45 protein-coding genes, 1 tRNA gene and 4 pseudogenes (1 of these 50 running past the window's edge) are annotated in these 57,671 nt (G+C 74.0%); 23 read left to right on the top strand and 27 right to left on the bottom strand.

All coding sequences use genetic code 11. The features are described 5' to 3' along the window. The 5 genes and pseudogenes from KPL59_RS00215 to rpsA form a co-directional block, all read right to left on the bottom strand. Positions 1–715: pseudogene (locus tag KPL59_RS00215) on the bottom strand (hypothetical protein); the annotation flags it as partial. Beyond that, positions 712–1,521 (bottom strand): RNA polymerase sigma factor, encoded by an 810-nt coding sequence (locus KPL59_RS00220; protein ID WP_226359775.1) that lies wholly within the window; start codon positions 1,519–1,521, stop codon positions 712–714. The gene KPL59_RS00220 and the pseudogene KPL59_RS00215, both read right to left, overlap by 4 nt. A gap of 222 nt (positions 1,522–1,743) precedes the next feature. Continuing rightward, positions 1,744–2,871, bottom strand: a complete 1,128-nt coding sequence (gene coaE / locus KPL59_RS00225; protein WP_226359527.1) for a dephospho-CoA kinase — start codon at positions 2,869–2,871, stop codon at positions 1,744–1,746. Then, positions 2,853–3,719 (bottom strand): hypothetical protein, encoded by an 867-nt coding sequence (locus tag KPL59_RS00230; RefSeq protein WP_226359528.1) that lies wholly within the window; start codon positions 3,717–3,719, stop codon positions 2,853–2,855. The genes coaE and KPL59_RS00230 overlap by 19 nt, the downstream gene beginning before the upstream one ends. 239 nt (positions 3,720–3,958) lie before the next feature. Beyond that, positions 3,959–5,455, bottom strand: coding sequence for a 30S ribosomal protein S1 (rpsA, locus tag KPL59_RS00235; protein ID WP_020622849.1), 1,497 nt, complete (start codon positions 5,453–5,455; stop codon positions 3,959–3,961). A 300-nt stretch (positions 5,456–5,755) separates the two neighbouring features. Here rpsA and KPL59_RS00240 point away from each other — a divergent pair, with 300 nt between their 5' ends. Next, entirely contained in the window at positions 5,756–6,604 is an 849-nt protein-coding gene (locus KPL59_RS00240; protein WP_226359529.1) for a class I SAM-dependent methyltransferase, read from the top strand. Positions 6,605–6,848: 244 nt separating this feature from the next. On the opposite strand, the gene KPL59_RS00245 is transcribed toward KPL59_RS00240, so the two are convergent. Together KPL59_RS00245 and KPL59_RS00250 are read right to left on the bottom strand one after the other, a co-directional pair. Continuing rightward, positions 6,849–8,687 (bottom strand): IS1634 family transposase, encoded by a 1,839-nt coding sequence (locus KPL59_RS00245; protein WP_226359530.1) that lies wholly within the window; start codon positions 8,685–8,687, stop codon positions 6,849–6,851. Positions 8,688–8,794: 107 nt separating this feature from the next. Further along, positions 8,795–9,373 carry a carbonic anhydrase gene (locus KPL59_RS00250; RefSeq protein ID WP_226359531.1) on the bottom strand — a complete coding sequence of 193 codons (579 nt, stop codon included), beginning with the start codon at positions 9,371–9,373 and terminating at the stop codon, positions 8,795–8,797. Positions 9,374–9,559: 186 nt separating this feature from the next. Between KPL59_RS00250 and KPL59_RS00255 the strand changes: the two genes are divergently transcribed. From KPL59_RS00255 to KPL59_RS00280, 6 genes are all read left to right on the top strand, one after another. Continuing rightward, on the top strand, positions 9,560–10,009 hold the full coding sequence (locus KPL59_RS00255) for a PaaI family thioesterase (protein ID WP_226359532.1): 450 nt from the start codon (positions 9,560–9,562) through the stop codon (positions 10,007–10,009). 237 nt (positions 10,010–10,246) lie between these two features. Further along, entirely contained in the window at positions 10,247–11,473 is a 1,227-nt protein-coding gene (locus KPL59_RS00260) for a branched-chain amino acid ABC transporter substrate-binding protein (protein WP_374111583.1), read from the top strand. A 133-nt stretch (positions 11,474–11,606) separates the two neighbouring features. Then, on the top strand, positions 11,607–12,617 hold the full coding sequence (locus KPL59_RS00265; protein ID WP_149662352.1) for a branched-chain amino acid ABC transporter permease: 1,011 nt from the start codon (positions 11,607–11,609) through the stop codon (positions 12,615–12,617). Then, positions 12,614–13,768: a branched-chain amino acid ABC transporter permease gene (locus KPL59_RS00270; protein WP_226359534.1), complete on the top strand. Its 1,155-nt coding sequence runs from the start codon at positions 12,614–12,616 to the stop codon at positions 13,766–13,768. The genes KPL59_RS00265 and KPL59_RS00270 overlap by 4 nt, the downstream gene beginning before the upstream one ends. After that, entirely contained in the window at positions 13,765–14,679 is a 915-nt protein-coding gene (locus KPL59_RS00275; protein ID WP_226359535.1) for an ABC transporter ATP-binding protein, read from the top strand. Before KPL59_RS00270 ends, KPL59_RS00275 begins: the two co-directional genes overlap by 4 nt. Then, positions 14,666–15,379 (top strand): ABC transporter ATP-binding protein, encoded by a 714-nt coding sequence (locus KPL59_RS00280; protein ID WP_149662354.1) that lies wholly within the window; start codon positions 14,666–14,668, stop codon positions 15,377–15,379. Before KPL59_RS00275 ends, KPL59_RS00280 begins: the two co-directional genes overlap by 14 nt. A gap of 72 nt (positions 15,380–15,451) precedes the next feature. Here KPL59_RS00280 and KPL59_RS00285 read toward each other — a convergent pair whose 3' ends face one another. From KPL59_RS00285 to KPL59_RS00310, 6 genes are all read right to left on the bottom strand, one after another. Next, entirely contained in the window at positions 15,452–16,084 is a 633-nt protein-coding gene (locus KPL59_RS00285) for an ANTAR domain-containing response regulator (protein WP_149662355.1), read from the bottom strand. 157 nt (positions 16,085–16,241) lie between these two features. Beyond that, positions 16,242–16,955, bottom strand: coding sequence for a hypothetical protein (locus tag KPL59_RS00290; protein WP_226359536.1), 714 nt, complete (start codon positions 16,953–16,955; stop codon positions 16,242–16,244). 90 nt (positions 16,956–17,045) lie between these two features. Next, positions 17,046–17,122: transfer RNA gene (locus KPL59_RS00295), tRNA-Leu, on the bottom strand. A gap of 73 nt (positions 17,123–17,195) precedes the next feature. Continuing rightward, positions 17,196–17,906 (bottom strand): metallophosphoesterase, encoded by a 711-nt coding sequence (locus KPL59_RS00300; RefSeq protein WP_226359537.1) that lies wholly within the window; start codon positions 17,904–17,906, stop codon positions 17,196–17,198. Beyond that, complete coding sequence (locus tag KPL59_RS00305) at positions 17,903–19,063, bottom strand: class I SAM-dependent RNA methyltransferase (protein WP_043277099.1); 1,161 nt, start codon at positions 19,061–19,063, stop codon at positions 17,903–17,905. The genes KPL59_RS00300 and KPL59_RS00305 overlap by 4 nt, the downstream gene beginning before the upstream one ends. Before the next feature lie 32 nt (positions 19,064–19,095). Further along, positions 19,096–21,177, bottom strand: a complete 2,082-nt coding sequence (locus KPL59_RS00310) for an APC family permease (RefSeq protein ID WP_226359538.1) — start codon at positions 21,175–21,177, stop codon at positions 19,096–19,098. A 141-nt stretch (positions 21,178–21,318) separates the two neighbouring features. Here KPL59_RS00310 and KPL59_RS00315 point away from each other — a divergent pair, with 141 nt between their 5' ends. Beyond that, on the top strand, positions 21,319–21,981 hold the full coding sequence (locus tag KPL59_RS00315) for a TrkA family potassium uptake protein (RefSeq protein ID WP_020622835.1): 663 nt from the start codon (positions 21,319–21,321) through the stop codon (positions 21,979–21,981). After that, positions 21,981–22,634, top strand: a complete 654-nt coding sequence (locus KPL59_RS00320; RefSeq protein ID WP_226359539.1) for a TrkA family potassium uptake protein — start codon at positions 21,981–21,983, stop codon at positions 22,632–22,634. Before KPL59_RS00315 ends, KPL59_RS00320 begins: the two co-directional genes overlap by 1 nt. A 60-nt stretch (positions 22,635–22,694) precedes the next feature. Here the strand turns inward: KPL59_RS00320 and KPL59_RS00325 are convergent, their stop codons facing one another. The 4 genes and pseudogenes from KPL59_RS00325 to dut all read right to left on the bottom strand — a co-directional run bounded on the left by KPL59_RS00325 (position 22,695) and on the right by dut (position 28,315). Next, positions 22,695–23,459 carry a DUF3159 domain-containing protein gene (locus KPL59_RS00325; protein WP_226359540.1) on the bottom strand — a complete coding sequence of 255 codons (765 nt, stop codon included), beginning with the start codon at positions 23,457–23,459 and terminating at the stop codon, positions 22,695–22,697. Positions 23,460–23,507: 48 nt separating this feature from the next. Then, complete coding sequence (locus KPL59_RS00330) at positions 23,508–23,885, bottom strand: OB-fold nucleic acid binding domain-containing protein (RefSeq protein WP_226359541.1); 378 nt, start codon at positions 23,883–23,885, stop codon at positions 23,508–23,510. Positions 23,886–24,134: 249 nt separating this feature from the next. Beyond that, complete coding sequence (locus KPL59_RS00335) at positions 24,135–27,800, bottom strand: DUF3710 domain-containing protein (protein WP_226359542.1); 3,666 nt, start codon at positions 27,798–27,800, stop codon at positions 24,135–24,137. Continuing rightward, positions 27,801–28,315 (bottom strand): annotated as a pseudogene (dut, locus tag KPL59_RS00340) (dUTP diphosphatase). It abuts the gene before it with no gap. A 25-nt stretch (positions 28,316–28,340) separates the two neighbouring features. On the opposite strand from dut, the gene KPL59_RS00345 reads away from it, so the two are divergent. Then, entirely contained in the window at positions 28,341–28,844 is a 504-nt protein-coding gene (locus KPL59_RS00345; RefSeq protein WP_226359543.1) for a DUF3093 domain-containing protein, read from the top strand. Between the two features lie 123 nt (positions 28,845–28,967). Here KPL59_RS00345 and KPL59_RS00350 read toward each other — a convergent pair whose 3' ends face one another. Beyond that, positions 28,968–29,270, bottom strand: a complete 303-nt coding sequence (locus tag KPL59_RS00350; protein ID WP_020626973.1) for a DUF4193 domain-containing protein — start codon at positions 29,268–29,270, stop codon at positions 28,968–28,970. A gap of 314 nt (positions 29,271–29,584) precedes the next feature. Between KPL59_RS00350 and KPL59_RS00355 the strand changes: the two genes are divergently transcribed. Together KPL59_RS00355 and cei are read left to right on the top strand one after the other, a co-directional pair. After that, complete coding sequence (locus KPL59_RS00355; protein ID WP_226359544.1) at positions 29,585–30,670, top strand: phosphotransferase family protein; 1,086 nt, start codon at positions 29,585–29,587, stop codon at positions 30,668–30,670. Then, positions 30,670–31,299, top strand: coding sequence for an envelope integrity protein Cei (cei, locus tag KPL59_RS00360; protein ID WP_226359545.1), 630 nt, complete (start codon positions 30,670–30,672; stop codon positions 31,297–31,299). Before KPL59_RS00355 ends, cei begins: the two co-directional genes overlap by 1 nt. An 18-nt stretch (positions 31,300–31,317) precedes the next feature. Here the strand turns inward: cei and KPL59_RS00365 are convergent, their stop codons facing one another. Continuing rightward, entirely contained in the window at positions 31,318–32,151 is an 834-nt protein-coding gene (locus tag KPL59_RS00365) for an inositol monophosphatase family protein (protein ID WP_226359546.1), read from the bottom strand. A 230-nt stretch (positions 32,152–32,381) separates the two neighbouring features. On the opposite strand from KPL59_RS00365, the pseudogene KPL59_RS00370 reads away from it, so the two are divergent. Continuing rightward, a pseudogene (locus KPL59_RS00370) lies at positions 32,382–33,842 on the top strand (RNA polymerase sigma factor); the annotation flags it as partial. Between the two features lie 85 nt (positions 33,843–33,927). On the opposite strand, the gene KPL59_RS00375 reads toward KPL59_RS00370, so the two are convergent. Continuing rightward, on the bottom strand, positions 33,928–34,497 hold the full coding sequence (locus KPL59_RS00375; RefSeq protein WP_020625213.1) for a CHRD domain-containing protein: 570 nt from the start codon (positions 34,495–34,497) through the stop codon (positions 33,928–33,930). A gap of 352 nt (positions 34,498–34,849) precedes the next feature. Between KPL59_RS00375 and KPL59_RS00380 the strand changes: the two are divergent. Both KPL59_RS00380 and KPL59_RS37360 read left to right on the top strand, forming a co-directional pair. Next, a pseudogene (locus KPL59_RS00380) lies at positions 34,850–36,175 on the top strand (ATP-binding cassette domain-containing protein); the annotation flags it as partial. A 1,447-nt stretch (positions 36,176–37,622) separates the two neighbouring features. Next, positions 37,623–38,207 carry an ATP-binding cassette domain-containing protein gene (locus KPL59_RS37360; RefSeq protein ID WP_374111584.1) on the top strand — a complete coding sequence of 195 codons (585 nt, stop codon included), beginning with the start codon at positions 37,623–37,625 and terminating at the stop codon, positions 38,205–38,207. Between the two features lie 46 nt (positions 38,208–38,253). Here KPL59_RS37360 and KPL59_RS00390 read toward each other — a convergent pair whose 3' ends face one another. From KPL59_RS00390 to KPL59_RS00400, 3 genes are all read right to left on the bottom strand, one after another. Further along, complete coding sequence (locus KPL59_RS00390; protein ID WP_226359548.1) at positions 38,254–39,426, bottom strand: NADH:flavin oxidoreductase/NADH oxidase; 1,173 nt, start codon at positions 39,424–39,426, stop codon at positions 38,254–38,256. A gap of 185 nt (positions 39,427–39,611) precedes the next feature. Next, positions 39,612–40,535 carry a cation diffusion facilitator family transporter gene (locus KPL59_RS00395; protein WP_226359549.1) on the bottom strand — a complete coding sequence of 308 codons (924 nt, stop codon included), beginning with the start codon at positions 40,533–40,535 and terminating at the stop codon, positions 39,612–39,614. 51 nt (positions 40,536–40,586) lie between these two features. Further along, positions 40,587–41,498 (bottom strand): hypothetical protein, encoded by a 912-nt coding sequence (locus tag KPL59_RS00400; protein ID WP_226359550.1) that lies wholly within the window; start codon positions 41,496–41,498, stop codon positions 40,587–40,589. A gap of 241 nt (positions 41,499–41,739) precedes the next feature. Between KPL59_RS00400 and KPL59_RS00405 the strand changes: the two genes are divergently transcribed. Further along, positions 41,740–43,251 carry an APC family permease gene (locus KPL59_RS00405; RefSeq protein ID WP_226359551.1) on the top strand — a complete coding sequence of 504 codons (1,512 nt, stop codon included), beginning with the start codon at positions 41,740–41,742 and terminating at the stop codon, positions 43,249–43,251. Between the two features lie 22 nt (positions 43,252–43,273). Here the strand turns inward: KPL59_RS00405 and KPL59_RS00410 are convergent, their stop codons facing one another. After that, on the bottom strand, positions 43,274–44,527 hold the full coding sequence (locus KPL59_RS00410; RefSeq protein ID WP_020623912.1) for an FAD-dependent monooxygenase: 1,254 nt from the start codon (positions 44,525–44,527) through the stop codon (positions 43,274–43,276). A 134-nt stretch (positions 44,528–44,661) separates the two neighbouring features. Beyond that, complete coding sequence (locus KPL59_RS00415; protein WP_226359552.1) at positions 44,662–45,807, bottom strand: FAD-dependent monooxygenase; 1,146 nt, start codon at positions 45,805–45,807, stop codon at positions 44,662–44,664. Positions 45,808–46,116: 309 nt separating this feature from the next. Here KPL59_RS00415 and KPL59_RS00420 point away from each other — a divergent pair, with 309 nt between their 5' ends. Beyond that, the gene (locus KPL59_RS00420; RefSeq protein WP_226359553.1) at positions 46,117–47,547 is read left to right on the top strand and encodes a lipopolysaccharide biosynthesis protein; all 1,431 of its coding nucleotides are present in this window, start codon (positions 46,117–46,119) and stop codon (positions 47,545–47,547) included. Between the two features lie 289 nt (positions 47,548–47,836). On the opposite strand, the gene KPL59_RS00425 is transcribed toward KPL59_RS00420, so the two are convergent. Further along, a complete protein-coding gene (locus tag KPL59_RS00425) occupies positions 47,837–48,727 on the bottom strand; it encodes an ATP-grasp fold amidoligase family protein (RefSeq protein ID WP_075305780.1) in 891 nt (296 codons plus the stop codon). A gap of 256 nt (positions 48,728–48,983) precedes the next feature. Here KPL59_RS00425 and KPL59_RS00430 point away from each other — a divergent pair, with 256 nt between their 5' ends. The 3 genes from KPL59_RS00430 to KPL59_RS00440 all read left to right on the top strand — a co-directional run bounded on the left by KPL59_RS00430 (position 48,984) and on the right by KPL59_RS00440 (position 52,682). Continuing rightward, entirely contained in the window at positions 48,984–49,985 is a 1,002-nt protein-coding gene (locus tag KPL59_RS00430; protein ID WP_226359554.1) for a glycosyltransferase family A protein, read from the top strand. A 78-nt stretch (positions 49,986–50,063) separates the two neighbouring features. Further along, on the top strand, positions 50,064–51,266 hold the full coding sequence (locus KPL59_RS00435; RefSeq protein ID WP_226359555.1) for an MFS transporter: 1,203 nt from the start codon (positions 50,064–50,066) through the stop codon (positions 51,264–51,266). 87 nt (positions 51,267–51,353) lie between these two features. Then, entirely contained in the window at positions 51,354–52,682 is a 1,329-nt protein-coding gene (locus KPL59_RS00440; protein WP_226359556.1) for an MFS transporter, read from the top strand. 10 nt (positions 52,683–52,692) lie between these two features. On the opposite strand, the gene KPL59_RS00445 is transcribed toward KPL59_RS00440, so the two are convergent. Continuing rightward, positions 52,693–54,168: an MFS transporter gene (locus tag KPL59_RS00445; RefSeq protein WP_226359557.1), complete on the bottom strand. Its 1,476-nt coding sequence runs from the start codon at positions 54,166–54,168 to the stop codon at positions 52,693–52,695. 117 nt (positions 54,169–54,285) lie between these two features. Here KPL59_RS00445 and KPL59_RS00450 point away from each other — a divergent pair, with 117 nt between their 5' ends. The 3 genes from KPL59_RS00450 to KPL59_RS36625 form a co-directional block, all read left to right on the top strand. Then, positions 54,286–55,842 (top strand): acetolactate synthase large subunit, encoded by a 1,557-nt coding sequence (locus tag KPL59_RS00450; RefSeq protein WP_226359558.1) that lies wholly within the window; start codon positions 54,286–54,288, stop codon positions 55,840–55,842. 138 nt (positions 55,843–55,980) lie between these two features. Beyond that, positions 55,981–57,333 (top strand): MFS transporter, encoded by a 1,353-nt coding sequence (locus tag KPL59_RS00455; protein WP_226351286.1) that lies wholly within the window; start codon positions 55,981–55,983, stop codon positions 57,331–57,333. Positions 57,334–57,441: 108 nt separating this feature from the next. Continuing rightward, on the top strand, positions 57,442–57,671 hold the 5' end (the start) of the coding sequence (locus tag KPL59_RS36625) for a DUF4073 domain-containing protein (RefSeq protein WP_226351285.1). Its footprint extends 754 nt past the window's final position; 230 of the gene's 984 nt are visible here — the first part of the coding sequence; it begins with the start codon at positions 57,442–57,444; its stop codon lies off the right edge, out of view.

Raw genomic sequence — 57,671 nt, forward strand, 5'->3', positions numbered from 1 at the left:
TCGTGGTCGGGTCGGACGACGCGGTGGTGGTCGGCGCGGCCGAGTTGGACGTCGTCGGGGCCGGGTTGGTCGTCGTCGGCTCCGGGGTGCCCTCGTCGGTCGGCTCCGGCGTCGAGGTCGGCGGCGTCGTGGTGACCGGCGGAGGTGTGGTCGTCACCGGCGGCTTCGTCGTGGCCGGCGGAGGCGTCGTCGGCTCGGGCGAGCCCTCGTCGGTCGGCTCCGGCGGGGTGGTGGGCTGCGACGGGGTCGGCTGGCCACCGGTGAACGGCGGCGGGACCACGGGCGCACCGGGGGTTCCGGGCGCGGGCGCCGAACCGGGCGCGGGGACGACGGGCGAGCCGCCACCACCGGGCAGCGCGCCACCCTGGGTCGCCGCGACGGTCGGGTCGAACGCCGGCGGGAGGCCGTCCCCGCCGGCGGCCGCGCCACCCGGCGCACCGGTCTCGACGGGGTCCGGACTCGGGCCGGTCGCCTGCGGCGCGGCGATGGCGAAGGGCGGGCCGACGAAGCTGCCGTCGGGCGCGGTCGCGGTCGCGACGGCGGTGATCCCGCCCAGTGACCCGACGGTGAGCACCGCCGCGGCCGCGGCCGACGTGGCCCGGCGCGCACCGGCGGCGCGGGAGATCACGTCGTCGACGGCCGGCAGCGGCACGGCCGCCGCCAGGACGTCGTCGAGCCGGTGGAACTCCCGGTCGATGTCGGCGAACCCGTTCATGCCCGTCCCCCCTCGGTGGCGGGTGGGTATCCGCCACGCAGGTCGTACTGCGGCGTCCGGTGACCCGGCGGCGGTCCCCCGACCGCGCCACCCGCCGGTCCGATGATCTCCTCCAGCACCTCGGCCATGCCCTCGGTCACGACCTCGCGACCGCGGACGAGCCGGCGCCGCACCTCGTGCACGGTGACCCGCTCGAGCGCGGCGACCGCGCCGGTCGACAGGCCCGCCATGTGGTGCAGCACCACGGCCCTGCGGTCGACGGGCGCGAGCCGCCCGAGCGCCTCCAGGAGCGCCCCGGTGCGCGGGTCGGTCTCCTCCGGGGCCGGCCTGCGACGGCGACGCAGGATCCGCGGCCGCATCGACGTGCGGATCGCGACCCGTCGGACCCAGCCGACGGCGGCGTCCTCGTGGTCCGGGCCCGCGGGTTCGGCACGCAGCGCGGCCCAGCGGCGCCAGGCACGCGAGTAGGCGTCCTGCACCGCGTCGTGTGCGTCGTACGGGTTGAGCGTGATCGCGTAGAGCTGCGCGACCAGGCGCGGGTAGTGGGTCTCCAGGTGCGCCCCGAAGTCCGCGCGGAGCTCGCCGTGCGGGAGCGTCCGGTGCTGCTGGACGACGGCGCCGCTGATCGGCGGGGCCTCGTACTCGGCGCCGTACTCGGCTCCGTAGTCGGCGCCGGTCCATGCGTCGCGGTCGGCCGCGCCCGGCTCGCCGGGTTCCGACACACCGCCGTACTGGTCCGTGTGGGGGAACGCGGGCGCGCGCTCGGGCTCGGCGAACTCGCCGTCCGCCCCGAAACGCTGGGCCACTGTGCTCAACCCCGTGTCCTCTCGTCGCCGTCACCGGGCCCTGCGGCCCGGTGCCGATCACCGTGGTGCCCTGTCCGATCGGCGGGTACCCGCAGGTACCGCCGCCGATCCGGGCAGGAGCACCCTCTGCCCCGCCTGATCGACCAACGAGCGTGCGGCGTTACAGAAACGGCCCGGCGCGATCCGATCGTCACGTTCCGCGTGATCTGCATCCCGATCTGGTCACTCGTCCGGATCAGAGCGCCACTCCGCCGTGCACGCACGGTAGTGACGTGGGTCCGCGTCGTCGGCGTGCCGCTCCGCCGCGGCGCGCTTGTGCGCGGCGTAGTCGGTACGGGCGGTCGCGTCGGCACGCAGCCGGTCCCGCAGCTCGACCGCGTGCTGCCACGCGGGCGAGCCGTGCACCCGCACGGCCAGCACCGCGGCCCGTCCCGGGTCGGCCGAGCGGTGCACCCGCACCGTGCCCGCGTCGCCGCCCGGGGCGGCGGCGTCGACCGGGAACCCGGCCGTGACCAGGGCATCGGTGATCCGGTCGGCGTCGGCCGGGGACACGATCGCGAGCTGTAGGTCGAGGACGTCGCGGGCCGGGAGCCCCGGGACGGCCGTCGACCCGATGTGCTCCACCCCGCGGCCGGGACCGCCCGCGGCGACCGCGACCCGCTCGGCGAGCCGGCGGGCCTGGGCCGCCCAGTCCGGGCCGTGCTCGACGAGCAGGGGCGACCCGTCCACGGCCGGGCGGCCGGTCCGCAGGTTCTCCTCGAACCCGGTGAGCCGCCCGTCCCACAGCGCGTCCACCCGGCGGCGGGTGTCCTCCGGGTCGCCCGAGTTGTCCAGCCAGACGTCGGCGACGGCGCGACGCTGCTCGTCGGTGGCCTGGGCGGCGATCCGGGCCCGGGCGTCCTGCTCGGCCATCCCCCGCGCGGACACCAGCCGCCGGACCCGCTCCTCGGCGTCCACCCCCACCACGACGACCAGCGGGAAGGCCGGGGCCATCCCGCCCTCGACGAGCAGCGGGATGTCCTGCACGACGATCGCGTCCGGCGCGGCGGCGGCGACGATCTCGTCGGACCGGGCCCGCACGAGCGGGTGCACGATGCCGTCGAGGGTGCGCCGGGCCGCGGCGTCGGCGAAGACGAGAGCGGCGAGAGCAGGCCGGTCGAGGCGGCCGTCGGCGTCGAGGACGTCCCGCCCGAACGCCTCGACGATCGCCGCCAGTCCCTCGGTGCCCGGTTCGACGACCTCGCGGGCGATGACGTCGGAGTCGACCAGCACCGCCCCGCGTTCGACCAGCCGCGTCGCGACCGTCGACTTGCCCGCACCGATTCCGCCGGTCAGCCCTGTCCGCAGCACGTGATCACCGTAGCGGGCCGCACCGGGTACCCCGGGTGGCGCTCAGGTGGTGCCGCGCGCGCTGCCCGCGGCGCCGTCGCCGGCCTGCGGGGCGGGCGCCGCGGGCGGCGCGTGGTGGGGGTCGGCCGCGCGGACGGCGGCTGGGTCGGCGTCAACGCCGGGATGATGCGCTGGGCCAGGTCGGGCAGGGTCTCGGCCGCGGACCGGGTCTGCCCCGGAGCCGCCACCGGCAGGATGAACGTCAGCGTGTCGACGCCGTAGACCAGCGCCAGGGTGGTCTCGTCCGGCCGCTCGACGAGGACGCCGGGGACCGAGCCCACGGTGATGTCGCGCGACGCGGTGGCCGAGCCCCGCTCGGCGTTGGTGTTGAGCTGCCACTGCCGCGCCGCGGACGCGGCGTCGGTGTAGCGGCCGATGTTGAGCTGGAACAGCACCGGGCCCGAGTTGCGCGCCCCGCCGAAGGCCTGGGTCTGGCCGCCCGCCCGGTAGGTGCAGGCGGTGCGCTCGGTGCGGTTGACCGCCGCCTCGGGGACGCCGCGGACCGACTGGACCGACACCGACCCCAGTACCTGGCCGAACAGCGCGCCGGCCTGCTCGGGGTCCATCAGCTGCGCACAGTCGGTGGGCAGCGCGATCGGGACCGGTCCCCGCCCGGCCTGGGCGGCGCCGGACTGCTCGGCCGGGAACGTCGGGACCGCGATCCCGGTGTCCCCGGACGCCGTGCCGCACCCGGCGAGCACCGCGGTCAGCAGGATCCCCGCGAGCGCGGACCGTCCGCGACGCCGGGACGGGCGGGTGTGGGACAGGAGCTCGCCGGAACGCGTCCGGCGGACGGTACGGCCGACCATGCATCCAATCTAGGCCGACCCGAAGATCGACTCAGAGCGGGTGCGCGCGCCGTGATCAACCGCAGCCGAACCGTGATCTCCACCATGCGTGTCCACCCTGACACGCCGAGCGAGATGAACCGGTGTCCACCGCGCGCCGTAGGGCCGCCGTGAAACGGGCCGGGCCCCGGTGACCGTGACGGTCACCGGGGCCCGGTGTGGTGCTGGCGCCGGTCCGGGGTGGGACCGGCAGGGGGCTGTCAGGCCCCGCCGGAGAGCTTCTCGCGCAGTGCGGCGAGCTGCTCGTCGCTGGCGAGCGAGCCACCCGACTCGGCCTGGCCACCGCCACTGCTGCCGGCGGCCGGACGGTCGTCGTCGCCGCCGGAGGAGTAGTTCGCCGGCGCGATGTCGTTGCCGCCCTCCGCCTCGGCCTCGGCGGCCTTGCGGATCTGCGCCATGTGCTGCTCGTAGCGGGCCTGCGCCTCGGCGTACTGCTTCTCCCAGGCCGCGCGGGCCTCGTCGAAGCCTTCCTTCCAGTCGCCGGAGTCGACGTCGAAGCCCTCGGGGTAGATGTAGTTCCCCTGGTCGTCGTACTCGGCGGCCATGCCGTAGCGGGTCGGGTCGAACTCGGTGTCGACCGTCATGCCCTCGTTGGCCTGCTTCAGCGACAGCGAGATGCGACGGCGGTCGAGGTCGATGTCGATGACCTTGACCATCGCGTCGTCGCCGACCTGGACGACCTGCTCGGGGATCTCGACGTGGCGCTCGGCCAGCTCGGAGATGTGGACCAGGCCCTCGATGCCCTCCTCGACGCGGACGAACGCGCCGAACGGGACGAGCTTGGTGACCTTGCCCGGCACGATCTGGCCGATCGCGTGGGTCCGGGCGTAGAGCCGCCACGGGTCCTCCTGGGTCGCCTTCAGCGACAGGGAGACGCGCTCGCGGTCCAGGTCGACGTCGAGAACCTCGACGGTGACCTCCTGGCCGACCTCGACGACCTCGCTCGGGTGGTCGATGTGCTTCCAGGACAGCTCGGAGACGTGCACCAGACCGTCGACCCCGCCCAGGTCGACGAACGCACCGAAGTTGACCACCGAGGAGACGACGCCCTTGCGGACCTGACCGCGCTGCAGCTGGTTGAGGAACTCGCTGCGGACCTCGGACTGGGTCTGCTCGAGCCAGGCGCGGCGGGACAGGACCACGTTGTTGCGGTTCTTGTCCAGCTCGATGATCTTGGCCTCGATCTTGCGGCCGACGTACGGCTGCAGGTCGCGCACGCGGCGCATCTCGACCAGCGAGGCCGGGAGGAAGCCGCGGAGCCCGATGTCCAGGATCAGGCCGCCCTTGACGACCTCGATGACGGTGCCCTCGACCGGCTCGTCGGCCTCCTTGAGCGCCTCGATCGTGCCCCAGGCGCGCTCGTACTGCGCGCGCTTCTTGGACAGGATCAGCCGGCCCTCCTTGTCCTCCTTCTGGAGGACGAGGGCCTCGACGAACTCGCCGACCTCGACGACCTCGGCGGGATCGACGTCGTGCTTGATCGACAGCTCGCGCGAGGGGATGACGCCCTCGGTCTTGTAGCCGATGTCGAGCAGGACCTCGTCGCGGTCGACCTTGACGATGGTGCCCTCGACGATGTCGCCATCGTTGAAGTACTTGATCGTCTGGTCGATGGCGGCGAGGAAGTCCTCCTCCGACCCGATGTCGTTGATAGCGACCTGCGGCGTGGTCGGGGCGGCGGTGGTGTCGGTGGACATGTAGTGAGGTGCTCCGATGGATTTCTCTGGCATGGTCGGCCCGGTCGGCTCTGCTGCAGCAGTGCGCCCCGGTTCTGGTACGTGTAGCTGTGACGTTGTAACAGTCACCCTCTGGCGTCGATTCCCGTGGTCGGGAACATCGGTGCACGGACGTCCGCGAGACCGGCGCTGGAGTGGCGCCGCGCGGTCGGCCGACACGTTGACCACGGTGCGGAAAGAATGCTACGCGGCCCGTGAACCCCCCGGCAATGCGGGTCCGCCATCTGCGGGACCACCCGCGCTTGCGACGATCGGGTGGTCATGAGCAGCCGCGACGAGTACTTCTCCGCCGAGGACGCCGTGGGCACCACGGGCGTCGCCCGGCGCCGCGTCGGCAGCGCCGAGTCCGAGGCGGCCGGGCGCCGCTGGTGGGACACCGACGCCGACGACTACCTGGCCGAGCACGGTTCCGACATCGGCGACGAGGCGTTCGTCTGGTGCCCGGAGAACCTGCACGAGGACGAGGCCGGCCTGCTGGGCCCGCCCGCCGACCTCGTCGGGAAGCGGGTGCTGGAGGTCGGTGCCGGCTCGGCCTCGTGCAGCCGGTGGCTCGCCCGCCGCGGAGCGCGCCCGGTGGCGCTCGACGTCTCCGGCGGGATGCTGCGGCACGCGGCCCGGCTCAACGCCGCGCTCGGACTGCCCGTGCCGCTCGTGCAGGCCGGCGCCGAGCACCTGCCGTTCGCCGACGCCACCTTCGACCACGCCTGCTCGGCGTTCGGGGCGATCCCCTTCGTCGCGGACCCGGGTCGGGTCATGCGGGAGGTGGCCCGGGTGCTGCGACCCGGTGGGCGCTGGGTGTTCGCGGTGAACCACCCGATGCGCTGGGTCTTCCCCGACGACCCCGGCGAGCAGGGGCTCACCGTCGTCCAGTCCTACTTCGACCGGACCCCGTACCTGGAGGTCGACGGCGACGGCCGGGCCACCTACGTCGAGCACCACCGCACCCTCGGCGACCGGGTGCGCGACGTCGTCGCCGCCGGGCTGGTGCTCGACGACCTGGTCGAGCCGGAGTGGCCGGAGGGCCACGAGCGGGTGTGGGGGCAGTGGTCGCCGCTGCGCGGCGCGCTGTTCCCCGGCACCGCGATCCTCGTGACCCACCGACCGGGCTGAGCCGGCCGGGTCGGCCAAGTCGGTCGTCAGGGTCGGCCGGGTCGTCAGACCTCCAGGACCGCGCCGGTCTCCAGGTCGTAGCGGGCGCCGACGATCGTGAGGTGGTGGTTGCACCCGGATTCCGCAGTTCGTGGGCAGATGTGAGGGCTGAATTCGGGGGTTGACCTGCAGGACCGCTGGTGTGGGAGCGGGGTGGGCGTGTGTCCATGCCCGCCGCGGTGCCTGTTGGCGCTGTTTGGGCTGGTTAGGCGGGGTCGAGGGTGGTGATCCGGGGTGGTGGGGTGACCCCGCAGGCCCGAAGAATGCCGGCCTGGGTGGTGGTGAGCTCGGTGGTCTGCACGACGGTGCCGGCCGGGCCGGTGAGGGTGATCGTGTGCAGCCGGCCCAGCTCGCGGGAGATGGTGCGCCAGGTGCGGCCGGTGCGGCGTTCGGCGACCCGGATCAGCAGCAGCGCCAGCCAGCAGAGCAGGACGTGGGCGCGGATGCGGAGTTCGAGGCGGTGGAACACCGGCCGCAGCTCGATGGTGGATTTCAAGTCGCGGAACCCGCGCTCGGCCTCCAGCAGGTTCTTGTAGCCCAGGGCGACGTCCTCGGCCGAGAGGTCCGGGTCGGAGGTGGACAGCAGGTACTTCCCGTCCAGCTTCGCTTCGGCGGCGATCTTGGTCCGGTCCAGTTGCAGCCGCCCGGACGGTGTCTGGCGCAGCCACCGGCCCAGGGCCGGGTGTTCACGCAGCGCGCATTCGGCCTTGACGTGCGCGGCCTCCTCACGTTCGGCGGCCCGGGCGGCGTGCCGCCACGCGGCCTTGCTGGTTGTGGTGGCGGCGCGGCGGGTGCGGGCGGCCTCGCGGGCTCGGGTGCGGGCGGACGCGATGCGGTCGAGCTCGGCGGAGATCCTGGCGATCGCGGCTTCGCGGGCGGCCTGGTCGCGTTCGGCCTCGTCGGGGTTGTGGCAGATGATCCACCGGACGCCGGGGGTGGAGTCGATCCGGACTTCCTTGACGCGCAGGTTGTCCCGAACCTGCTGGTAGCGGCCCTGGCGGGACAGTGCCTGGGCGGCGTGCGGGCTGCCGTCGCGCATCCGTTCGCCGGCGATGTAGTGCCCGCCCGCGCGCTGAAGGTAGGCCAGGTTGTCCCGGGAGGAGAACCCGCGGTCGACCACGGTGACCACGCGGCCCAGTCGCCACCCCCGTAGGTCGTCCTTGACCTGCGGCAGGATCGCCTGGTCGTTGGTGTTGCCGGGCCAGCACCAGCACCGGACCGGGATGCCTTCCCGGGTGACGGCCAGCCCGATGACGATCTGCGGCAGGTCCCGGCGGTGGTCCTTGGAGTGCCCGTAGCGCCGGAACCCGCCCGGGCCGCCTGGGCTTGCCACTGCGTCTGATCCGTCGACGCTGCTGTCGGTGCTGCTGTCGGTGCCCTCGGCGGGGTCGGGGTCCTCGGTGTCGCGCTCGAAGTAGGTGCTGGTCGTGTCGAAGAACAGCAGGTCGACCTCGAGGTTGAGCAGGTCCGCGACCGCGAAGAACACCGCCTCCTGCACCTTCGCGTCGGTGTCGGCCTCGATCAGCAGGTCCATCGCCCGATACGCCTGATCCTCGCTGAGCGCGTCCAGGCCGGGGATCGCCACGTCGTGGCCGACCCACTCGGCCGCGGCCAGCTTCGAGGACGGGTCGATCGCCCGGTTCGCCACCAGCGCGAACAGCACCCGCTCGACATCGGTGGTGAACCGGCGCCCACCCAGCACCTTGCGCAGGGCGGCCTCGACGTCCAGGGCCTTCCACAGCCCGTTCAGCAACCACGCCGCCCCGGCCGGGCGGGAGGCGATCAACCGCAGCCCCTCGGCCGCGGTACCGGCGCCCGCGGACTCAGCGGCGTCCGTGCCGGCGTCGGTGCCGGGTTCGCCCAGGTAGCGGTTGATCGAGCGGACCAGCCGGCGCAGCCCGTCGGGGTCCAGGCGGTCCTCCCGGCCGAGGTTGAGCAGCACGTTCGCCTTCGTGGTGGCACCGACGCGTTGGTTGTGGGCCAGGGCCAGGTAGCGCACGACCGAGCCGTCCTTGTTCCGCCGCTCGGTCGTCCGCAGATACATGACCGCAGCCGATCACACTCCGGGCAGCTCACACAAGCCTCAACCCGCCAAAACGTGTGCCCACGTTTTCGAGCACTCTCACGCAGGCGCAGCACGCTGACCAGGCCTTACTCCCCGCGGACCCCGCTCATGTGCCCATCAACTGCGGAACGCGGGTTGCAGACCGCCCCCGACAGCGACGGGTCGGCCGTCAGCTGGGCGACCACCCGGCGCACGTTCGCGTCGACCGCGCCGGCCACGGCGGCCTCACCGGAGCCCTCGCACACCGGGACGATGTCGCCGACCAGGGCGCCCAGCGTCGACGGCGCCGGCGCGGGCTGCCCGGAGGCGACCGACACGGCCGCCTTCACCGCACCGCACTGGGAGTGGCCGAGCACCACCAGCAGCGGGATGCCCAGCGCCCCGGCGCCGAACGCCAGCGTGCCGAGCACGGCGTCGTCGACGACCTGGCCCGCGGTCCGGACGACGAACAGGTCCCCCAGGCCCAGGTCGAACACCAGCTCGGCGGGCACCCGCGAGTCCGAGCAGGACAGGATCATCGCGGCCGGGGTCTGACCCGCCACCGCGGCGGCGCGCTCCTCGGCGGACCGACGCGGGTCCTCGCGCTCGTCGCGCTGCCAACGGCCGTTGCCCTCCAGCATCATCTGCCACGCCTGGGCCGCGGTCGGCCTGCTGTCGTTCGCCATAGGGTCTCCCTCGGTCGGCGTCTCACCGACCAAGATCGGTGAACGGGTCCGCACGGACAAGCATGCACGCCGCCGCACGCCTCCCGTGTGACGAGGCCCGCACGGCCGGGCGGCACCGTCCGCGCACCCCGGGACACCCGCGGCGGCCCCGTCGTCCGCGGCCACGGGCCGACGTAAGGTCGACGGGTGCCGATCACCCCCGACCAGCTGCCGGAGCTGAGCTCCGAGTACGCCCTGGAACAGCTCAACGACCGGATGGGCATCGAGATCCTCGCGGTCGGCCTCGACGAGGTCGTCGGCCGCATGCCGGTCGCGGGCAACCGTCAGCCCTACGGGCTGCTGCACGGCGGCGCCAGCGGCGTGCTCGCCGAGACCCTCGGGTCCACCCTGTCCGCGATGCACGCGCTGCCCGAACGGTTCCCGGTCGGGCTGGAGCTGGCCTGCACCCACCACCGTTCGGCCACCTCGGGCTGGGTCACCGGCACCGCCCGGCCGGTCCACATCGGGCGGTCCACCTCGACCAGCGAGATCGTCCTCGTCGACGACGAGGGCCGCCGCGTCTGCACCGCGAAGCTGACCTGCCTGCACCGCGACACGCGCCCACCCGCCGGGAGCGCGACACCCCGCCCGTCGTAACGAAGTCCTCCGGCGAATCGAATCCCTTCTTCCTGGCCACTTCTTCCGCGTGTCACGCTTCGGTTAAGAGCACTGCGCAACCGCTTTCCTGGCGCGCAATTCGGGGGCTAGTTTCCGACCGACCTCGTCCGACGGGCGCAGGCGTACGGAGACCGGCTCTTTCGGGGGGAGCGGTCGAGCAGGAGGGCCGACGTGTTCGGATCACGACTCAAGGGCGCCGGTAGGCGGGGGCGCACCATCGCCGTCGCAGGCGGTGTCGCACTCGCACTCACGCTGTCGGGCTGCGCCGCCGGTCAAGGTGGCGGCGGGCAGGGCGGCGGTGGCGAGCAGCAGGGCAACCGCCCGGACATTCCCGCCGTCGCGACGCTGCCCGTTCCGGCGAACGCCGCGAACCCGGCGGGCGACGGCAGCGCACAGTGCGCACCGACCACCACGCTCGCGTACGCCGGTGCACTGACCGGTAGCAACGCACAGCTGGGCGTCAACATCGTCAACGGCGTGCAGCTGGCCATCGACCAGCACAACAAGGCGAACCCGGGCTGCCAGGTGCAGCTCAAGCGGTTCGACACCGAGGGCACCCCGGACAAGGCGCCGGGCATCGTCACCCAGGTCGCGAGCGAGCAGCCGATCATCGGCGTCATCGGCCTGCCGTTCTCCGGTGAGTCCAAGGCGACCGGCGGCATCTTCGAGCAGGCGGGCCTGGTCCACCTGACCCCGTCGGCGACGAACCCGGCGCTGACCAAGAACGGCTGGACCACGTTCTTCCGGGCGCTGGCCAACGACAACGTGCAGGGACCGGCCGCGGCCAAGTTCATGGCCGGCAAGCTGGGCGCGAAGAAGGTCTGCGTCATCCAGGACGACTCCGACTACGGCGTCGGCCTGGCCGCGGCGACCAACCAGGCACTGCAGGCCACCGGCATCGACGCAAGCTGCCAGGACAAGGTCACCACCGGCCAGAAGGACTTCTCGGCCGTCGTCTCGAAGGTCGTCTCGGCCCAACCCCAGGCGGTGTTCTACTCCGGCTACTACGCCGAGGGCGCCCCGCTGGACCAGCAGCTGTCCAACCGCGGCTTCACGGGCGTGTTCCTCGGCCCGGACGGCGTCAAGGACGACCAGTTCGTCCAGCTCGCGGGCGACGCGTCCAACAACGCGTTCTTCACCTGCCCCTGCACCCCGGGTGAGCTGATCCCGGAGTTCGCCGACGCCTACAAGACCGTCAGCAACGGTGCCGCCCCCGGCACCTACTCGCTGGAGGGCTACGACTCGGCGACCATCCTCCTCAAGGCGATCGACTCCGGTGCGACCGACCGTGCCGCGGTGAAGAACTTCGTCAAGGGCTACGACGGCGCCGGCCTGTCCAAGCAGTTCAAGTGGGACTCCACCGGCGAGCTCGCCACCACGGCCGTCTACGGCTACAAGGTCGAGAACGGAAAGATCGTCTACGTGGGAGAGATCGGCAACTGAGCCGGCCCGACCGGCCGCGGGCCCCGGCCGGACGCGCAGATCCCGCAGTTCCGACCGTGCCCGCCCGCCCCGCCGCCGTCGCCACCGCGACGGCCGGGGCAGGCGGGCACGCCCACGCACGTGAGGAACCCCCGTGCTCCTGACATCCATCGGACCGGTGCTCGCCCAGGGCCCGGACTGGATCCGCTTCGACGTCGGCGCCCTCGCCGACCAGTTCTGGGCCAACACCGTCGACGGCCTGGCCTACGGCGCGATCTACGCGCTCATCGCCATGGGCTACACGATGGTCTACGGCGTCCTGCAACTGATCAACTTCGCCCACTCGGAAGTGTTCATCGTCGGGGCCTACGCCCTGTTCTTCACCCTCGCCGCGCTCGGTTTCGGCCCGTCCTCCCCCGACCTCTCACCGATCGCCCTGGTCGCCGACCTGATACTCGCGATGCTGGTCGCGATGGTCGCCGCCGGGATCGTGGCGGTCCTGCTCGAACGCATCGCCTACCGGCCGCTGCGACGTCGGAACGCCCCCCGGCTCGCGTTCCTCATCACCGCCATCGGCGCGTCCTTCGCACTGCAGTACCTGATCTTCGCCTGGCGCGGGCCCAACCCGGAGCCCGCACTGATCATGTTCCGGCCCGAGGTCGTCTTCACGATCTTCGGGGCCCCGGTCGACAGCCAGCAGATCGTCATCTTCGTCGCCGCGATCGCCCTGATGGTCGTCGTGGACCAGTTCGTGAACCGGTCCCGGCTCGGACGCGGCCTGCGGGCCGTCGCCCAGGACCCGGACACCGCGACGCTGATGGGGGTCAACCGCGAGCGCGTCATCGTCCTGACCTTCCTCATCGGCGGCATCCTGGCCGGCGCGGCGGCGCTGTTCTACGTCATGAAGGTGCCCGCGGGCGTCCAGTACAACGGCGGCTTCATCCTCGGCATCAAGGCCTTCGCCGCAGCGGTGCTCGGCGGGATCGGCAACATCCGCGGCGCACTGCTCGGCGGGCTGCTGCTCGGGGTGATCGGCAACTACGGCCAGACCTTGCTCGGCAACGCGCAGTGGACCGACGTCGTCGCGTTCGTCGTGCTGGTCGGGATCCTCATGATCCGGCCGACCGGCATTCTCGGCGAGTCGCTGGGGAGGGCCCGGGTATGACGAGTCCGCCCACTCCCGCGTCCGCTCCGACACGCGCGTCCGGCCTCCGCGGCCTGCGCGACCGCTGGAACGACTTGCCCCGCTGGCAGCAGTGGCTGTGGCTGCTCCCGGTCGTCGCCCTGATCTACGCGCTGCCGGTGCTCAACCCGCCGCTGATCACCACCGAGCCGGGCACCAACTTCCCGATCGCCCTGTTCGACGCGGCCCGCTTCGCGCTGCTGGCGATCGGGCTGAACGTCGTGGTCGGCCAGGCCGGTCTGCTCGACCTCGGCTATGTCGGCTTCTTCGCGGTCGGCGCCTACGTCGCCGCTCTGTTCACCAGCCCCGACTCGGTCGTCTGGCACATCCCGTACCTGTGGACGCTGCCGCTGGCCATGATCGTCACGATGCTCGCGGGCCTGTTGCTCGGCGGGCCGACGCTCCGGCTGCGCGGGGACTACCTCGCGATCGTCACCCTCGGGTTCGGCGAGATCATCCGACTGCTGGCGACGATCGTGGGCCCGCTCAAGGGCCAGGTCGGCTTCCAGGGCGTCGGGCGCCCGCCGGGCACCGACTCCGCGGGCCAGCCGCTGTTCTCCAACTCCAACGGCACCAGCTGGTACTGGCTGGTCGTCACGATCACCATCGTGATCCTGGTGCTGGTCGGGAACCTGGAGCGCAGCCGGGTCGGCCGCGCATGGATCGCGATCCGCGAGGACGAGGACGCCGCGCAGATCATGGGCGTCCCGACCGTGCAGTTCAAGCTGTGGGCCTTCGTCATCGGCGCGGCCATCGGCGGCCTGTCCGGGGCCCTGTTCGCGGGCCAGGTCGGGTTCGTGAACAACCAGAAGTTCGACGTCCCGACCTCGGTGCTGTTCCTCGCCGCGGTGGTGCTCGGCGGGTCCGGCAACAAGGTCGGTGCCGTGGTCGGCGCGTTCATCGTGTCCTACATCCCGAACCGGTTCGTCGAGCTGGCGGGCTACAAGTACCTGATCTTCGGAGTTGCGCTCATCGTGCTCATGGCGTTCCGGCCGCAGGGCCTGCTCGGTGCCCGTCAGCGGCTGCTCACCTACGGCCGCGAGGCCTACCGGCGCCTCGTCGGGCGGCCCGACCAGGTGGCCGCCGACGACCCCATGACCGCGGGCACCGCGAACTCGGGGCCGGTCCGGTGAGCGCCCCGGACCAGGAACCGGCCGAGGGCGGAATCGTCGCCGAGGTCGCCCGGATGACACCGCAGGAACGGGCGGAGCACGAGGCGGCGGTCGCCGAGGTCGTCGCCCCGGATCGGGACATCGCCGTCGACGTCGGGGACACGCTGCTGTCGATGGAGGACGTGGGGATGCGCTTCGGCGGCCTCGTCGCCCTCGACGGCGTCTCCTTCGACATCCGCCGCGGGGAGATCCTCGGGCTGATCGGCCCGAACGGCGCGGGGAAGACCACCTGCTTCAACGCGCTCACCGGGGTCTACCGACCCACCTCGGGCCGGGTGCTGCTGGAGGGCGCCCCGCTCGGGCGCCGGCAACGGTTCCAGATCACCCGGCTCGGCATCGCCCGCACCTTCCAGAACATCCGCCTGTTCGGCGAGATGACGGCGTTGGAGAACGTCGTCGTCGGCACCGACGCCCGGCACCGGACGAGCGTGCTCGGCGCCCTCGTCCGTTCCCCCCGCCACCTGCGCGAGGAGCGGGAGGCGATCGAGAAGGCGATGGCGCTGCTGGAGTTCGTCGGCATCGCCGACCGCGCCGCGGAGAAGGCCCGCAACCTGCCCTACGGCTACCAGCGGCGCCTGGAGATCGCCCGCGCGCTCGCCACCGAGCCGAAGCTGCTCTGTCTGGACGAGCCGGCCGCCGGCTTCAACCCGGCGGAGAAGGACGACCTGATGGGGCTCATCCGCACCATCCGCGACGACGGGTACACCGTCCTGCTCATCGAGCACGACATGCGGCTGGTCATGGGCGTGACCGACCGCATCGTGGTGCTCGAGTTCGGCCGCAAGATCGCGGAGGGACTGCCTGCCGAGATCCGGGAGAACCCGGCCGTGATCGCCGCCTACCTGGGGGTTCCCGACGATGGCTCTGCTTGAGATGACCGGGGTGGGTGCGCACTACGGGCGCATCCAGGCCCTGCACGAGATCTCGCTGACCGTGAACGAGGGCGAGGTGGTGACCCTGATCGGCGCGAACGGTGCCGGGAAGACCACCACCATGCGCGTCGTGTCCGGGCTGCGCCCACTGTCGTCCGGCTCGATCACCTTCGACGGCGACGACATCAGCGCCCTGCGCGCCGACCTGCGGGTCGTCCGCGGGATCAGCCAGGCACCGGAGGGGCGCGGGATCTTCCCGGGTATGACGGTCATGGAGAACCTGGACATGGGGGCCTACACACGTCGGGACCGCAAGGAGCTGCCGGCGGAGTTCGACCGGGTCTTCGAGCTCTTCCCGCGGCTCGCCGAGCGCCGCTCCCAGGTCGGCGGGACCCTGTCCGGTGGTGAACAGCAGATGCTCGCGATCGGCCGGGCGCTGATGGCCAAGCCGCGGCTGCTGCTGCTCGACGAGCCCTCGATGGGGCTGGCGCCGCAGTTCATCGCGCAGATCTTCCGGATCATCTCCGAGATCAACCAGCAGGGCGTGACCGTGCTGCTGGTCGAGCAGAACGCCCAGCAGGCGCTGTCGCGCGCCCACCGGGCCTACGTGCTGGAGTCCGGGCGGATCGTCCGGTCGGGCACCGGGGCCGACCTGCTGGCCGACCCCGCGATCAAGGACGCATACCTCGGCGTCGCCTGAGCCGTGCCATGACGACGAGGGGCCCCACCGGTATCGGCGGGGCCCCTCGTCGTGGTCGCGGGTGGTCGTCGGTCAGGACGACTTCGCCGGGGCGAGTCCCTCGACGACGGCCGCGGCCACGGCCTTCATCGTGGTGCGGCGGTCCATGGCGGTCCGCTGGATCCAGCGGAAGGCCTCGGGCTCGGACATCTTCTGCGCGGTCATGAGCAGGCCCTTGGCCCGGTCGACGACCTTGCGGGTCTCGAAGCGCTCGTTCAGGCTCGCGACCTCGTCCTCGAGCGCCTTCTTCTCGGCGAACCGGGAGACGGCGAGCTCGATGGCCGGGACCAGCTCGTGCCGGGCGAACGGCTTGACCAGGTAGGCCATGGCGCCGGCGTCGCGGGCGCGCTCGATCAGCTCGCGCTGGCTGAACGCGGTCAGCATGACGACCGGCGCGATCTTCTCCTCGACGATGGTCGACGCCGCCTCGATGCCGTCCTTCTTGGGCATCTTGACGTCCATGATCACCAGGTCGGGCTTCAGCTCGCGGGCCTGGGTGATGGCGGCCTCGCCGTCGCCGGCCTCACCTGCGATGCGGTAGCCCTCCTCGGAGAGCATCTCGGCCAGGTCCATGCGGATCAGGGCCTCGTCCTCGACGACCAGCACCCGCCACCCGGGCTGCGGGCCGTCCTCGGCCGGCGTCTCTGCGGGAACGTTGTCGGTCACCGGAGAACTCCTTCATCGGTCGGTGGGGTGTCCGGGGTGTCCGGACGACCAACGCTACCGGCGGTCCGGGGCAGCAGCCGAGCCACTTCGGCCTTTCGTGTGCGGAAACACGCCCGGTCGACCGCGTTACCCGTCCGATCGGGCAGGTGCGACCCGATCACGTCTTCGGTCCGATCGCGGCGTCGAGCTCGGCGACGGCGTCGGCCCTGGCCACCGACAGGCACGTGCGCCGGGCCCGGCGGTGCGCGATCCCCAGCAGGTCGAGCGCCCCCTCGGCGAGCCGCATGATGTCCTCGGAGGTGTTGTCGAAGAACCAGCGCGGGTAGGAGTACTCACGTACCGAACCGTCGGCGAGGACGGCGCGGACCCGGTTCGTGGTGCGACAGCCGTCGGAATGGAACAGGCCACGCAGGAAGCGGTCGGGACGGGTGTCGACGACGGCGCGCTGCCACGGTTCGAGTCGGATCGGGCGGGTGTGCTTCATTCCGGGGCCGTGCTGGGGGAACAGGCAGGTCCAGTGCCGCGAGAAGCATTTCACCGCCGTGGACCCGGCCCTGGGTGTCGTCGACACCGACGCGCCCGGGAGGACCGCCGCGGTCGCGGCCCGGACGTCGTCGATGACGCCGGGCCAGTCGTCGCCGCAGTAGATCCAGAGACAGTGGGTGCGCTGCGCAGCGGTGAGGTGTCCGTCACCGAGGTACATGCCGAGCAGATAGGCGTAGTCGGCGACGGGGACGTCGATACCGGGGACGCAGCGGAAGCAGCGGGCCCGGGTCCGCCGCGGGGCCCCCGTGCGACGGGTCCCGGTGCACCAGTGGCGCACGGTCCGCTCGGGGACGCCGACGGCCGCGGCCACCGACCGAACCGGCATGCCGCCGCGATACAGCGACCGGGCCCTGTCGACGACGTGCGGCGGGTGCATGCGGAAACCGTCGCACGCGCCACCGACAATTCCGGACAATGGTGCCCTCGGTGGGATTCGAACCCACACTGTATGCATTTTGAGTGCATCGTCTCTGCCGATTGGACTACGAGGGCTTGCTACTTTCGGCGTATTCAGTTCTGAACCGAGCTTAGCGGGTTCCGAGTCCCCCGCGACATCCGACCCGCCTCACACCGGCCAGTTCAGGAACCGGCTGCGCGGCGGCCCGTCCCCGAGCACGTGCAGCACCCCACCCGGCGCCGGGACCGGGTCGGAGCCTCCGGCACCGGGCACGTCCGACCAGCGCAGGGCGGGCGCCACCGACGGGGCGACGACGAGTGGGTGCCCGGCGAACGTCGTCGCCAGCGGGGTGTGGACGTGCCCGCACACCACCAGCGTCGGGTCGGACCGGGCGGCGAGCAGCATCTCCAGCGGGCCGGGGTCGCGCAGCCGCATCCCGTCGAGCAAGGGGTGCCCGAGCGCGACCGGCGGGTGGTGCAGGGCGACCAGCAGCGGCGCGGGGTCCCGGACGGCCTCGGTGAGCAGGGCGACGGCACCCTCGGACAGCGCCCCGTGCGGCGCACCGGGGACCAGGGTGTCCAGCAGCGCCACCGTGCAGCCGCCGGTGCGGTGCAGCCGGTCCCCCACCGGGCCGACGGCGGCGGCCATCGCGGTGCGGTCGTCGTGGTTGCCGGGCACGTGCAGCGCGTCGAGCCCGGCCAGCAGGGCGGCGGCCCCGGCGTAGGCCGCGGGGTCGCCGTGGTCGGCGAGGTCCCCGGTCACCAGCATGACGTCCGGCGTCGGATCCAGCGCCCGGACCCCGGCGACGGCGCGGGCGGCCCGGCCCTCCGGATCCGGACGCCCGAGGTGCAGGTCCGAGAGCTGGACGACGGTGGTCACCGCGGGATCCGCTCCAGCAGGGCGGCCGCCTCCATGTGGTGGGTCATCGGGAACGCGTCGAACGCCCGCAGCGCGGCGGTGCGGTACCCGGCGGTGGCGAACAGGGACAGGTCCCGGGCCAGCGCGGCCGGGTCGCAGGCGATGTGCACGATCCGCCGCGGGCCGCGGGCGGCCAGGTCGCGCACCGCGGCCTTCCCGAGCCCGGCCCGCGGCGGGTCGGTGACCACGACGTCGGGGTCGGGCCGGAGCCGGGCGATCTCGCGCTCGGCGCGGCCCCGCACGAACTGGACCTGCGGCAGGTCGGCCAGCGCGGCGGCGCCGTCGGCGACCGCGGACGCGGCGGACTCGACGACCAGCACGGTCCCGGACTCCCCCACCTGGCCGGCGAGGACCGAGCCGAGCAGCCCGACGCCGCCGTAGAGGTCCCAGGCGACACCGCCCACGGGGGCGTCGGCCCAGTCGCGTACGACCGACGCGAGGGTGTCCGGCAGCGCCGGGTGGACCTGCCAGAACGTGCCGGCCGACAGCTCCCAGGTGCGGCCCGCCGCGGTCACGGTGGCGCCGGAGCCGACCCGGGCCGCCCCGTCGCCGACGACGGTGACATCGAGCTCGGAGTCGGGCCGGAAGCGGCGCTCCAGCACCGGGGGCAGCGCGCCCGCCGGGACGAGCGGGCAGTCGCCGATCTCGCACACGTCGTGGCTGCGGTGGGCACGCAGGCCGGGGACACCGGCGTCGTCGACGGCCAGCCGTACCCGGGTGCGCCAGCCGAACGGACCGCCGGGGAGCTCCTCGACCTCGACCGCGGCGAGGTCGGCGGTGGCGACGACCGCGGCCCCGGCGCCGAGACGCTCCAGCTGCTCGCGCAGGACGGTCGTCTTCAGGACGCGCTGGGTGGCGTGGTCGGTGTGCTGGAAGTCGCAGCCACCGCAGCCGCCGGGCCCCGCCCACGGGCACGCGGGCTCGACCCGGTCCGGGGACGCCTCCAGCACGGCGACGGCGTCGGCGCGGCAGAACGCCCCACCCGGGTCGTCGGTGACCACGGCACGGACCAGCTCACCGGGCAGCGCGTGCCGGACGAACACGACCCGGCCACCGTCACCGTCGCGGGCCACGCAGTGTCCGCCGTGCGCGACGGGGCCGACCCGCAGCTCCAGCATCCGGTCGGTCCAGTCGGTCGCCGTGTCGGCGTTCACCGGTCCTCCTCCTTCGGGACGCGGGGTGCGGGCGAGGTACCGCCACCGGTGCGGACGCCCGCGCCGTCGCGGAGGTCGCCGGGCAGCTGCTCCGTGCCCGGGTAGCCGCGACGGGACGCCCCCGGCGCCTGCAGCGGCGACAGCGCCCGCGTGCGCGAGGACGACGGCAGCTGCCACGGCACGCTGGTCACCATCACCCCCGGCTGGAACAGCAGCCTCGTCTTGAGCCGCAGTGCGCTCTGGTTGTGCAGCACCTGCTCCCACCAGTGCCCGACGACGTACTCCGGGATGTAGACGGTCACGACGTTGCGCGGCGAGTCGCTGCGGATCCGCTTGACGTAGTCCAGCACGGGCCGGGTGATCTCCCGGTAGGGCGACTCGACGACCTTCAGCGGGACCGGCAGGTTCCGCTTGTGCCACTGCTCGACGAGCTTCTTGGTCTCGGAGTCGTCGACGTTGACCGTGACCGCCTCGAGGATGTCCGGGCGGGTCGCGCGGGCGTAGGCCAGCGCCCGCAGCGTCGGCTTGTGCAGCGTGGAGACGAGCACGACGGCGTGGTTGCGCGAGGGCAGCACGTCGTCGGTCTCGTCGGCGACGAGTGCGGCCGCGACCCGGTCGTAGTGCAGCTGGATCAGCCGCATGAGCACGAAGAACCCGCCCATCGCGACGATCGCGATCCAGGCGCCGAGGGTGAACTTGGTGATCAGCACCGTGATCAGCACGACGCCGGTCATGCAGGCGCCGAACCCGTTGATCGACTGCGCGCGGCGGATCCGGCGGCGCTCGGACACCGGCGGCCCCAGCGCGAGCTCCCGGTTCCAGTGCCGGACCATGCCGGCCTGGGACAGCGTGAACGACACGAACACGCCGACGGTGTAGAGCGGGATGAGCCGGGTGACCTCGGCCTGGAAGCCGACGACCAGCAGGATCGCGAACAGCGCGAGCGCGACGATGCCGTTGGAGAACGCGAGCCGGTCGCCGCGGGTGTGCAGCTGGCGGGGCAGGTAGCGGTCCTGGGACAGGATCGAGCCGAGCACCGGGAAGCCGTTGAACGCGGTGTTCGCGGCCAGGACCAGGATCAGCGCCGTCATCACGATGACGAAGAAGTAGCCCGGCGGGAAGTTGTCGAAGACCGCGTCGGCGAGCTGGGCGATCATGGTGTGCTGCTCGTAGCCGGGCGGGGCGTCGGGGAACTGGCGCGCCGGGTCCTCGGCGATCTGGACGCCGGTCAGCTGCGCCAGCGCGATCAGCCCCATGAACAGCGACACCGACATCGCCCCGAGCAGCAGCAGCGTGGTGGCCGCGTTCTTCGACTTCGGCTTGCGGAAGGCCGGCACGCCGTTCGAGATCGCCTCGACGCCAGTCAGCGCGGCCGCGCCCTGGGTGAAGCTGCGCAGCACGAGCAGCACCAGGGCGAGGCCGGTGAACGCGTCGCCCTCCGCGACCAGGTGCAGGTCGGCGCTCTCGGCACGCACGGGGTCGCCGAGGATCAGCACCCGGGTCAGCCCCCAGAGGATCATCGTCGCGACGCCGAGGACGAAGGCGTAGACCGGGACCGCGAAGGCGGCGCCGGACTCGCGGATGCCGCGCAGGTTGATCGCGGTGAGCACGGCGATGGCCGAGACGGCGAACAGCACCTTGTGCTCGGCGACGAACGGCACCAGCGCGCCGATGTTGGCCGCGGCCGCGGAGATCGAGACGGCGACGGTGAGGGTGTAGTCGACGAGCAGCGCGCTGGCGACGGTCAGTCCGGCGTTCTTGCCGAGGTTGACCGTCGCGACCTCGTAGTCACCCCCGCCGGAGGGGTAGGCGTGGACGTTCTGCCGGTAGCTGGCGACGACCGTGAGCAGCACGACGACGACGGCGAGACCGATCCACGGCGACATCGCGTAGGAGGCGACGCCGGCGACCGACAGGGTCAGGAAGATCTCCTCCGGCGCGTAGGCGACCGACGACATGGCGTCGGAGGCGAACACGGGGAGGGCGATCCGCTTCGGGAGCAGGGTGCTGGTCAGGCGGTCGCTGCGCTGCGGTCGTCCGACCACGAGCCGCTTGAGAGCGACGGCGAGCTTGGACACGGGGCGCAGCCTATGCCCCCGGTCCGATCCGCTTCGCGATAGCGTTCACCGCGCGTCGTCGGCGTCCCCGTCGCCGTCGGTACAGAAGGAACGAACCGTACATCCCGGGCCTCCCGACCCGGCGGAAGGACCCCAGACGCCATGCACGTCGTGATCATGGGATGTGGCCGCGTCGGCGCGTCCCTGGCCTCGGGCCTGGAACGGCTCGGCCACGAGGTCGCGGTGATCGACCGCGACCCGCAGGCCTTCCGCCGGCTCGGCCCGGACTTCCGCGGGCGCCAGGTGGTCGGCTTCGGCTTCCACCGCAGCGTCCTCGACGAGGCGGGGCTGGAGTCCGCCGACGCGTTCGCCGCCGTCTCCTCCGGGGACAACTCCAACATCATCGCCGCCCGGGTGGCGCGCGAGAGCTACGGCGTCGGCAAGGTCGTCGCCCGGATCTACGACGCCAAGCGCGCCGCGGTGTACGAGCGCCTCGGCATCCCGACGGTTGCGACCGTCCCGTGGACGACCGACCGGCTGCTGCGCATGCTGCTGCCCGACGGCGTCGCCACCGCCTGGCGCGAGCCCACCGGCACCGTGGCCGTCCTGCCGCTGCCGCTGCACGAGAACTGGGTGGGGCGGCCGATCCGCGACCTGGAGCGGGCGACGAGCTCGCGGGTCGCGTTCATCGTGCGGTTCGGCACCGGGGTGCTGCCGACCAAGGACACCACCGTGCAGCACGAGGACACCGTCTACGTGGCGGCGGTCTCGGGCACGGTCAGCGACGTGACGGCGGCCGCCGCGGCGCCGCCCGAGGAGGACTGATGCGGGTCGCGATCGCGGGTGCGGGCGCCGTCGGGCGGTCCATCGCGCTGGAGCTGGTCGAGTCCGACCACCGGGTCATGCTGATCGAGCGCGAGCTGACCCACATCGACCCGAACTCGGTCCCCGAGGCCGAGTGGGTGCACGACGACGCCTGCGAGCTGTCGTCGCTGGAGGACGCCGGCATCGAGGGCTGCGACGTCGTGATCGCCGCGACCGGCGACGACAAGGTCAACCTGGTGGTGTCGCTGCTGGCGAAGACCGAGTTCGGGGTCCGCCGGGTGGTGGCCAGGGTGAACGACCCGCGCAACGAGTGGCTGTTCGGGGAGAACTGGGGCGTCGACGTCGCGGTGTCGACGCCGCGGCTGCTGGCGGCGCTGGTCGAGGAGGCCGTCGCCGTGGGCGACCTGGTGCGGCTGCTGACGCTGCGTCAGGGGCAGGCGAACCTCGTCGAGGTGACGCTGCCCGAGGACACCCCGCTGGCCGGGCGGCCGGTGCGGGTGCTGGAGCTGCCGACGGACTCGGCGCTGGTGACGATCCTGCGTGGCGGCCGGGTCATCGTGCCGCAGCCCGACGACGCCCTGGAGGGCGGCGACGAGCTGCTGTTCGTGGCGACGACGGCGGTCGAGGAGGACATCCGCGCCGCTCTCCTGTGACCCCGCCTCTCCCACCCCGCCGGGAACCGGCACCCGGGGTGTCCCGCGTGCCGGTGCCGCTCAGGCGGTCGCGGAGCGGGCGCGCTCGGCGCGGCGCACGATGAGGATCGTGGCCAGGATCGCGACCCCGGTGAGCGGGTAGCCCATCGCGAGCCGCGCGACGCCCAACCAGGTCTCGGAGTCGGCGAGGTACAGCCCGCCCTGCACGACGACCTTCGCGAGGAAGGTCCCCGCCCACACCGCGGTGGCCCAGCCGTAGGCGCGGACCAGGTGGGGGTCTGCGCGCCACTCGGTGCCGTGTCCGTTGATGCCGTGCCAGATCACCCCGGCCAGCGGCCAGCGGGCGATGATCGAGACCAGCGCGACGACGCCCAGGGCGCCGCTGTAGAGCAGACCGGGCAGGTAGAAGCCGCGGGCCTCCCCGGTCCGGCTCGCGACGAGCGCACACACCCCGACCCCGAGCAGACCGGAGATCGCCGGCATGACCGGGTCACGGCGGACCAGACGCCAGACCAGCACCAGCACACCGGTTCCGACGGCCGCGTACAACGCGGTCGTCAGGTCGGCCAGGATGTTGACGAGGACGAACACCACGACCGGGATGGTCGAGGCGACGATCCCGGTCACCCCGCCCATCTGTTCCAGCAGGGTCGGGGTGGGCGCCTCCGGGGTGGACTCCGCCGGTCCCCCGGTCCGGTCCGGTTCCGGTGCGGCGGCGTGCGCCGGTGCCGTCACCGGCCGGCCGAGGGGCGCGGTCCGGTCCTGCGGGTCGACGTCGGTGACACGCGGGATCCGGGTGGTCGGGGCGTCGTGGTGGTCGTTCAAGCCGGTCCGATCCGTCGGCTCAGGAGCAGGCCGCGAGGGTCCCGCGGGTCACTGCGCCTGGCAGATCTCGTAGTACGGGTTGTAGAGCACCTTGCGGCCGTCGCGGACCGAGATCCGGCCACGGACCCGCATGGTGCGTCCGGCCTCGATACCGGGGATGCTGCGCCGGCCCATCCAGACCAGGGTGACGCCGTCGGTCCCGTCGAACAGCTCGGCCTTCAGGGTGGCGTCGGCGCTCTGCGGACAGAGGTCGACGCTGCGGATCCGGCCGAGCATCGTGACCTCTTCGCCGCAGGCACAGTCGCGGGCCGGTCGTGCACCGGTCTCCTCGACGTCCTCGGCGAGGTCGCGCCCGTCGAGTTCGTCGACATCGCTGGTGAGTTTGCGGAGCATCCGGCGGAACGCTCCGCCATCCGTGCTGCCCATGTCTCTCCTCGGCCGTGTCCGGTACCGGCCCGGGGTCACCGGACCCTCCGGTGACCCGCACTCGCGCGGCAACACGACAGGGTGTCGTGGTGGCGCCGAGAGCGTAACGCGCGGATGCCCCGGTTTGTGCCCGCGGCGGCCCCGACCTCCCGGTCACCGCCCCGCCGACCGGCTCGCGGGCCGCGCCCGGTGGTCGACGGGCGGGTGCGGGCCGGGCGTACCGGACACCCGTGCCCATCCCGCTGCCGCTCAGTCCCGCCGGTGCCGTCCGAGGTCGCGGGGACCGGTGCCGCCCGCGCGCCGACCGGACGGCCACTGGCCGGTGAGCCCGGACCCGCCCGCGGCCCGCCCGGCGTCGAGCCCACCGGAGGTGTCGTCGGTGTCGTCGGTGCCGTCGGTGCGCTGGCCCGCGGTGCCGGCCGGGTCCGCGGGCGCGGGGTCGTCGGTGCGGGCCGCGGCCCGTCCGGCGGCGGCCCGGCTCGCGCGGTAGTCGGCCAGGCCGGTGACACCGCCGTGCCCGTTGGTGCGGTCGGCACCCGGTCCGTCGGCGTGCGGCCCGCGGTCGGCCGACGCGCTGCGCAGCAGGTCCTGCAGGGCACTGCGCGCCTCGTCGGCCGAGGTGGGACCGCCTCCGTGCCAGGGGCGGTCCGCATCGGCCGCGGCCCGGAACAGATCGTCCCCGCCCGGGCCCGGCGCGGCGCGACCGTCGGTGCCCGGCTCGGCGCGGACCGGTTCCGTCCTGCCCGGTCGCGTCCGGTCGCCGGTCGCCGGGCCCTCCGTCGCCGACCCGTCCGCCGCCCGGTCTCCGTCCCCGCTGCCGTACGGTCCCGGCACCGCCGGGTACGCGGCCGGTTCCGGGTCGTGGTCCGCGCCGCGCGACGTGGAGCCGGTGGGCGCGGGACCGGCGGTGCCGCTCCCCGTGGAGGGCGCGTCGCCGGGTTCGCGGCGGCGTCCACCGCCTGCGGGGGCGTCGAGGGCGACGGCGGCGAGCAGGTCCGCCACCGAGGTGCCCGCACCGGCGCCGTGCCGGCCGGACCGGCGGCTGGCGGCGATCTCGGCGGACAGCCAGCCGTCGTCGTCCGGGGTGGGGTCGGTGGGTGCCGTGTGGCCGGGCGCGTCCGCGGTGGGCCGGGCTCCCCGCCGACGACGGGTGGGTGCCGGTGCGGCGGGCTCGGTCGGGGCCGGGAGCCGGTCGAGCGTGGCCTCCATGAGCGGCACGTCCGACAACGGGATGTCCTCGATGGCCCCGGTCGGCGGCGACGCAGGCTCCGGCGGCCCGGCCGGGGTGTCCCGGGTGCGCGCGGCGAGCAGGTCCGCGGCGTCGACGCGGGCGGCGTCGGCGGCGCGGTCGCGCCGGGAGCGGCGCGCCGACCCACCGGTGCCGGGCCGGGTCGACCCCGCCGTGGCACCGGAGGCGGTCGGGGTGCCGAACGGGTCCCGGCCGTGGGCGGCGCCATCGGCAGCGTCGACAGAGCCGTCGGCAGCGGCGTCGGCAGAGCCGTCGGGAGCGGTGCCGGGATCCAGGGCGGTGCGGCCGTCGAACGCGGTGCCGTCGAGCACGGTGTCCCCGAGCGCAGGGCCGCCGAACTCGGTGTCCCCGAGCGCAGGGCCGCCGAGCGCGGGGCCGTCGAGCACGGTGCCGGGGTCGAGGGCCGAGGCCGGGACGGGGGTGCTGCGGTCCAGGATGTCGCCGGCCGACGCGCCCCGGCCGAAGCCGGTGAGCGGGGTCGCGGACCGGTCGTCCTCGACGCCGGCGAGCAGGTCGGCGGCCGACAGCGCGGTCACTGCCGGGTCGCGGCGGGCCGGGGGTTCCGCCGGTTCGGGCTCCGGGGCCCGGAGCGGGGCGGCCGCGCTCGGCGCCGGGTCCGGCGCGTGCATCGGCGCCGGGGCGTGCAGCGGAGCAGGGGCGTGGATCGACCCGCGCCCGGGCAGCGGGCCCACGCCGGTGTCGGGACCGGACCGGCCCGGCCCGGCCGCGGGGGCGACGCCGCCCGCGGTCGGGATCGCGCCGGTCGGGGTCGCGCTGCCGGGGACGCCCCCGGGCGGTGTGCCCCCGGGCTGTGAGGCGGCGGGGGGTGTGGCAGCGGGTGGTGTGGCGGCGGCCGGGGCGCCGCCGAGCCGGTTCGCGCCGGTCCGGTCGGGCCGGGCCGGGCGCCCGCGTCGGCGACCGGGCCGTGCCTCGGGCCCGGGGGCGATCAGCGGGCCGTCGGTCAGGGCGGTGCGCTCGGCGGGCGACTCGTCGGTGCGCACGTCCGGGGCGAGCGGCGTGCGCGCCGCGGCCGGATCGGCCGGGGCCGCCGCGGCGGGGCGGCGGACCTGCGGCAGCGCGCGGGTGCGCGAGTCGGCGTCGTCGGTGGACGGGCGGGGGCCCACCGGCCCCGCGGGGGGCCGCGCGGCCGGGGCCCCGGACGCCGACGCCGCGGCGGGCGCGGTACGGCGCGGGCGGGCCGGGCGGGCGGGTTCGACCGGCGTCGCCGGTTCCGCGGAGGCGGCGGCCGGCACCGGGCGGGCGCCGGTCGTGGGGCCGGTCGGCGCCGGGGTCGCGCCCGTCTCCCCGGCGGGGGCCGGGACGGACACGGTGATGCTGGGCTTCTGCGGCGCGACCTCGGGCTGCCGCTCGCGCAGGTGCTCGGGCAGCTCCAGGGGGAGGACGGTCCGCGGCGGGTACGGCGACTTCCCGCGGACGACGATGATCCCCCGCAGCACGCGCCGGAGCTCCACGTCGAGGGCCTCGACGGTCTCCAGGGACGCCGTCGCCACGCCGTAGACCATCCAGCGCGGGCCGTCGCAGCCGACGAACACCGATGCGGCGTTCTCGGTGCGGGCGTGGAGCTCGCGGCCCCAGTCGCCGCGGGCGTTGCGGACCCGGGCACCGCCGGTGCGCAGGGACTGCTCGATCTCCGCGGACAGGTCCGCCCACAGCCCGGACGACCGCGGCGCGGCGAGCGCGCTCACCGCGATCCGGCCCTCGGCCAGCAGCAGGTGCACCGCCTGGGGACGCTCGGCGACGGCGGGCTCCAGCTTCAGCTCGGCGCCGTAGGGCACCGGGACCTGCAGGGCACCGAGGTCGACGCGGGCGAGCGCGTCGGTCATCGACGGGTCGAGCTCCTCGACGTCGGCCGGCCCCAGCGGGCGGCCGCCGCTGCCGGGCGGCGGGACCGAGAGCGGGGCGTCACCGACGCCGTACTCGTCCTCGTCGTACTCGTCGTCGTACTGGTCCTGGTCGTCGTACTCGGCGTCGTGGTCACCGTCGTACTCGGCGTCGAGGTCGTCGTCGTGGTCGTCGTCGTGGTCGTCGTCGTGGTCGTCGTCGGCGGGCCGGGACGGGCGCCGGCCCCAGGACGGGTCGTCGGGGTCGCCGCCGTCGAAGCCCTGCGGGGTGCGGTCGCGGGCGTAGGCGAGCTCGTCGTCCTCGACGCGGTGCGACAGCAGCGGGGGCTCCTCGTCGTCCCAGCGGCCGTCGGGTGCGACCCGGTCGTCGTACCCCGCGGGTGCGGGTGCGGGCAGGCGTCCGGAGGCGCCGGGGGCAGGGGCACGGCCGGTGGTGTCCCGGCCGACCGCGCGCACCGCCGTCGTCGCCGCGGCGGGGCCGGCGGGTGCGGGGACGGCGCCGCCGGTCCGCGGGCCGGGTGGCACCGGGCGGGAGCCGGTGGCGGGGGCGGAGCCGTTGCGCCCCGGCGCGGGCGGCCTGCCGCTCGGCGCACCGGGTCCGGAGCCGTTGCGCGGGGCCACGCCGTTCGCCGGCGGCGCCCCGCGGCGGGCGTCCTGCGCGGCGTAGTGGTCGGCGTAGTCGTCGAAGTCGTCGACGTCGGAGTCGCCGTAGCCGGGATAGCCCGGGTAGGCACCCGTCCCGGTGTCCTCGATCCCGTCCTCCGGACGGATGTCGAACATCCGACCGCGTGTGCGTCCGGGCATCTACTGGTCCCCTCCCCCGGCGACGAGCGCGGCGTTCCCGCCGGTCGAGCCGTGACCGGCGGCGCCGCGTACCGACGCGGGCAGCGCGGTGACCTCCACGAACCGGGCCGTCTCGACCCGTTGCACCACCAGCTGCGCGATGCGGTCCCCCGGTGCAGCTCCACCGGCGTGTCCGGGTCGGTGTTGACCAGGCAGACCTTGATCTCGCCGCGGTACCCGGCGTCGATCGTGCCGGGTGCGTTGACGATCGAGAGCCCGCACCGGGCCGCGAGGCCGGAACGGGGGTGCACGAACCCGGCGTAGCCCTCGGGCAGCGCGATCGCCACCCCGGTCCCGACGAGCGCCCGGCGCCCCGGCTGGAGGACCACGTCGGTGGTCGTCACGAGGTCGGCCCCGGCGTCGCCGGGCCGCGCGTACGCGGGCGGGGGGACGTCGGGGTCGAGCCGCGTCAGCAGGACGTCGACGGACGCTGCTGCCGGCGGCTGGTCCGGGGGAGCGGGCACGGAACCGGGCACGGCGGGCGACGCTACCCTGGGCCTCGTGAGCGAACGGGATCCGGAGACCGACTCTGCGACGGCTGGCCCTGCTGCGTTCGACGAGCGGTTGTCCGTCCCGGTGTGGTGGTACCTGCTCGCCGTCGGGCTCGGTGTCCTGATGGGCGCGCAGATCCACATGGGCTATCCCGGCCTGCGGGCGTGGCTGGGCTACCTGACGATGGTGCCGCTGTGCGTCGGTGTCCTGTGGTGGATGGGCCGCAGCCGCACCACCGTCCGCGACGGCGTGCTCGTCTCGAACGGCCGCGAGCTGCCGCTGTCCGCTGCGGGCGTCACCGACACCGTCGCGCGGGCCGACAAGCAGCAGGCGATGGGCCCCGATCTCGACCCGCAGGCCTACGTCCTGCACCGGGCGTGGGTGGGGCCGCTGGTGCGGGTCCAGGTGATCGGCCGCGACGAGCCCTACTGGGTGCTCAGCACGCGCCGTCCCGACGAGCTGCGGGCGGCGATCGCCGCCGAGGCGCCGCACCCCCAGCGACAGCAGCGCTGACAGCGCCGACAGCGCCGAAACGACGGGGCCCCGGCGAGATCGCCGGGGCCCCGTCGTGGTCCTCACGTCGGACGGGCCCAGTCGGGCCTGCCCGATCAGGTCTGCCCGATCAGGTCTGCCCGATCAAGCGGCACAATCGCGGCAGAGGAACTGTCCGCCCGAGGAGCTGGCGAGCCGGCTCCGGTGGTGCACCAGGAAGCAGCTCGCACAGGTGAACTCGTCCGCCTGCTTCGGCAGGACGTTCACCGTCAGTTCCTCGCCCGACAGGTCCGCGCCCGGGAGCTCGTAGCTCTCCGCGGTGTCGGTCTCCTCGACGTCGACGACCGCGGACTGCGCCTCGTTGCGGCGCTGCTTGAGCTCGTCGAGCGAGTCCTCGGCCATCTCGTCGGCCTCATTGCGACGCGGGGCGTCGTAGTCGGTCGCCATCAGGTCTCACCCTTGCCTTACGTCCGAGCTGCTCGATTCCGGCCCACGAGCAGCGGTACTTCGCATCGGTTGGTCGTCGCGTGCCGCTGGAGAACGTCGCGGGGAGCGGGTTTGTGCCCGGCCCCATGAGTGACGCCGGTCTCACCTGGCCCGGTGGACCGGGTGGCTCGTCCGTCGTGAGTCCTGTCGCGGCCGGTCCGTCACCGGCGGCGGGGAGGGTAGCCCAGCGTCCGCGGAGCGTCGCAGCGAGTCCCCCGATGATGCCGGGTGTCGCCCCGACGCCACCGCCGCCGGGCGCACTAGTGTCGCCCGGTGTGACGACGAGCGCCCGCACCCCCACGCCCGGTGCCGACCCCGCCACCGTCGGCGCGTGGCTGTCCACCGCCCTCGGCGACGAACGGTGGCGCGAGGCGCGGCTCACCCCGATCGGCGCCGGGCGGTCCAACCTGACCTACCAGGTCTCCTCCCCCGCCGGTGCGGTCGTGCTGCGTCGCCCGCCGGTCGGCGAGGTCGCCGCGACCGCCCACGACATGGGCCGCGAGCAGCGGGTGATCTCCGCGCTGGGGCCGAGCGCCGTTCCCGTCCCCGCGGTGCTGGCCGCCGACGACGGTGACGTACTCGGCGCCCCCTGCTTCGTGATGGAGCTCGTCGACGGCGTCGTGCCGCTCGACGACCTGCCCGAGGACTGGGCGGCCACGGAGCAGCAGCGCCGCGCCGCGGGCGAGGAGCTGGTGGACGTGCTGGCCGCGCTGCACGCCGTCGACCCGGCCGCGGCGGGCCTGGGCGACTTCGGTCGCCCGGAGGGCTTCATGGAGCGCCAGATCCGGCGCTGGGGCACGCAGTGGGCAGCCGCCCGCGACGGCGACGACCCCGTCCCGGTGGACGCGGAGGTCGAGTCCGAGCTCACCCGGCTCTCCGAGCGGCTGGCCGCCGACGTGCCGGCCGCGCAGCGCCACACCGTGGTGCACGGCGACTACCGACTCGACAACTGCGTCTTCGACGCCGGGGACCCCGGCCGCATCCGCGCAGTCCTGGACTGGGAGATGTCCACCCTCGGCGACCCGCTGGCCGACCTCGGGCTGCTGCTCGTCTACTGGAAGCAGGACGGCGACGCCACCGTCTGGTCCTCCGCCCAGCCGCTGGCGAGCCCGACCGGCCTGCCCGGCTTCCCGACGCGGCGCGAGCTCGTCGAGGGCTACTCCGCGCGCACCGGCCTCGACGCCGGACCGCTGCCCTGGTACGTCGGGTTCGGCGCGTTCAAGCTGGCCGTCGTGCTCGCGGGGATCCTGGCGCGGGCCCGGGCCGGGTCGGTGCCGGCGGAGATGGCCGACGGCCTCGACGGGTCGGTCGGCCCGCTCGTCGCGCTGGGCCACCACGTCCTGGACGGAGGGTCGATCTGATGCCGGCCGGCCGCACCCGCACCGACCGCCCCTACGAGCGGCGCCGGGCCCGTCCGATCCTGGTGACCACCGCGTTGCTGGCCGTGCTGGCCGTCGCCACGTGGGCGGTCGTGCTCGGCACCGCCTCGGACGGCTCGGCGTCGACGAACTGCCCGGCCCCGTCGTCGGGGGCCCTGGCCGGAACCGAGATCGACCGGGCCGAGCTGGCCTCGGTCGCCCCGGCCGCCCCGGACGACGTCCGCTTCCACGTCCTCAACGCCGGCGGTCAGCGCGGGCAGGCGAACCTGGTGTCCGCCGAGCTCAAGGACCTGCAGTTCGGCGAGGCCGGGACCCCGGGCAACGACCCCGCGTTCCCACAGGGCGACCTGGACTGCATCGGGCAGATGCGGTTCGGCCCGGAGGGTGCGGCGTCCGCGTCGACGCTCGCGCTGGCGCTGCCCTGCGTCGAGCTGATCCGCGACGATCGTCAGGGGGCGGTGGTCGACGTCGTGGTCGGGTCGGCGTTCACCGACGTCGCACCGGGCCGTGCGGCCCGCGACGTGCTGGACCAGCTGTCCGCGCCGGGTACCGAGGGCGGTCCGCGGGCCGACCCGGGCCTGCTGGCCCAGGCCCGCGCGGCGACCTGCTGAGCGGAGCGCCCCGGCAGCTCAGACGGTGTCGGCGCCGCTGCGGCGGGCCAGTTCCGCGAGGGCGGCGGCGACTCCGGGCGCGGCGGCGAGCGTGACGTCGGTGCCCAGGGCGTCGCCGTCGTCGTCGAGGCCGTGGACGCCCGGGCTGCCCGAGACGTGCACCACGGCACCGGCCTCGGTCGCGATGAGCGCACCGGCCGCCCAGTCCCACCAGTTGCAGCCGTGCTCGAGGTAGCCGTCGAGCCAGCCGGCCGCGACCGCGCACAGGTCCAGCGACGCCGCGCCGGCCCGGCGGACGTCGCGGACCTCGGGGAGCATCGCCGCGACCATCCTGGCCTGCCGGGCGCGCCGCTCGGCGCGGTAGGCGAACCCGGTGCCGACCAGGGACTGGCCGAGCTCGGTGGTCGCCGCGGCCCGCAGCGGACGCCCGTCGAGGGTCGCGCCGAGACCGCGCCCGGCCGACCAGAGCCGCCCGGAGGCGGGCTCGGACACCGCACCGGCCACGCCCTCCCCGTCGACGACGGCGGCGATCGAGATCCCGTACCAGGGCAGGCCGTAGAGGTAGTTGACGGTGCCGTCGATCGGGTCGACCACCCAGCGCGCGACGGCGGGGTCGCCGGCGCCCTCCTCGCCGTACACCGGCTCACCGGGGCGCAGCTGCGCGAGCCGGTCGCGGACGAACCGCTCCACCGAGGCGTCGGAGGCGGTGACGACGTCGGTCGGCGAGGACTTCGTCGTGACGCCGTCGTCGTGCGGCGCGGGCAGGCCGCGCAGGTGCTCCGCGGCCTCGGCCGCGACCTGCTCGGCGACGGCGCGCAGGGTGGCGGGATCGCTGCTCTCGTGCGGGCTCACCACCCCATCCGACCACGTGCGGAGCCGCCGGGACGCGCGGGGCGGCGTGAGGTGCGTCCCCCCGGCCGGTACGCAGTTACAATGGAACGCGTACCCCGTCTCCGGGACGCGCGGCGACCACCATCGACGCCGGCGACCGAGACGGTGGCAGGACAGGACATCCCGGCCGTCGTGGCCTCGTCTCCCCCGACGAGCGCGCCGCGACCGGGCCGCGTAACGACTCCAGCGCACGTAGCGAGAGGGCCCAGGTGGCAGCCGCAGACTCCGCAGCACGCAGCGACTCGACCGTCGAACCGACGTCGGGTACCGCATCCCGCAGCCGCCGTACTTCCGGCACCACGAGCACCGCGTCGGCGACGACCGGCACGGTGAAGAAGCCGGCCGCACGCACCCGCAAGCCCGCCGCGGCGGGTGGCACGGCGACCAAGGCCGCGCCGAAGACCGGCCCGCGCAAGCCCGCCACGAAGAAGGCCTCCACCAAGAAGGCCGACGGCGACGAGCCGGACGCCGACGGCGAGGAGGTCGTCCTCGACGACGGCGAGATCGACGCCTCGGACGTCGAGGCCGACATCGAGGCGGCGGCGAAGGAGGAGACCGTCGACGAGTCGTCCGACGACGACGATGACGACGACTCCGAGGACGAGACCAACACCGGCAAGAACCGGGTGGCGCCGACCACCCGGGCGTCGCAGCAGAAGTCGGCCGACTTCGTCTGGGACGAGGAGGAGTCCGAGGCCCTGCGCCAGGCGCGCAAGGACGCCGAGCTCACCGCCTCGGCCGACTCGGTCCGCGCGTACCTGAAGCAGATCGGCAAGGTCGCGCTCCTCAACGCCGAGGAGGAGGTCGAGCTCGCGAAGCGCATCGAGGCCGGCCTCTACGGCGCCGAGCGCATCCGCAAGGTCTTCGAGTCGAACGAGAAGCTGTCCCCGCAGATGCGGCGCGACCTGCGCTGGATCGTGCGGGACGGCGAGCGCGCCAAGAACCACCTGCTCGAGGCGAACCTCCGGCTCGTGGTCTCGCTGGCCAAGCGCTACACCGGCCGCGGCATGGCGTTCCTGGACCTGATCCAGGAGGGCAACCTCGGCCTCATCCGTGCGGTCGAGAAGTTCGACTACACCAAGGGCTACAAGTTCTCGACCTACGCGACGTGGTGGATCCGGCAGGCCATCACCCGCGCGATGGCCGACCAGGCCCGCACCATCCGCATCCCGGTGCACATGGTGGAGGTCATCAACAAGCTCGGCCGCATACAGCGTGAGCTGCTCCAGGATCTCGGGCGCGAGCCCACTCCCGAGGAGCTCGCCAAGGAGATGGACATCACCCCGGAGAAGGTGCTGGAGATCCAGCAGTACGCCCGGGAACCCATCTCCCTGGACCAGACCATCGGCGACGAGGGCGACTCGCAGCTCGGTGACTTCATCGAGGACTCCGAGGCGGTCGTCGCGGTCGACGCGGTGAGCTTCACCCTCCTGCAGGACCAGCTGCAGTCGGTGCTGGCGACGCTGTCCGAGCGCGAGGCGGGCGTCGTCCGGCTGCGCTTCGGTCTCACCGACGGCCAGCCGCGCACCCTCGACGAGATCGGCCAGGTCTACGGCGTGACCCGCGAGCGGATCCGCCAGATCGAGTCGAAGACGATGTCGAAGCTGCGGCACCCGTCGCGGTCCCAGGTGCTGCGCGACTACCTGGACTGAGCACCACCTGGACCGGGCACTTCCCGTTCCACGACGAGGGCCCCGCCGGACGCGATCCGGCGGGGCCCTCGTCGTGTGCGGGCGGTCAGCCGGTCTTGGACAGCTGCCCGCGCAGCGCACCGGTCCGGTACTGCTCGGTGTGGATGTCGACGAACCAGGCGGCCGGGTTGGCCTCCAGGTCCGTGACCGCGAACCCGGTGCCGGTGTCGACGCCGCCGACGATCACACCGGTGGTGAACGGTCCCTGCAGGCAGCCCTTGCTGGTCATCGGGCCGCCGGGCGGGCCCTGCGGGTCCGGGAAGGCCATCCGCGGGTTGCCGGACTCGTTCGGCTGCCCCTCCTGCAGGTGCGTGGCGGTCCGCGCGGGGCTGCTGAACGGCGGGGTCACCCCGGTCACCTGGATGTCGTAGCAGACGATGTTCTGCTGGCTGTTCAGGCGGAGGGTGAAGGTGCCGGTCGCGCCCTGCTGGCCGGGTACCGGTGCGCCGTCGTCGGCGCGGACCGCGTCCGGGGTCAGGGTCGCGGTGAGCGTGCTGGTGAACGTGGGCGGCTCCGGGACGGGTGCGTCCTCGGCCAGCGCGGGTGACGCGGTCAGCGCCAGTCCCGCCACCGCGCAGAGCGCGCCCCCGACCCACCTGATCGACCGCAGTCCCATCGGTTCCCCCTCGTGCTCGCGTGTCGCCGGAGGGCAAGCATGCGGACACGACGGGCCCGTCCGCGCCCCCTCGGGGTGTTGTCGACCGCTTCGGGTGGGGCACGGGCCGATCCGGTTTCGACCGGGCGATCCGGGGCACGACCCGGAAAACCGGGCGATTCCGTCGGGGGTCACGGCTACCGTCGATCACCGATCGCGCCGGAGATCCCGGAGCGCGGTCTCGTCGGGGGTGTCGAGGGTGCGCGCGCTGTCATGGCGTCGGCTGGGTGGACCGGTGTCGTTCGTGGCCGTGGGCGCCGCGGTGGTGGCCGCGGTCGCGGAGGCGACGGCGGCGACCGTGGTCGGGGCGGTGGTGAGCGGGCCGACGGCCACCCTGATCGCCGTGCTGGCCGCACTGCTGCTGGGCGCCGCGCTGCTGGACACCCTGGGCCGGGTCCTGTTCTCCGGGGTGGTCGGGCGCGCAGAGGGCAGGTTGCGTGCGGACCTCGTGGGCTCCGCGCTGGCGCAGCCGCTGCCCGCGCTGGAGGACCAGGCGGTCGGTGAGCTCCTCGACCGGGTCGACGACGACTGCCGCCAGCTCGCCCAGCTCATCCGGCGGATCGGCTGGGAGACCGGCCGGTCGCTGCTGCGCTCGGTCGTCGCATGGATCGTCGCCGGGTTGGTGTTCTGGCCGGCGTTCGTCGTGTTCCCGCTGGTCGCCGCCGCAATCTTGCTGGTGGCGCGGCCGTTGACGCCGCAGATCGCGCGGGCCAAGGTCGCCGAGGAGACGGCCTGGTCGGACCACGCGGCGCAGCTGGAGGAGTCGGTCGCCGGACAGGACGACGTGCGCACCTCGCTGGGCCAGCCGCACGTGGTCGCCGGGTTCGCCCGCCGGGCCGCGACGGTCGTCGCGCGCACCCACGAGGTGTCCCGGATCGCGACCCGGCTCGGTCTGCGGACGGGCACCGTCGCGCACGCGCTGCTCGGGGTGCTCGCGCTCGGCGGGGTGTGGCTGGTCGCCGGGGACCCGGGCGGCATCGCCGCGCTGGTCACGTTGTGGCTACTGGTCACCGCGTTCGTCGGCCAGGTCGACGCCATCGTCGACCGGATGCCCGACATCCAGGCCGGTCTGGGCGCGCTCACCCGGGTGTCGTCACTGCTGGAGACCGAGCGGGAGCCCGAGGGCGGCCGTCCCCTGCCGCCGGGGCCGGCGTCGGTGGAGCTGCGCGGGCTGACCGCCGGGTACGACGACGGGTTCCGCCTGGGCGGGATCGACCTGACCGTCCCGGCGGGGACGACGTGTGCGCTGCTCGGCCGTACCGGCTCGGGGAAGTCGACGGTCACCAAGGTGCTCTCGCGCGCCGTGGAGCCGCCGCGCGGGCAGGTGTTCCTGGCCGGGGTCGACGTGCGCGACCTGGACCTGGAGGGCCTGCGCCGCCGGGTCGGTGTGGTCACCCAGCGCACCGAGATCCTGGCCGCGACGCTCGCGGAGAACATCACGCTGTTCGACCCGGCGGTCCCGCGCTCGGCGGTCGAGGCCGCGACGGCCGCGCTGGGGCTCGACGAGTGGGTCGACGCCCTGCCCGACGGCCTGGACACCCGTCTCGGCACCGGCGGGATCGCGCTGTCCTCCGGTGAGGAACAGCTGGTGGCGTTCGCCCGGCTGCTGGTGCGCGACGTCGCCGTCGTCGTGCTGGACGAGGCCACCGCGCGGATGGACCCGCGCACCGAGGAGCGGGTGACCCGCGCGTCGCGGGCGCTGCTCGCGGGCCGCACCGGGATCGTCGTGGCGCACCGGTTGTCGACGATCCGCCGTGCCGACGCCGTCGCGGTGCTGTCCGACGGCCGTCTGGTCCAGCACGGCGCGCGGGAGCAGCTGGCCGCCGAGCCGGGCCGATACGCCGACCTGCTCGCCGCGGACCGGTCCCTGCCCGGGACCGCGGGCGCCACCGCGACGGCCCCGCCGGGCGCGGAGCGGCACGGCGGTGCCGTCGCCGACCCGGGGTCGCCGCTGCTGCACCGGGCCGCCCGTCGTGCGGTGCCGGCCCCGGACCCGGTGCCCGCTCCCCCGCTGTGGCGGGTCGTGCTGCGGCTGGCGCTGGCCCACCCGCGGTGGGGTCTGACCGGCGGGGCGATGTTCACCCTCGCCACCCTGGGCTCGGCCACCGGTGTGCTGACCGGCTGGCTGTGGGGCCTCGTCGTCGCGGGGCTGGAGGGTGGCCGCACACCGTGGGGGCCCGCCGTCGCGCTGACGGTGGTGCTGATGCTGTTCCCGGTGTGGATCGCCGTCGCGTTCCGCACCTACCCGCGCTGGTGGTCCGCGGCGACGCTGCGGCTGCGGCTGGGGGTGCTGCGCGGGCAGACCATGCAGCGGCGCGGCCCGCGCTCCCCCGCGGGCGAGGTCGTGGCGCGCGCGTTGGACTCGGACCGGATGATCCTCTACGTGGACCGCTGGGTCGACGTCACCAACTCGGTGATCGTCGTCGTGGTGGCCGGGCTGGTGGCGGCCGACGTGCGCGCGGCCGCCGTCATCGGCGGGTTCCTGCTGGTCTGCGCGGGGGTCGCGGCGATCGGGGCGCCGTTCGCGGGGCGCTCCGGGCGGATCGCGGCCGACGCCAGGGCCCGGTTCGGCACGGCGCTGGGCTCGGTCCTGGAGTCGGTGCACACGGTGAAGCTCGCCGCCGCGACCGGTGCGCTGCGGGCCCACCTCGCCGACGTCGACGGCGACCGGGTGCGGGCCACGGTCCGGGAGTACCGGGTGCGCACCCTGCTCGACGGTGTCCCCGGGGTGCTACTGCAGGGCGCGGTGGTGCTCACCTGGTCGCTGTACCTGGTCGGGACCTGGCCGCTGGCGACGGCGCTGTTGGTGTCGACCACGCTGAACGGGGCCGGGTTCCTCGGGCAGGTGTGCGCGGCCGCGGTCACCGAGGCCCCGATCGCGCGGCGTTGGCTGCGTGCCGTCGCCCCGTTCGCGGGCCCCGCGGACCTGACGCGGCTGCCGCCGGGCGTCGACCTGGTCACCGGCGCCGGCGCCGGTGGAGCGCGAGCCGCTGCAGCGGCTGAGCCTGGAGAAGGTCGCCGCCGTGCACGACGACGGCACCGTCGGCGTCGAAGGCGTGGACCTCGACATCGAGGCGGGGTCGCTGGTGCTGGTCACCGGCCAGGTCGGATCGGGCAAGTCCAGCCTGCTCGCCGGTCTGGCCGGGCTGGTCGGGCACGAGGGCGTCATCCGGTGGAACGGGCGCGCGGTCTCCGACCCGCAGACCTTCCTGCGCCCCGGGCAGGTCGCCTACGTCGGGCAGGTCCCCCGGGTGCTGTCGGGCACCTTCGGCGACAACATCGCCCTCGGGCACGACCGCCCGGTGCAGGACGCCGTCGGCGACGCCCGCCGCGACCGGGACGTCGCCGCGGCGGGCGGGCCGGACGCCGTCGTCGGGCACCGGGGCATCCGGCTGTCCGGCGGACAGGTGCAGCGGGTGGCGATGGCCAGGGCGCTGGCGACCGGCGCCGAGCTGATCGTCGCCGACGACGTGTCGTCCGCGCTGGACGTCCGCACCGAGATCGAGCTGTGGGCGGCGCTGCGCCGGCGCGGCAGCACCGTGGTCGGCGCGAGCACGAAGCGGGCGGCGCTGGCCCGGGCGGACCGGGTGGTCGTGCTGGACCGCGGGCGGGTCGCCGACGAGGGCCCCTGGGACGAGCTGGCCGCACGCTGGTCGCACCTGGCGGGCTGAGCCGGGTCATCCGGCCGCGGCGGGCGTCGCCGCGGCCGGTGACCGCTCAGGCCGAGCGCAGGTGCTGCTCGGTCGCGGGCGACGGAGCCGGCCAGCCGATGCTCGGATCGTGGCCGCGGAAGTTCGACAGCCACCAGCCCCAGTCCTCGGGGACCAGCGAGAACGGGTCACCGTGGCCGAGCTCGCGGGCCGCCCACACCGGCCAGTGCGCGTTGGCCAGGGCCGGGCGGCCCAGCATCACCAGGTCGAGCTTCTCCTCCCGGATCGCGCGGTCGGCGTTGGCCGGGATGCCGAGGTTCCAGCTCACCGTGACCGGGATGCCGATCTCCCGGCGGACCCGGGCGCCGCGTTCGACCCAGGCCGAGACGTGCGGGAAGTGCGGGTCGCGCATGTCGTCGGTGTTGCCGCCCATCGACAGGTCGGCCATGTCGGCGCCGTGCTCCTTGAGCCACCCGACGACCTCGATCGAGTCCTCCCACTGCACGCCGTCGGGGTGGTAGTCGTCGGCTCCGAGGCGGAAGGTCAGCGGGTACTCCTCCGGCCAGACCTCGCGGACGGCGTCCATCGCCTCCAGCAGGAACCGGGCCCGGTTGGCCTTGCTGCCGCCGTAGGCGTCGGTGCGCCGGTTGGCCAGCGGCGAGTAGAAGCTGGCGCCGAGGTAGCCGTGCGCGAAGTGCATCTCCAGCCACCGGTAGCCGGCGTCGAGAGCGCGCCGGGCGGCGTCGGCGTACTGCCGGTGCACCGCCGCGATCTCCTCGACGGTGAGGGCGGGCACCGGGTACGGGCGCTTGCCGAAGCCGTAGGGGACGTCCGACGGTCCGACGACCTGCCAGCCCTCGGGGTGGTCGGGCGGCAGCTGGCGGCCGAGCTCGTTCGCCACCCACGGCTTGAGCTCGCTGCCGTTGCGCCCGGTGTGGCCGAGCTGGATCGCCGGCACCGCGCCCATGTCACTGATCATCGCGGTGGCCCGGGCGTGGCCCTCGATCTGGTCGTCGTCGTAGATCCCGGCGCAGTGCGGGGTGGTGCGGCCCTCGGGGGCGATCGCGACCTGCTCGGGGAAGATCAGCCCGAACCCGCCGGCGGCGCGCGCGCCGAGGTACATGAGGTGGAAGTCGTTCATCTCGCCGTCGACCGAGCGGTACATCGTCATCGGCGACATCGCGATGCGGTTGCGCAGGGTCACGCCCTTGAGCGTGTAGGGGCTGAACAGGTCCGGCACGGGCACTCCTCGGGGAGATTCGGTCGTGCACAACCATGCTCTCGGCTCGTCACCATCGGGTGACTGCCGGTTCCCGTCCGGTAACGGGCGCCTCACATCGTGGGTGGGCCCAGCCGTGAGGCGCCCGGACGGCGCACCCGGTTCGGCCGGGCGCGACGGCCCGGGCGGCGGCGGGCCACGGCGGCTCAGCCGCAGTGGTTCTCGTGCCCGGTGTGCGCGGCGTGCTCGACCTGCAGGGTGGAGTGGTCGAGGCCGAACCGCTCCCGCAGCACGTGCCCGGCACGGTCGAGCACCGAGGCGTCCCCGCAGTGCCCGGAGACCTCCTCGTCGACGACGACGTGCGCCGACATCGCGGGGGTGCGGTCGTTGATCGCCCACACGTGCAGGTCGTGGACGTCGGCGACCCCCTCGACGGCCAGCAGCGCCGCCTTGACCTCCTGGGCGTCGATCCCCTTGGGCGCACCCTCCAGCAGGACGTGCGCGGCCTCGCGCAGCAGCGACACCGCGCGCGGGAGGATCAGCGCGACGATGAACAGCGAGGCGATGGTGTCGGCCCAGGGCCAGCCGGTCGTCAGCAGCACCACGGCGGCGGCGAGCACACCGACCGAGCCGAGCGCGTCGCCGAGGACGTGCAGCATGGCCCCGCGCATGTTCATGTTGCCGCGGTCGCCGCCGGCCAGCACCGCGAGCGAGACCAGGTTCCCGATCAGGCCGAGCACACCGATGACCAGCAGCGGCAGGCCGGGGATCTCGGCCGGGACGAACAGCCGCTGCACCGCCTCCACCCCGACCCACACCACGACCGCGACGAGGGTGAGCGCGTTGAGGGCGGCGACGAGCACCTCGGCCCGGCCCATCCCGTAGGTCCGCGACGTCGTCGCCGGGCGGGCGGCGAGCACGCTGGCGATCAGGGCGGCGACCAGCGCGCCCGCGTCGGTCAGCAGGTGACCGAGGTCGGCCAGCAGTGCGAGCGAGCCGGTGTACACCGCGCCCGCCGCACCGAGGACCGCCGTGACCAGCGTGACGCCCAGCGCCATCGCCAGCCGGCGGCGGTCGGTACCCGCCCCGGCGTGCCCGTGCCCCGCCCCACCACCGTGTCCGTGCCCCATGACCGTCACCATACATGCACGTATTCGCATGTGAAACTCCGACGGAGCCGTTCAGGAGGCGGAGAGCACGTCCCCGGCGACGTCGCGGCACACCGTCCAGCCGTACTCCACGCCCCGCTCGGCGGGGTAGGTGGTGAGCACCGCGAGGGCCCGGTCCGCCCAGACCAGGACGCAGTGCACGTTCCACCCCGCGGCGCCGTGCAGCGTCCAGCCGTTCTTCTCCGCCACCACCCCGGGCAGCGCCGGACGGACACCCGAGCGGCCGTCCGGGGTGACCGCGTCGAGGTCGGCCAGCAGGACGTCCCCGCCCGGCCACTCCGGTGCGCGGTCGCGCACGCAGGCCAGGATCCGGGCCGCGTCGAGCGCGGTGATCTGGGTGTAGGACCACCACCCCGGCCGCGACGTCGACACCTCCACCCCGCACTCCTCGTCCAGCCGCGCGGTGCTCGCGTCCCGCCCGAGAGCGCGGTAGAGCCGCTCGGCGGCGTCGTCGTCGGAGGCGCGCACGGCGGCGGAGATGTCGGCCCGCTGGTCGGCCGTCACCGGGCGGCCCGCCTGCGCGGCGGCGCGCAGGGTGTCCGCCGCCAGCCATGCCTTGATCGTGGACTCGGCCTCGAAACGCGTGGTCGCGGCGTCCGCCGAGCCTGTCCACCGGCCGTCGTCGGTGTCGAGCAGCGCCCAGGACAGGGTGAGGTCGTCCTCGCCCTCGCGGTCGACGAGCAGCGATCCGGGTGCGAGGTCGAGCGGGTCGGCGGTGGCGGATCCGGTCATCGCCGCGAGCAGCCCGCGCAGGGTGTCCGGGCCGGGTGCCGCGTCGTCGTCGGGGCCGGTCGTCGAGCTCTGGTGCTGCGCCGGCACGACGGCGCTGCCCCCAGGGCGTGGGACCGGACCGTCCGAGGCCACGCCGGCGCCCCACAGCGCGGACACCGCCACCACCACCGCGACGACCACGGCCACCGACACACGGGCACGGGAATCCCGTCCACGGCGTCGCTCAGGTCCGGACACGACCCGTCCGGTCGCGGACGACCGGACGGCCGTCCCGGCCTCGATGGTGCACCGCCGAACGGCGATCCGGACACGGAGGACGGAGGGTTCACACAGGATTTTCAGGATGCGCCCCGCGCTCCGCCCGGCACCGCACCCCGTACCGGCATACCGTGCCGCAACGATCGACCGACCGACGACGAGTGGGGGTGGCGGCGTGGGCTGGACGCGCACGATGCCGGTGGAACGGATCCTGGCCAGGGGCAGAGCCGGCGACGGCTCCGAGGACGCCGGCGGCGAGGGGCGGGGCACGCCGCTCAAGCGCACGCTGAAGGCCCGTGACCTGGTCGGTTTCGGCGTCGGCATCATCATCGGTACCGGGATCTTCACCCTGGCCGGGGTCGAGGCCCAGCAGCACGCGGGCCCCGCGGTGACGTTGTCGTTCCTGATCGGCGCGGTCGTCGCCGGGCTCGCCGCCGTCTGCTACGCCGAGCTGGCCTCCTCCGTCCCGACGGCGGGCTCGGCCTACACCTACGCCTTCGCCACCCTCGGCGAGGTCTTCGCCTGGATCATCGGCTGGGACCTGCTGCTGGAGTTCGGCCTCGGCCTCGCCGTCGTCTCCCGCAGCTGGTCGGGCTACCTGGCGTCGCTGTTCGGGCTGCCGACGGAGTGGTTCGGGGAGGACGCGACGATCAACGTCGGCGCGGTGCTGATCATCGCGGTGCTGACCGTCGTCGCGGTCGCGGGCATCCAGCAGTCGTCACGGCTGACGAACCTGCTGGTCCTGGTGAAGCTCGCGGTCTGCGTGCTGATCCTGGCCGTCGGCGTGTTCTACATCGACCCGGCCAACCTGCAGCCGTTCATCCCGCCGGCCCAGGCGCCGGAGGACGGCGGCTCGGTCTTCACACAGCCGATCATCTCCGGGGTGTTCGGGCTCGCCCCGACCGTGTTCGGCGTCGGCGGCATGCTCACCGCGGCCGCGGTGGTCTTCTTCGCCTACACCGGGTTCGAGGCGCTGGCCAACCTCGGGGAGGAGGCCGAGCGCCCCAACCGCGACCTGAAGGTCGGACTGCTCGGCGCGCTCGCCATCTGCGCGGTGCTCTACGTCGGCGTCTCGCTCGTGCTCACCGGGATGGTGCCCTACACCGAGATCGACACCGGCGCGCCGCTCGCGTCGGCGTTCGCCGGCGTCGGACTGCCGTGGGTGGGCGCGCTCATCGCGCTCGGCGCGGTCACCGGTCTGACCTCGGTGATGATGGTGGAGCTCGTGACGATCGGCCGGATCGGCTTCGCGATGGGCCGCGACGGCCTGCTGCCGAAGGCCATCGGCACCGCGCACCCCCGGTGGGGCACCCCGCACCGCATGACGATCATCGGCGGTGTCGTCTGCGCGGTGATCGCGGCGTTCACCCCGATCACCGCGCTGGCCGACATGGTGTCGATCGGCGCGCTCTCGGCGATGATCATCGTCGCCGTCGCGGTGCCGGTGCTGCGCCGGACCCGCCCCGACCTCGACCGGCCGTTCACGGTGCCGTTCTCGCCGGTGGTGCCGGTGATCACCGCGATCGCGTGCCTCTACCTGATGCTGAACCTGAACCTGGACACGTGGATCCGGTTCGCCGTCTGGCTGGCGCTCGGCCTGGTGGTCTACGCCCTCTACGGCCGCAGGCACTCCTTCCTCGCACGCGAGGAGCAGGAGGGCTCCGGGGCCGGGCGGGACCGGGACTGAGCCGGCCCCGCCGGGCCGCGGATCAGCGGTGCAGGGCCTCGCGGGGGGTGATCTCCCCGCGGGCCAGCGCCCGACGGACGCGGCGCGCCGCGGTCAGCCTGCGCCGGACCTGACGGACCGGCTCGACCTGGGTCGCACGGTGCAGACGCTCGTTGAGCCGGCCCTGGTCGTGGCGGCGGTCGAGCAGCGACCAGGAGAAGGCCAGCGCGTCCTCGGCGCCCTCGAGACGCTCGGGGACGGTCTCGAACCACTCCATGCTCGCCCGGGCCATCCGCTGGACCGGTGCCATCGCGGCGCGGCGGCGGGCGTCGTACCCGGCGAGGGCGGCCTCGACGTCGTCGGTGCCGCGGGTCCCGCGCGGGTACAGCTCCTCGGCCAGCGCGATCGAGTCGGCGACGGCGAGGACCGTGCCCGAGCCGATGGCGAAGTGGGTGGTGTGGGCCGCGTCGCCGGCGAGGACGACGTTGCCGTCGCGCCAGGACATGTTCCGGACCTCGCGGAACTGCAGCCACGGCGAGGAGCCCATGCCGGGCGGGGCGATCAGCGAGTGCCCGTCGAGCGAGCGGGAGAAGACGCCCTCGAGCATCCGCATGGCCTCGTCGGGCGCCATCGTGTCGAGCCCCAGCCCCGCCCAGGTCTGCGGCGTGCACTCCACGATGCAGGTGCTGACGCAGTCCGCGGCCGGGTAGGCGTGGAACCAGATCCAGCCGGCATGGGTCTTCTCGAACGCGAAGGTGAACGGCCGGAACGGCTTGCTCGTGCCGAACCAGACGTAGCGGTTGGAACCGTGGGAGATCCGGGTCCCGAAGGTGTCGGCCCGCGCGGCGCGGATCGCGGACCCGACCCCGTCGGCGGCGACGACGACGTCCGCGTCCGCGGTCAGCGGATCGCGCGCGATGTCACCGTCCACGGCGACGGCCGTGTCGAACATGAGCTTCACGCCGACCTGGCGGGCCCGCTCGGCCAGCACCTCCAGCAGCCGCGCGCGGCCGATGGAGTAGCCGTAGCGACCGCCGAGGTGCACCGGGCGCCCGGAGACCTCCACGACCTGGGAGTCCCACACGTGCGCCGCGGCCCGCACCTTCTCGGCCCCGAGGGGGTCGGTGCGGAAGAGCTCGTCGAGGATGTCCTCACCGAGCGTGACCGCGAAGCCGGAGGCGGTGCCGGGCGCGTTGCGCTCCGCGAGGACGATCTCGTCCTGCCCGCCCGACCGGAGCCGGGCCAGGATCGAGAAGTACAGACCGGCCGGCCCACCACCGACGACCACGATCTTCACACCGGACCTCCATCGGATGTCATCGATCTGGGACGCAACGACCCTACGAACGCGGCGGACCCGTGTGGACACCGGGTCCGCCACGATCGGTGACGCTGCGCGTGCCGTCGGCGAGCGGTTTCGCGCCGGAACTCCTAGCTCTGCCGCCCGCGCAGGGCCGACCGCCGGACGCGGCGGGCGGTGGTCAGCCCGCGCCGCACCTGACGCAGCGCGGGAACCTGGGTGGCCCGGTGCAGGGTGCGGTGGATGCGACCCATGTCGCCCCGGCGGTCGGTGAGCGACCAGGCGAACTCGACGGGGTCGGTGACCTGCTCGAGCTGGCGCCCGGCCTGCTCGAACCACTGCATGTTCCGCCGGGCGGCGTCCTGGATCGGGCCGATCTCCGCGCGCCGCCGGGCGTCGTAGGCCGAGAGCGCGGCACCGCGGCCGTTCGGGCAGGTCAGGTCCGCCGCGGCCGTCTGGCCCGCGACGCCGTAGAGGGCGTCGACCAGACCCATCGAGTCCTGCATCGCCAGCACGGTGCCCGAGCCGATCCCGAAGTGCGTGGTGTGCGCGGCGTCGCCGGCCAGCACGAGGTCGCCGTCGCGCCAGGTCCGGTTGCGGACCTCGCGGAAGCGCAGCCAGGGCTTCTCCCCCAGCCCGCCGAGGGGCTCGATGAGCCGGCGCCCGGCCAGCGTGCGGTGGAAGACCGACTCGACGAGCCGGACGGCGTCGGCCCCGGACATGTGGTCCAGGCCCAGCCCCTCCCAGGTGTCGGGCTCGCACTCCACGATGCAGGTGCTGACCCCGTTGGACGACGGGTAGAGGTGGATCCACATCCAGCCCGCGTCGGTCGGCTGGAAGTCCCAGACGAAGGTGTCCGAGTCACTGTCGGCGCCGAGCCAGATGTAGGGGTTCGTGCCCTCGTCGACAGTGGTGCCGAAGTGCTCGGCGCGCGCGGTGCGGATCCGGCTGCCGACGCCGTCGGCCGCGACGACCAGGTCGGCGTCGAGGGACTCGCGCTCGACCGGGGAGCCGTACTCGATCTTCACGCCCAGCTGCTCGGCCCGGCGCGCCAGCACGTCGAGCAGGTCGACGCGGGCGATCGCGTAGCCGTACTTGCCGCCGACGTGCACCGGGCGGTGGTCGGCGACCCGGATCTCCTGGGCGTTCCACAGCCGGGACGCGCGACGCAGGGCCTCACCGCCCTCGGGGTCGTTGCGGAACGCGTCGTCGAGCATGTCCTCGCCGTAGGTGACGGCGAACCCGTGGGTCCGCCCCGCCTCGTTGCGTTCGTACACGACGACCTCGTCGCGTCCCCCGGACCGGAGCCTGGCGAGAACCGCCAGGTACAGACCGGCCGGCCCACCTCCTGCGCAGGCGATACGCACGCAGACCCCCTTCGGTTCATCAGGTCACCGGAAGAAATGAACCGTAGCGCAGGGGTTGCGGAGCGCGACGGGGTGTGTATGTCCGCAGTGTCCGACCCCGTCCGGTGACGGACCGTCCGGCGCCCCTCCCCCGGCACCCGGCTGGTCGACCCCTGGTTAGCGTGGAGGTGTGCACGCACTCAGCGGGACCTCCCACGCCGCCGTCCGGCGGTGCGCGCGATGAGCGTCGGCGAGATGGTCGCCGTCCGGGTCCGCTCGGTCCGCCGGGAGATGGGCAATCCGCTCTACCGCAACGCGTACGCCCTGATGCTCAACACCGTCGTCAACTCCGGCTTCGGGTTGCTCTACTGGGTCTTCGCCGCGCGGGTGTTCAGCACCGAGGACGCCGGCCGCGGCAACGTCATGGTCAACCTGATGATGCTGATCTCGGTCCTGACCTCGCTGAACTTCGGTCAGGCCCTCATCCGCTTCCTCCCGACGGCCGGGCGCGACTCGCGGTCGCTGGTGCGGCTCGCCTACGGGGTCAGCGCTGGGATGGCCGTCGTCGGCTCGGCCGCGGTCATGACCTACTGCCACTTCGCCTACGCCCCCGGCGACCCGCTGCACGTCTCCCCCGGCTTCGCCGCGTGGTTCGTGGTCTCGACCGCCGCGTGGTCCATCTTCAACCTGCAGGACCAGGTCCTCACCGGGCTGCGCTCGGCGATGTGGGTGGTGCTGGAGAACGGCGTCTACGGCGTCGTGAAGCTCGGCCTGCTCGTCGTCGTCGCGTTCACCTCGGTGTCCGACGGCGTGTTCACCTCCTGGAGCGCGCCGGTCATCGCCCTGCTGGTGCCGTTCACCCTGCTGATCTCGCGGCGGCTGCTCCCCCGGCACACCGCGGAGACCGTGGACCGCGACGACGCCGGTGCCCCGGACCGCGCCACGCTGGCCCGCTACATGGGCGGCGACTACCTGGGCCAGGTGTTCAACCAGGCCATGTCGTCGTTCCTGCCGGTGCTGGTGGTCATGACGATCAGCCAGGCGGCCAGCGCCTACCTGCTGCCGGCCCAGACCGTCTTCCTCGCGATGAGCATGCTGTCGATGGCGATCACCTCGGCGCTGGTCGTGGAGGGCTCCCGGAACCCGGAGCACGCGCACGTGTTCGCCCGCGCTGTGCTGCGCCGGATCTGCCTGCTGGTGTGGCCCGCCTCGCTGGTCATCGCGCTGGCCGCACCGCTGCTGCTGTGGTTCTACGGGCCGCAGTACGTCGAGAACTCCACGACGCTGCTGCAGCTGCTGATGGCCTCGATGTTCCCGCGCGTGATCGTGACGATGTGGATGACGAAGTCGCGGCTCGCGAACCGCACCTTCCCCCTGGCCGCGCAGCAGCTCGTGCACTGCGCGATCGTGCTCGGCGGGATCCCGCTGCTCGCCCCGACGCTCGGGGTCGACGCCGTCGGCTGGACGTGGCTCGCGGGCGAGCTGGTGCTGGCGGTCGTCTTCGCGCCGTCGGTGGTGCGCTGGCTGCGCCGGCCGGTCCCGCCGCACCCGCCCGGCGACGGCGGTCCCGCCAGCCCGGACGACAAGGACCTCCTGGACCGCGACGACGACACCCGGCCCATCAGCGGGCCGGAGGCGCGGACCCACGAGTTCCCCCGCGTCCGCGACTGACCCCTCCGCGATCAGGGGCTCCGTCCGGCGGCCCACGCAGCGTCCCGGGGCCCCGTCGATCAGTACCTGAGCGCTGTCCGATCGGCCGTCGACAACGCTCGGGTACTGATCGACGGGTGGCGCGCCGTCGCCACACCCCTTCGCGGGCAGCCACACCTGTTGCAGCGGGTGTGGCTGCCCGCGAAGGGGTGTGGACGCGCGGCGACCGGCCGCGGGGAGCGGCGGCGGGCGGCGGGTCGCCGCGGGGCAGCGGGGGATGTGAGAGCCGGGTGGGTGCGCGCGGGCCCGGTCAGGAACGCTGGATGAACTTCTCCGGGATCGGTGTCCCGTTGCGCCACAGGTTCCCCAGGGCCCGGTCGAAGGCGCGGGGCCGCAGCCGGACGAGCCCGCCGCCCGGGTTGTGGGTGATCTCGCCGAAGTAGACGTGGCCGTCGACGTCGTAGAGGTCGACGCGGCAGAAGGTGAAGTCCTTGCCCAGCGCGCGGGCGATCTCCAGCATCCGCTCGTAGGAGGCGGGCTTCTCCGGCAGCGCGTCGGCCTGGGAGAACCGCCCGGAGATCCGGAACGGCACCCAGTCCGGGTGCAGCATCGTCGAGGTGTGGGCGGTGAACCGGTCCTGGTCGACGACGACCATCGCGGGCTCGCCGTGGAAGACGAAGAACTTGTAGTCGGCGGGCGGCGTGGTGCCGTCGCCGATCATCTCCTCGACGACGGCGCGCGGCGTGAGCCCCTCGTAGGGGCGCTCGCGCCAGCCGTGGGTGAAGAAGTCGGTGCGCAGCCAGCGGGCGACCGTCGAGCGGATCTTCGCGTGGTCGGCGGCCGCCGGGTGGCGCACCAGGATCGTCATGTCGCAGCCGTGGGTGCCCTTGACGACGTACGGGCCGGTGGGCGCCTCCAGGTCGAGGTCCTCGGCGCGCTCGACCACCTGGAGGAGCGGGATGAGGTGCTCCGCCCCGATGCGCTCGGCGACGTGCTCGCGGACGGTGTACTTGTCCGCGGTGACGTGCACCAGTTCGGGCTGGTCGTCGAGGTTCTTCTTGGCGAGCAGCTGGGACCAGGTCCGCGGCCGCCGGAACGTCGTCAACTCCCCCTGGAACAGGGCGTGGTGGGCCATCGCGAAGGCGCGATGCGGCAGGAACCGGAGCCGTCGGGACAGCATCACCCGTGCGTCGAACGACATTCTCCGGACGATAGCGACCCTCTCCCACCGCCCGGCGCACCGGCCCCGGACCGGGTGGCCCGACCACCCGGGGCAACCCCGGATGCCGCACGGACGTCACCAACAGTGGGCACGCTCGTTGCCATTCGCGAGGAATGCCCGCAGCACGGCCTCGGTCGAGGGCGTGCCGAACGCACTGCGTCACCCCTTACGGTGATTGAGGGGCCGACGGCGCCGAAGACGGCGCACCCCGGAAGGAGCTCCGACTGTGCCGATCGTGCGGAACCCCCACGTTCTCGTCACCGTGATCACGCCGGCCTACAACGTCGGCCCGTGGATCGGTGAGGCCATCGACTCGGTGCTCGCGCAGACCGAGTCCCGGTTCGAGTACCTCGTCGTGGACGACGGGTCGACCGACGACACCGCCGACATCGTGCGCTCGCGCGCCGAGCGCGACCCGCGGGTGCGGCTGATCCAGGTGGAGAACGGCGGCTCGGGCGCCGCGCGCAACCGCGCGCTGGCCGAGAGCGCCGCCCCGTTCGTCGCGTTCCTCGACGGCGACGACCGCTGGCACCCCGAGTTCCTGTCGCACATGCTCGAGACCCTGCACACCGCTCCGCCCGGGGTCGGGATGGCCTACTGCCACACCCGCGTGATGATGGAGTCCGGGCAGGTCGTGGCGCTGCGCTGGCAGCCGTCGGGCAAGGTCGACATCGACAAGCAGCTGGTGGAGAACAACCCGCCGCACAACGGCAGCTCGCTCATGATCCGCCGGGCCTGCTTCGACCAGGTCGGCGGCTTCGACTGCTCGCTGCCCTCCGCGGTGGACTTCGAGATGTGGCTGCGGATCGCCGCCGGGTCGAACTACCCGCTGATGTGGGGCACCCGCCGCTGGCTGCTCGACATGCGGCTGATGCGCACCGGCTCGATCAGCTCCAACCGGCAGCGCCGGTTCGAGTGCCTGGACAAGGTCATCGCCGACTACGCACCGCGGATGCGGCGCCAGCACCCGGGGATGGCCTACGTCCGGCCGGCGGTGTTCGCCTACCGCGACGGGCTGGACGACTTCGGCGACCGGTGGGCGCTGCTGGCCCGCGAGGCCGGCACGAAGGAGCTCGCGAAGGACTCGTGGGGCCGGTCGCTGCTGGCGTGGAACAGTGCGGGCCGCGAGCGTCGCGCGCAGCTGCGCAACGTCCGCGACACCGCCCGCAACAGTGCCTACAAGGGCATGTCCGGGGCGCTGCGCACCGCGGTGAAGCTCAACTCGCTGCGGGGATGACTCCGGCACCGCGCCTGCGGGAACGCCACGGCTGACCCGCGACCCGCAGGCGCCCGCCCACTCCCGCATGATGGGCCCGTGGTGGCAGTCGGAGCGGGCCGGACGGAACGACGGGCCCGGCTGGCGGTGGCCCTGGTCTTCCTCACCAACGGCCTGGTCTACGCCAACCTGCTGCCCCGCTTCCCACAGATCAAGGCCGACCTCGGCCTGTCCAACACCCAGCTCGGGCTCGCGGTGGCCGCGATGCCGTTCGCGGCGCTGCTGGCCGGGCTCACCGCGGGCCCGCTCATCGCCCGGTTCACCTCGGCGAAGGTGGCGTCGTTCGGGATGGCGGTGATCGCCCTCGGCGTCGTGCTCGTCGGGTTCGCACCGTCCTGGGGGCTGTTCGCCACGGCGATGCTGCTGGTCGGGGCGTCCGACGCCGTCGTGGACGTCGCGCAGAACGCGCACGGGCTGCGGGTGCAGCGCCGCTACGGCCGGTCGATCCTCAACGGGTTCCACGCGCTCTGGTCGGTCGGGGCGGTCGCGGGCGGACTGATGGGCTCGGCCGCCGCCGGGGCCGGGCTGGCGCTGCCGGTGCACCTGGGGTTGTCGTCGCTGCTCTCGGTGGTGATCGCGGTCGCGGTCCACCCGCTGCTGCTGCGCGGCGACGACCGCGACGACCGCCGGCCCCCCGGCGCGGCCGACGGTGCACCGCCGCGCAGGCCGTGGACCGGGCTCGGCACCCGCACCGTGGCGCTGCTCGCCGTGTTCGGGCTGGTCGCGATCTCCGGCACCCTGGTGGAGGACTCCGGCGCCACCTGGGCGGCGGTCTACCTGCAGGGGCTCGGGGCCGGTGCGGTCGTCGCCGGCCTCGGGTTCGTGGCGCTGCAGGGCTGCCAGTTCGTCGGCAGGCTGGTCGGTGACCGGGTGGTCGACCGGTTCGGCCAGCGCGCGGTGGCCCGCGCCGGTGGCGGGCTCGTGCTCGCCGGGATGGGCCTCGCGCTGGCGTTCCCGACGGTGCCCGGCACCGTCGCCGGGTTCGGTCTCGCCGGTTTCGGGGTGGCGACGCTCGTCCCGGCCGCGATGACCGCCGCCGACCACCTGCCGGGACTGGCACCGGGCACCGGGCTGACGATCGTCACCTGGCTGATGCGGGTCGGGTTCCTGGTCTCGCCGCCGGTGGTCGGGCTGGTCGCCGACGCGACGTCGCTGCGGGTGGGGCTGCTCGTCGTCCCCCTCGCGGGGCTGGTGGTGGTGCTCCTCGCCGGGGTGCTGGCCGGGCGGCGCCGGCCCGGCTGAGCACCGGTCGACATGATCACGACCGGATCCGACAGGATCATCCGTACGTCTCGACACGAATCGGTCGGCACCCTAGCGTCGTGACGCATGTCACCCACCGTCCCGCCGGCGCCGCCGGGACCCACGCTCCGGTCGTCCCGCAAGGTCGCCACCGCCAGTCTCGTCGGCACCACCATCGAGTGGTACGACTTCTTCATCTTCGGCACGGCCGCGGCACTGGTCTTCAACCAGGTGTTCTTCCCGTCGGTCGACCCCGTCACCGGAACCCTGTCCGCGGTCGGCGCGTTCGCCGTCGGGTTCATCGCCCGCCCGCTGGGCGGCGCGGTGTTCGCGCACTTCGGCGACAAGGTCGGCCGCAAGCCGATGCTCGTGTACTCGCTGCTCCTGATGGGCGCGGCGACCGTCGGGATGGGCCTGCTGCCCGGCTACGACACCCTCGGCATCTGGGCACCGGTCCTGCTGGTGGTCCTGCGGTTCCTGCAGGGCTTCGGTGTCGGCGGCGAGTGGGGCGGGGCGGCGCTGATGGCCGTCGAGCACGCCCCGGCGCACCGTCGCGGGTTCTACGGCAGCTGGCCGCAGGTCGGTGTCCCGCTCGGCCTGGTGCTGGGGACGGCGACGTTCGCGGTGCTGTCGGCGACGCTGACCGACGAGCAGTTCCTGGCCTGGGGCTGGCGGATGCCGTTCCTCGCCAGCGGCGCGCTGATCGCGGTCGGGATGTGGATCCGGCTCGGCGTCCACGAGTCACCGGTGTTCCAGCAGGCGATGGACGAGAAGGCCGCGAACCGGATGCCGGTGCTGGAGGCGCTGCGCACCTACCCGAAGGAGATCGGGCTCGCGGCCGGCTCGTTCCTCGCGACGAACTCGACGTTCTACGTCTCCTCGGTCTGGCTGGTCACCTACGCCACCCAGCAGCTGTCCTACGACCGCACCACGATCCTCGCCGCGAACTCGGTGCTGTCGCTGTCGGACATCCCACTGATCCTGGCGTTCGGTCTGCTGTCGGACCGGATCGGCCGGCGCCCGATGTTCGTCGGCGGGATGGCGCTGCTGGCCGTGTTCGCGGTGCCGTACTTCTGGCTCGTGTCCACCGGCAGCATCTGGTTGTTCCTGCTGGGCGGGCTGATCGTCCAGGTGGCGCGCTCGGCGGTGTACGGGCCGCAGTCGGCGTTCTTCGCCGAGCAGTTCTCCACCAGCATGCGGTACTCGGGGGCGTCGCTGGCCTACCAGATCGCGTCGATCCTGGGCGGCCTCGCACCGCTGCTGTGCACCGCGCTCGTCGCGCTGACCGGGTCGCTCTACGCCGTCGCCGGCTACGTCGTCGGGATCGCGCTGGTGTCGCTGGTCTGTTCCTGGCTGATGACCGAGACGCTCCGGTCGGGGCTGCGCGACGACGCCGTCGCCGTCGCCCGGACCTGACCCCTGCCCCCTACTGTCGGCCGGTCGCGGTCGCCGGCGTGCCCCTGCCCCGGGCGCGCCGGGCCGCGACCAGGTCGGCGACACCGAGCACCAGGGCCAGCGCCACCAGCCCGACGGTGATGAGCAGGCCGTGCGAAATGGCGTCCGCCCAGTCCCCGCCGGACGCGGTGAGCCTGCCGAAGAACACCGCACCGACCGCGGACAGCCCGATCGCCGTCCCGATCCGCTGCCCGGTCTGCAGCACCCCGCCCGCGGTGCCGCCGGAGGTGTGCGGGATCTCCGACAGCGCGAGGGTCTGGTTCGGGGCGATCACCAGCCCACCGCCCGCCCCGGCGAGCAGCAGCGGCCCGGCGATCGCGAGCCCGATCCACGGACTGTGCGCGGTCGCGGCGAGGACGAGGTCGGTGACACCGAGCCCGACCATCACCGTCGCCAGCCCGACGACGATCATCGGCTGCCCGAAGCGCGCCACCAGGCGTCCGCTCAGGGCGGAGGTGACGGCCGAGCCCAGCGCGAACGCCGTCAGCGTGAGACCGGTCTGCAACGGGGTGTATCCCAGCCCGTTCTGCAGGTAGAGGGTGAGCACGAAGAAGATCGAGGTGAACCCGGCGAAGTAGACGGCGCCGAGCGAGGCGCCGACGGCGTAGCTGCGGGTCCGCAGCAGCGCGAAGTCGACCAGCGGGTGGCCGTGGACGCGCTTGGCCCGCCGCTCCCACGCCACGAATGCCACCAGCGCCACGACCGAGACCGCGAGCAGCCACCAGGGCGCCGACGCCGGGTCCCGCTCGGCGAGCACCAGCGGCAGCATCAGCGCGACGACGGCGACACCGAGCAGCGCCGAACCGCCCAGGTCCAGCGGGCGCCGTTCCCCCGCCGGCGCGGTGTCGGCCGGCAACAGCCGGAACGCGGCGACCAGCGCCGCGACGCCGATCGGGATGTTGACGAAGAAGACCCAGCGCCAGCCGTCGGCGTCGCCGGCCCAGGCCAGCAACAGCCCGCCGAGCAGTGGGCCGACCGCGGTGGAGATCCCGACGACGGCGCCGAACATGCCGAACGCGGTGCCCCGCTCCGGACCGCGGAACAGGTCCTGGATGAACCCGACGACCTGCGGGGACAGCAGCCCGGCCGCGACGCCCTGCACGAGCCGGACCGCGACGAGCACCTCCGGGTTCGGCGCGAACCCGGCGACGGCGCTGGTGAGGGTGAACAGCGCCAGCCCGGTGACGAACATGCGACGGCGGCCACGGTCGTCGCCCAGCCGTCCGGACGCGACCAGGACCAGGCCGAACGTGAGCGCGTAGCCGGACACGATCCAGGACAGCTGCGCGGCCGAGGCCCGCAGCGCGGTCTGCATGGCGGGCAGCGCGACGTTGACGATGCTGACGTCGAGCAGGCTCATGAACCCGGCGACCAGGCAGACCGACAGTGCCCGCCAGCGTCGGGGGTCGGGGGTGTACACCTCGGGGGCGGTGCGGTCGTCGCTCACAGTCCCTCATTCCCCGCCCTGGCGCTGCGGGGCGCAACTCGAACCCGGGTCCTGCGGGCACGCGTCACATCGTGTGGACTCACCGACCATGTGGACCGTACAGATCGGGAACCGGTCGTGAGGGGCGCCGAGGCGCTGGTCGGGTCGCTCACCGCGGCCGGTGTCGACGTGTGCTTCATGAACCCGGGCACCTCGGAGATGCACTTCGTGCAGGCGCTCGACGCGGTGCCGGAGATGCGTGGCGTGCTGGCCCTGTTCGAGGGCGTCGCGACCGGCGCCGCCGACGCCTACGCGCGCATCGCCGGGAAGCCCGCGGCGGTGCTGCTGCACCTGGGGCCGGGGCTGGGCAACGGGTTGGCGAACCTGCACAACGCGCGCCGGGCCGGGATCCCGCTGCTGTGCGTCGTCGGCGGGCACGCGACCGACCACGTCCGGTTCGACGCGCCGCTGCAGTCCGACATCACCGCGGTCGCACGGACCGTGTCCGGGTGGGTGCACACCAGCGGCGACGTCCGCGACGTCGCCGCCGACGCCATGCGTGCCCTCGCCGCGACCGGCGAGCGCGGCGGGCAGGTCGCGACGCTGGTGCTGCCCGCCGACGTGTCCTGGTCCGAGGGCGCGTCGCTCGCTCCGCCGCTGCCGGCCACCGGGCCGGTCCCGCCGGACGCCTCACGGGTCGCCGCGGCCGCCGACGCCGTCCGCGCGCCCGGCGCGACGCTGCTGCTGGGCGGGCCCGCACTGAGCGCGGCGGGCGTCGACGCCGCCGGGCGGATCGCCGCGGCGACCGGGACACGGCTGCTGGTGGAGACCTTCCCCCGGCGCTGGGAGACCGGCGCCGGCCGGACCCGCATCGACAAGCTGGCCTACTTCGCCGAGCAGGCGATCGCGCAGCTGGACGGCACGTCGTCGCTGGTGCTGGCCGGGGCGCGGTCGCCGGTGTCGTTCTTCGGCTATCCGGGCGTGCCCGGGGACCTGGTGCCAGAGGGTGCCGCCGTGGTGGGGCTGGCCGACGCGACGACCGACGCGACGGCCGCGCTGGAGGCCCTCGCCGACGTCGTCGCCGGGGACGCGGCCGCCGCGCTCGCCCCGCACGAGGCACCAGAGCCCCCGCCGGGGCCGCTCGACGTGCGGGGGCTGTGCGCCGCCGTCGCCGCGACGCTGCCGCAGGACGCGATCGTGGTCGACGAGGCGCTGACGGCGACGGCGTCGCTGGCGATGTCGTTGCAGACCGCGCCGCGGCACACCCAGCTCGCGCTGACCGGCGGCGCGATCGGGATGGGGCTGCCCGCCGCGGTGGGCGCCGCCGTCGCCGCCCCGGACCGTCCGGTGGTGGCGGTGCAGGCCGACGGCAGCGCGCTCTACACGCTGCAGGCACTGTGGACGATGGCCCGCGAGCGGCTCGACGTCACCGTCGTCCTGATCAACAACGCGGCCTACTCGATCCTGCGGGTCGAGCTCGCCCGCACCGGTGCCGGGGAGGCGGCCCACTCGGGGCGGGCGGGACGGATGCTCGACCTCTCCGACCCGACGCCGGACTTCACCGCGCTGGCGACCGGGCTCGGGGTGCCCGACGAGCGGGTCACCACCACCGAGGGCCTGCTCGACGCGCTGCGGCGGGCGCAGGCCGAGCCGGGCCCGCACCTGGTCGAGGCGATCGTCCCGGCGCTGGGCTGAGCGCTCCCGGCACCGACCGCACGGCCGCGCCGGCACCGCGACCTGGTCGGCGACCTGCGCCACCACGGCCAGGTCGCCGACCAGGCGCTCCCTGAATCGGCTTGACCTGCACCGGGGTTCAGGGAGCAGGGTGGCGCCGTGGTCGAGGCGCGGACGGACGGTGCGGGGGTCTGGTCCCCGGGCCGCGCGCCGACGACCGTCGGGATCCTGCTGCTGATCAGCCTGACCGCGTTCGAGGCGATGGGTGTGGGGACCGCGATGCCCGCCGTCGTCACCGACCTGGGCGGGGTCTCCCGGTACGCCTGGCCGTTCGTGCTGTTCCTGGCCGCGGCGGTCTTCGGCACCGTCGCCGGCGGTCGCTGGTGCGACGTCCGGGGCCCGCGGGTGCCGCTCGTCGCCGCGCCGGTCCTGTTCGGGGCGGGCCTGATCGTCGCCGGGTTCGCGACGACGATGGCCGGGCTGCTGGCCGGACGGGTCTTGCAGGGGCTGGGTGCGGGAGCCCAGGGTGTCGCGGTGTACGTGCTCGTCGCCGAGGTGTACCCCACGCGGGCGCGCCCGGTGGTGTTCGGGCTGATCTCCTCGGCGTGGGTGCTGCCCGCGCTCGTCGGCCCGCCACTGGCCGGGCTGGTCACCGAGCGCCTCTCCTGGCACTGGGTCTTCCTCGGTCTGCTGCCGGTGGTGGGGCTGGCCCTGGTGCTGATCGCGCCGGTGGTGCGCGTCCTGCGACCGCCCACCGGCCCGGCGGCCGGCGACCGTGGGGCGGGCCTGGTGCCCGCGGCACTCGGTGCCGCGGTCGGCGTCGCCGGGCTGAGCTGGGCGCTGGAGAACCTCGACGTCGGCGGGGCGGTGGCCGGCGTCGTCGCGCTCGCGGTGCTGGTGCCGTCGCTGCGCAGGCTGCTGCCCCGCGGGACCGTCGTCGCGCGCCCGGGCATCGCCGCGGTCGTCGCGGCCCGCGGCCTGGTCGCCGGGGCGTTCTTCCCGGTCGTGTCGTTCCTGCCCCTGGTGCTCACCGCGACGCACGGCTGGTCGCTGACCGCCGCCGGGACGCCGCTGATCGTCGCGTCGCTCGGCTGGTCGGCGGCCGCCGCCTGGCAGGCCCGCCGCCCCGACGCCGACCGCGCGCTGATGCTGCGCACCGGGTTCGCGATGATCGCCGCGGGCCAGGTCGCGCTGGTCCCGGTCGCCGCCGGGCTGCTGCCGGGCTGGCTCGCCGTCGGGTTCTGGGGCGTGTCCGGGCTCGGGATGGGCGTGGCGTTCTCCGCGATCGCCTACCTGACCCTGGCCCACTCCGACGCCGGTGACGTCGGTGCGCACTCCTCGGCGGCCCAGCTGCTCGACCAGCTCGCGACGGCGGCGTTCGTCGGGCTGGGCGGGGCACTGCTGGTGGCGCTGGGCTCACCCGCGGTCGCGCTGCCGGTGCTCGTCGCGGTCGTGGCCTGCCTCTCCGGGATCGGCGCGGTGACCGCGGGGCGGACCCGCGTCCGCGCCTGAGGCGACCGGTTCGGGCCGCCGTGTCCGGATCGACACCTGCCGTCGGTCTGGTGATCACCCGGCCGGGTGAGGGTGGGCGTCGTCGTCCCCACTCCCCCCGGAGGTCCCGTGACCCGCCCGTCCCCCCGCATCCGCCTCGTCGCCGCAGCGGTGCTCGCCCTCTGTCTCGCCGTCGCCCCGGCCGCCCTCGCCGCTCCTCCGCCGCAGGCCGGGCCGCGGGCCGTACTCGACGTGGTCAGCGACGTGCAGGGTGATCTGCCCGACCTCGCACACACCCTCGCGGATCTGGACGACCTCGGCCGCGACGCCGACGGCCCCGGTCCCGCCGACGCGCTCGT

Origin of the sequence: Pseudonocardia sp. ICBG1142, from assembly GCF_020496255.1 — a bacterium.
Classification (GTDB): domain Bacteria; phylum Actinomycetota; class Actinomycetes; order Mycobacteriales; family Pseudonocardiaceae; genus Pseudonocardia.

What these genes read in the sequence shown, in the direction of transcription:
- rpsA (WP_020622849.1), bottom strand. Translation starts at nt 5,455, where the DNA reads ATGTCCACCGACACCACCGCCGCCCCGACCACGCCGCAGGTCGCTATC.
- KPL59_RS00270 (WP_226359534.1), top strand. Translation starts at nt 12,614, where the DNA reads ATGACGAGTCCGCCCACTCCCGCGTCCGCTCCGACACGCGCGTCCGGC.
- cei (WP_226359545.1), top strand. Translation starts at nt 30,670, where the DNA reads ATGCCGGCCGGCCGCACCCGCACCGACCGCCCCTACGAGCGGCGCCGG.
- KPL59_RS00440 (WP_226359556.1), top strand. Translation starts at nt 51,354, where the DNA reads ATGTCACCCACCGTCCCGCCGGCGCCGCCGGGACCCACGCTCCGGTCG.
- KPL59_RS00335 (WP_226359542.1), bottom strand. Translation starts at nt 27,800, where the DNA reads ATGCCCGGACGCACACGCGGTCGGATGTTCGACATCCGTCCGGAGGAC.
- KPL59_RS00290 (WP_226359536.1), bottom strand. Translation starts at nt 16,955, where the DNA reads ATGCCGGTTCGGTCGGTGGCCGCGGCCGTCGGCGTCCCCGAGCGGACC.
- KPL59_RS00330 (WP_226359541.1), bottom strand. Translation starts at nt 23,885, where the DNA reads ATGGGCAGCACGGATGGCGGAGCGTTCCGCCGGATGCTCCGCAAACTC.
- KPL59_RS00230 (WP_226359528.1), bottom strand. Translation starts at nt 3,719, where the DNA reads ATGGTCGGCCGTACCGTCCGCCGGACGCGTTCCGGCGAGCTCCTGTCC.
- KPL59_RS00250 (WP_226359531.1), bottom strand. Translation starts at nt 9,373, where the DNA reads ATGGCGAACGACAGCAGGCCGACCGCGGCCCAGGCGTGGCAGATGATG.
- KPL59_RS00395 (WP_226359549.1), bottom strand. Translation starts at nt 40,535, where the DNA reads ATGGGGCACGGACACGGTGGTGGGGCGGGGCACGGGCACGCCGGGGCG.
- KPL59_RS00375 (WP_020625213.1), bottom strand. Translation starts at nt 34,497, where the DNA reads ATGGGACTGCGGTCGATCAGGTGGGTCGGGGGCGCGCTCTGCGCGGTG.
- KPL59_RS00280 (WP_149662354.1), top strand. Translation starts at nt 14,666, where the DNA reads ATGGCTCTGCTTGAGATGACCGGGGTGGGTGCGCACTACGGGCGCATC.
- KPL59_RS00240 (WP_226359529.1), top strand. Translation starts at nt 5,756, where the DNA reads ATGAGCAGCCGCGACGAGTACTTCTCCGCCGAGGACGCCGTGGGCACC.
- KPL59_RS00315 (WP_020622835.1), top strand. Translation starts at nt 21,319, where the DNA reads ATGCACGTCGTGATCATGGGATGTGGCCGCGTCGGCGCGTCCCTGGCC.
- KPL59_RS00320 (WP_226359539.1), top strand. Translation starts at nt 21,981, where the DNA reads ATGCGGGTCGCGATCGCGGGTGCGGGCGCCGTCGGGCGGTCCATCGCG.
- KPL59_RS00305 (WP_043277099.1), bottom strand. Translation starts at nt 19,063, where the DNA reads ATGCTGGAGCTGCGGGTCGGCCCCGTCGCGCACGGCGGACACTGCGTG.
- KPL59_RS00350 (WP_020626973.1), bottom strand. Translation starts at nt 29,270, where the DNA reads ATGGCGACCGACTACGACGCCCCGCGTCGCAATGAGGCCGACGAGATG.
- KPL59_RS00245 (WP_226359530.1), bottom strand. Translation starts at nt 8,687, where the DNA reads ATGTATCTGCGGACGACCGAGCGGCGGAACAAGGACGGCTCGGTCGTG.
- KPL59_RS00420 (WP_226359553.1), top strand. Translation starts at nt 46,117, where the DNA reads ATGAGCGTCGGCGAGATGGTCGCCGTCCGGGTCCGCTCGGTCCGCCGG.
- KPL59_RS00425 (WP_075305780.1), bottom strand. Translation starts at nt 48,727, where the DNA reads ATGTCGTTCGACGCACGGGTGATGCTGTCCCGACGGCTCCGGTTCCTG.